This window comes from Acinetobacter sp. GD03645 (assembly GCF_029845285.1).
In the GTDB taxonomy this organism is placed as follows: domain Bacteria; phylum Pseudomonadota; class Gammaproteobacteria; order Pseudomonadales; family Moraxellaceae; genus Acinetobacter; species Acinetobacter corruptisaponis.
In genome coordinates, this window is sequence record NZ_JAOCLL010000004.1 from 115,343 (window position 1) to 173,013 (window position 57,671).

The 57,671-nt window shown below is 39.6% G+C and carries 56 protein-coding genes and 3 pseudogenes (2 of these 59 running past the window's edge); 30 read left to right on the forward strand and 29 right to left on the reverse strand.

The features are described 5' to 3' along the window. Window positions 1-1,348, reverse strand: partial view of a PepSY-associated TM helix domain-containing protein gene (locus N5J47_RS04430; RefSeq protein WP_279959053.1) — the 5' portion only. The gene continues 209 nt to the left of window position 1, outside the view; 1,348 of the gene's 1,557 nt are visible here — the first part of the coding sequence; its start codon is at window positions 1,346-1,348; its stop codon lies off the left edge, out of view. 2 nt (window positions 1,349-1,350) lie between these two features. Beyond that, window positions 1,351-1,644 carry a hypothetical protein gene (locus tag N5J47_RS04435; protein ID WP_279959051.1) on the reverse strand — a complete coding sequence of 98 codons (294 nt, stop codon included), beginning with the start codon at window positions 1,642-1,644 and terminating at the stop codon, window positions 1,351-1,353. 248 nt (window positions 1,645-1,892) lie between these two features. On the opposite strand from N5J47_RS04435, the gene lpxB reads away from it, so the two are divergent. Next, window positions 1,893-3,077, forward strand: coding sequence for a lipid-A-disaccharide synthase (gene lpxB, locus N5J47_RS04440; RefSeq protein ID WP_279959050.1), 1,185 nt, complete (start codon window positions 1,893-1,895; stop codon window positions 3,075-3,077). A 29-nt stretch (window positions 3,078-3,106) separates the two neighbouring features. Here the strand turns inward: lpxB and N5J47_RS04445 are convergent, their stop codons facing one another. Beyond that, window positions 3,107-3,976, reverse strand: coding sequence for a DUF2797 domain-containing protein (locus tag N5J47_RS04445; protein ID WP_279959168.1), 870 nt, complete (start codon window positions 3,974-3,976; stop codon window positions 3,107-3,109). 30 nt (window positions 3,977-4,006) lie between these two features. On the opposite strand from N5J47_RS04445, the gene N5J47_RS04450 reads away from it, so the two are divergent. Then, entirely contained in the window at window positions 4,007-4,468 is a 462-nt protein-coding gene (locus N5J47_RS04450; RefSeq protein ID WP_279959049.1) for a DUF6231 family protein, read from the forward strand. Window positions 4,469-4,634: 166 nt separating this feature from the next. Then, window positions 4,635-5,258 (forward strand): YidB family protein, encoded by a 624-nt coding sequence (locus tag N5J47_RS04455; protein WP_279959048.1) that lies wholly within the window; start codon window positions 4,635-4,637, stop codon window positions 5,256-5,258. 60 nt (window positions 5,259-5,318) lie between these two features. On the opposite strand, the gene N5J47_RS04460 is transcribed toward N5J47_RS04455, so the two are convergent. From N5J47_RS04460 to N5J47_RS04470, 3 genes are all read right to left on the reverse strand, one after another. Next, window positions 5,319-6,431 (reverse strand): porin, encoded by a 1,113-nt coding sequence (locus tag N5J47_RS04460; protein ID WP_279959047.1) that lies wholly within the window; start codon window positions 6,429-6,431, stop codon window positions 5,319-5,321. A 253-nt stretch (window positions 6,432-6,684) separates the two neighbouring features. Further along, window positions 6,685-7,098: an HIT family protein gene (locus N5J47_RS04465; protein WP_279959046.1), complete on the reverse strand. Its 414-nt coding sequence runs from the start codon at window positions 7,096-7,098 to the stop codon at window positions 6,685-6,687. Window positions 7,099-7,184: 86 nt separating this feature from the next. Beyond that, window positions 7,185-7,454 carry a YARHG domain-containing protein gene (locus N5J47_RS04470; RefSeq protein ID WP_267979393.1) on the reverse strand — a complete coding sequence of 90 codons (270 nt, stop codon included), beginning with the start codon at window positions 7,452-7,454 and terminating at the stop codon, window positions 7,185-7,187. A 265-nt stretch (window positions 7,455-7,719) separates the two neighbouring features. Here N5J47_RS04470 and N5J47_RS04475 point away from each other — a divergent pair, with 265 nt between their 5' ends. From N5J47_RS04475 to N5J47_RS04490, 4 genes are all read left to right on the forward strand, one after another. Beyond that, window positions 7,720-7,980 carry a hypothetical protein gene (locus N5J47_RS04475; protein ID WP_279959045.1) on the forward strand — a complete coding sequence of 87 codons (261 nt, stop codon included), beginning with the start codon at window positions 7,720-7,722 and terminating at the stop codon, window positions 7,978-7,980. A 63-nt stretch (window positions 7,981-8,043) separates the two neighbouring features. Continuing rightward, window positions 8,044-8,238 (forward strand): hypothetical protein, encoded by a 195-nt coding sequence (locus N5J47_RS04480; RefSeq protein WP_279959044.1) that lies wholly within the window; start codon window positions 8,044-8,046, stop codon window positions 8,236-8,238. A gap of 70 nt (window positions 8,239-8,308) precedes the next feature. Next, on the forward strand, window positions 8,309-8,512 hold the full coding sequence (locus tag N5J47_RS04485; RefSeq protein ID WP_279959043.1) for a hypothetical protein: 204 nt from the start codon (window positions 8,309-8,311) through the stop codon (window positions 8,510-8,512). Window positions 8,513-8,600: 88 nt separating this feature from the next. Continuing rightward, on the forward strand, window positions 8,601-8,801 hold the full coding sequence (locus N5J47_RS04490) for a hypothetical protein (protein WP_279959042.1): 201 nt from the start codon (window positions 8,601-8,603) through the stop codon (window positions 8,799-8,801). A 96-nt stretch (window positions 8,802-8,897) separates the two neighbouring features. On the opposite strand, the gene N5J47_RS04495 is transcribed toward N5J47_RS04490, so the two are convergent. From N5J47_RS04495 to N5J47_RS04505, 3 genes are all read right to left on the reverse strand, one after another. After that, a complete protein-coding gene (locus N5J47_RS04495) occupies window positions 8,898-9,845 on the reverse strand; it encodes a metal-dependent hydrolase (protein WP_279959041.1) in 948 nt (315 codons plus the stop codon). 343 nt (window positions 9,846-10,188) lie between these two features. Continuing rightward, window positions 10,189-11,061 (reverse strand): NAD(P)-dependent oxidoreductase, encoded by an 873-nt coding sequence (locus N5J47_RS04500; protein WP_279959040.1) that lies wholly within the window; start codon window positions 11,059-11,061, stop codon window positions 10,189-10,191. 3 nt (window positions 11,062-11,064) lie between these two features. After that, the gene (locus N5J47_RS04505) at window positions 11,065-12,150 is read right to left on the reverse strand and encodes an alpha/beta fold hydrolase (protein ID WP_267979400.1); all 1,086 of its coding nucleotides are present in this window, start codon (window positions 12,148-12,150) and stop codon (window positions 11,065-11,067) included. A 135-nt stretch (window positions 12,151-12,285) separates the two neighbouring features. On the opposite strand from N5J47_RS04505, the gene N5J47_RS04510 reads away from it, so the two are divergent. The 8 genes from N5J47_RS04510 to N5J47_RS04545 all read left to right on the forward strand — a co-directional run bounded on the left by N5J47_RS04510 (window position 12,286) and on the right by N5J47_RS04545 (window position 18,782). Then, entirely contained in the window at window positions 12,286-13,473 is a 1,188-nt protein-coding gene (locus tag N5J47_RS04510) for an O-succinylhomoserine sulfhydrylase (RefSeq protein WP_279959039.1), read from the forward strand. Window positions 13,474-13,484: 11 nt separating this feature from the next. Continuing rightward, entirely contained in the window at window positions 13,485-13,814 is a 330-nt protein-coding gene (locus tag N5J47_RS04515) for a YbaB/EbfC family nucleoid-associated protein (protein WP_004677441.1), read from the forward strand. A gap of 67 nt (window positions 13,815-13,881) precedes the next feature. Beyond that, window positions 13,882-14,478, forward strand: a complete 597-nt coding sequence (gene recR, locus N5J47_RS04520; protein WP_279959038.1) for a recombination mediator RecR — start codon at window positions 13,882-13,884, stop codon at window positions 14,476-14,478. Window positions 14,479-14,770: 292 nt separating this feature from the next. Beyond that, window positions 14,771-15,913: an HRDC domain-containing protein gene (locus N5J47_RS04525; protein ID WP_279959037.1), complete on the forward strand. Its 1,143-nt coding sequence runs from the start codon at window positions 14,771-14,773 to the stop codon at window positions 15,911-15,913. A gap of 91 nt (window positions 15,914-16,004) precedes the next feature. Then, a complete protein-coding gene (locus tag N5J47_RS04530) occupies window positions 16,005-16,310 on the forward strand; it encodes a YcgL domain-containing protein (RefSeq protein WP_004677446.1) in 306 nt (101 codons plus the stop codon). Next, on the forward strand, window positions 16,303-16,689 hold the full coding sequence (locus tag N5J47_RS04535; protein WP_279959036.1) for a hypothetical protein: 387 nt from the start codon (window positions 16,303-16,305) through the stop codon (window positions 16,687-16,689). Before N5J47_RS04530 ends, N5J47_RS04535 begins: the two co-directional genes overlap by 8 nt. A gap of 41 nt (window positions 16,690-16,730) precedes the next feature. Beyond that, window positions 16,731-17,582: a MoxR family ATPase gene (locus N5J47_RS04540; RefSeq protein ID WP_267979405.1), complete on the forward strand. Its 852-nt coding sequence runs from the start codon at window positions 16,731-16,733 to the stop codon at window positions 17,580-17,582. Window positions 17,583-17,594: 12 nt separating this feature from the next. Next, a complete protein-coding gene (locus N5J47_RS04545) occupies window positions 17,595-18,782 on the forward strand; it encodes a VWA domain-containing protein (protein WP_279959034.1) in 1,188 nt (395 codons plus the stop codon). A gap of 16 nt (window positions 18,783-18,798) precedes the next feature. Here the strand turns inward: N5J47_RS04545 and N5J47_RS04550 are convergent, their stop codons facing one another. Together N5J47_RS04550 and N5J47_RS04555 are read right to left on the reverse strand one after the other, a co-directional pair. Then, entirely contained in the window at window positions 18,799-19,212 is a 414-nt protein-coding gene (locus tag N5J47_RS04550) for a type II toxin-antitoxin system VapC family toxin (RefSeq protein WP_279959033.1), read from the reverse strand. Next, a complete protein-coding gene (locus N5J47_RS04555) occupies window positions 19,209-19,475 on the reverse strand; it encodes an AbrB/MazE/SpoVT family DNA-binding domain-containing protein (RefSeq protein ID WP_279959032.1) in 267 nt (88 codons plus the stop codon). The genes N5J47_RS04550 and N5J47_RS04555 overlap by 4 nt, the downstream gene beginning before the upstream one ends. Before the next feature lie 189 nt (window positions 19,476-19,664). On the opposite strand from N5J47_RS04555, the gene prmB reads away from it, so the two are divergent. Both prmB and aroC read left to right on the forward strand, forming a co-directional pair. After that, window positions 19,665-20,675, forward strand: a complete 1,011-nt coding sequence (gene prmB, locus N5J47_RS04560) for a 50S ribosomal protein L3 N(5)-glutamine methyltransferase (RefSeq protein WP_279959031.1) — start codon at window positions 19,665-19,667, stop codon at window positions 20,673-20,675. Between the two features lie 10 nt (window positions 20,676-20,685). Continuing rightward, on the forward strand, window positions 20,686-21,777 hold the full coding sequence (gene aroC, locus N5J47_RS04565; RefSeq protein ID WP_279959030.1) for a chorismate synthase: 1,092 nt from the start codon (window positions 20,686-20,688) through the stop codon (window positions 21,775-21,777). A gap of 115 nt (window positions 21,778-21,892) precedes the next feature. Here aroC and N5J47_RS04570 read toward each other — a convergent pair whose 3' ends face one another. Beyond that, window positions 21,893-23,137, reverse strand: coding sequence for a GGDEF domain-containing protein (locus N5J47_RS04570; protein WP_279959029.1), 1,245 nt, complete (start codon window positions 23,135-23,137; stop codon window positions 21,893-21,895). A gap of 346 nt (window positions 23,138-23,483) precedes the next feature. Here N5J47_RS04570 and N5J47_RS04575 point away from each other — a divergent pair, with 346 nt between their 5' ends. Beyond that, window positions 23,484-24,230: an iron-containing redox enzyme family protein gene (locus N5J47_RS04575; RefSeq protein WP_267979412.1), complete on the forward strand. Its 747-nt coding sequence runs from the start codon at window positions 23,484-23,486 to the stop codon at window positions 24,228-24,230. A gap of 58 nt (window positions 24,231-24,288) precedes the next feature. On the opposite strand, the gene N5J47_RS04580 is transcribed toward N5J47_RS04575, so the two are convergent. Next, window positions 24,289-24,990, reverse strand: a complete 702-nt coding sequence (locus N5J47_RS04580; protein ID WP_279959028.1) for an NAD(P)H-dependent oxidoreductase — start codon at window positions 24,988-24,990, stop codon at window positions 24,289-24,291. 131 nt (window positions 24,991-25,121) lie between these two features. Here N5J47_RS04580 and N5J47_RS04585 point away from each other — a divergent pair, with 131 nt between their 5' ends. Both N5J47_RS04585 and N5J47_RS04590 read left to right on the forward strand, forming a co-directional pair. After that, window positions 25,122-26,129, forward strand: a complete 1,008-nt coding sequence (locus tag N5J47_RS04585) for an AraC family transcriptional regulator (protein ID WP_279959167.1) — start codon at window positions 25,122-25,124, stop codon at window positions 26,127-26,129. Between the two features lie 216 nt (window positions 26,130-26,345). Further along, a complete protein-coding gene (locus N5J47_RS04590) occupies window positions 26,346-31,157 on the forward strand; it encodes a RecQ family ATP-dependent DNA helicase (RefSeq protein ID WP_279959027.1) in 4,812 nt (1,603 codons plus the stop codon). A 35-nt stretch (window positions 31,158-31,192) separates the two neighbouring features. Here the strand turns inward: N5J47_RS04590 and N5J47_RS04595 are convergent. Continuing rightward, window positions 31,193-31,399 (reverse strand): annotated as a pseudogene (locus N5J47_RS04595) (hypothetical protein); the annotation flags it as partial. A 177-nt stretch (window positions 31,400-31,576) separates the two neighbouring features. Between N5J47_RS04595 and N5J47_RS04600 the strand changes: the two are divergent. Both N5J47_RS04600 and N5J47_RS04605 read left to right on the forward strand, forming a co-directional pair. After that, window positions 31,577-32,524: pseudogene (locus tag N5J47_RS04600) on the forward strand (acetoacetate decarboxylase). A 27-nt stretch (window positions 32,525-32,551) separates the two neighbouring features. After that, a pseudogene (locus tag N5J47_RS04605) lies at window positions 32,552-32,704 on the forward strand (zinc-binding dehydrogenase); the annotation flags it as partial. A gap of 91 nt (window positions 32,705-32,795) precedes the next feature. On the opposite strand, the gene N5J47_RS04610 reads toward N5J47_RS04605, so the two are convergent. From N5J47_RS04610 to N5J47_RS04620, 3 genes are all read right to left on the reverse strand, one after another. Continuing rightward, the gene (locus N5J47_RS04610) at window positions 32,796-34,034 is read right to left on the reverse strand and encodes an NADH:flavin oxidoreductase/NADH oxidase family protein (protein WP_279959026.1); all 1,239 of its coding nucleotides are present in this window, start codon (window positions 34,032-34,034) and stop codon (window positions 32,796-32,798) included. Window positions 34,035-34,187: 153 nt separating this feature from the next. Further along, window positions 34,188-34,934 carry an acetoacetate decarboxylase family protein gene (locus tag N5J47_RS04615; protein ID WP_279959025.1) on the reverse strand — a complete coding sequence of 249 codons (747 nt, stop codon included), beginning with the start codon at window positions 34,932-34,934 and terminating at the stop codon, window positions 34,188-34,190. After that, window positions 34,931-35,734 carry an SDR family oxidoreductase gene (locus tag N5J47_RS04620; RefSeq protein ID WP_279959166.1) on the reverse strand — a complete coding sequence of 268 codons (804 nt, stop codon included), beginning with the start codon at window positions 35,732-35,734 and terminating at the stop codon, window positions 34,931-34,933. Before N5J47_RS04620 ends, N5J47_RS04615 begins: the two co-directional genes overlap by 4 nt. 109 nt (window positions 35,735-35,843) lie before the next feature. Here N5J47_RS04620 and N5J47_RS04625 point away from each other — a divergent pair, with 109 nt between their 5' ends. After that, window positions 35,844-36,899 carry an AraC family transcriptional regulator gene (locus N5J47_RS04625; protein WP_279959024.1) on the forward strand — a complete coding sequence of 352 codons (1,056 nt, stop codon included), beginning with the start codon at window positions 35,844-35,846 and terminating at the stop codon, window positions 36,897-36,899. Window positions 36,900-37,008: 109 nt separating this feature from the next. Here the strand turns inward: N5J47_RS04625 and N5J47_RS04630 are convergent, their stop codons facing one another. The 8 genes from N5J47_RS04630 to ybaK all read right to left on the reverse strand — a co-directional run bounded on the left by N5J47_RS04630 (window position 37,009) and on the right by ybaK (window position 45,854). Then, complete coding sequence (locus N5J47_RS04630; protein ID WP_279959023.1) at window positions 37,009-39,180, reverse strand: TonB-dependent siderophore receptor; 2,172 nt, start codon at window positions 39,178-39,180, stop codon at window positions 37,009-37,011. A 139-nt stretch (window positions 39,181-39,319) separates the two neighbouring features. Further along, window positions 39,320-40,063 (reverse strand): adenosylcobinamide-GDP ribazoletransferase, encoded by a 744-nt coding sequence (locus N5J47_RS04635; protein ID WP_279959022.1) that lies wholly within the window; start codon window positions 40,061-40,063, stop codon window positions 39,320-39,322. Continuing rightward, window positions 40,063-40,668, reverse strand: a complete 606-nt coding sequence (locus N5J47_RS04640) for a histidine phosphatase family protein (protein ID WP_279959021.1) — start codon at window positions 40,666-40,668, stop codon at window positions 40,063-40,065. Before N5J47_RS04640 ends, N5J47_RS04635 begins: the two co-directional genes overlap by 1 nt. Next, the gene (gene cobT, locus N5J47_RS04645; protein WP_279959165.1) at window positions 40,661-41,728 is read right to left on the reverse strand and encodes a nicotinate-nucleotide--dimethylbenzimidazole phosphoribosyltransferase; all 1,068 of its coding nucleotides are present in this window, start codon (window positions 41,726-41,728) and stop codon (window positions 40,661-40,663) included. Before cobT ends, N5J47_RS04640 begins: the two co-directional genes overlap by 8 nt. Before the next feature lies 1 nt (window position 41,729). Continuing rightward, window positions 41,730-42,248, reverse strand: coding sequence for a bifunctional adenosylcobinamide kinase/adenosylcobinamide-phosphate guanylyltransferase (gene cobU / locus N5J47_RS04650; RefSeq protein WP_279959020.1), 519 nt, complete (start codon window positions 42,246-42,248; stop codon window positions 41,730-41,732). Between the two features lie 2 nt (window positions 42,249-42,250). Continuing rightward, a complete protein-coding gene (locus N5J47_RS04655) occupies window positions 42,251-42,874 on the reverse strand; it encodes a 2'-5' RNA ligase family protein (RefSeq protein WP_279959019.1) in 624 nt (207 codons plus the stop codon). Between the two features lie 73 nt (window positions 42,875-42,947). After that, window positions 42,948-45,080: an HAD-IA family hydrolase gene (locus tag N5J47_RS04660; protein WP_279959018.1), complete on the reverse strand. Its 2,133-nt coding sequence runs from the start codon at window positions 45,078-45,080 to the stop codon at window positions 42,948-42,950. A 306-nt stretch (window positions 45,081-45,386) separates the two neighbouring features. Further along, complete coding sequence (gene ybaK, locus N5J47_RS04665) at window positions 45,387-45,854, reverse strand: Cys-tRNA(Pro) deacylase (RefSeq protein WP_279959017.1); 468 nt, start codon at window positions 45,852-45,854, stop codon at window positions 45,387-45,389. 168 nt (window positions 45,855-46,022) lie between these two features. On the opposite strand from ybaK, the gene N5J47_RS04670 reads away from it, so the two are divergent. From N5J47_RS04670 to N5J47_RS04695, 6 genes are all read left to right on the forward strand, one after another. Then, the gene (locus tag N5J47_RS04670) at window positions 46,023-46,325 is read left to right on the forward strand and encodes a hypothetical protein (protein ID WP_279959016.1); all 303 of its coding nucleotides are present in this window, start codon (window positions 46,023-46,025) and stop codon (window positions 46,323-46,325) included. 195 nt (window positions 46,326-46,520) lie between these two features. Continuing rightward, window positions 46,521-47,894, forward strand: coding sequence for an AarF/ABC1/UbiB kinase family protein (locus N5J47_RS04675; RefSeq protein ID WP_279959015.1), 1,374 nt, complete (start codon window positions 46,521-46,523; stop codon window positions 47,892-47,894). 197 nt (window positions 47,895-48,091) lie between these two features. Then, complete coding sequence (locus N5J47_RS04680; protein ID WP_279959014.1) at window positions 48,092-48,760, forward strand: DUF3800 domain-containing protein; 669 nt, start codon at window positions 48,092-48,094, stop codon at window positions 48,758-48,760. 225 nt (window positions 48,761-48,985) lie between these two features. Continuing rightward, complete coding sequence (locus tag N5J47_RS04685) at window positions 48,986-50,272, forward strand: acyl-CoA dehydrogenase family protein (protein ID WP_279959164.1); 1,287 nt, start codon at window positions 48,986-48,988, stop codon at window positions 50,270-50,272. A gap of 15 nt (window positions 50,273-50,287) precedes the next feature. Next, window positions 50,288-51,487 (forward strand): acyl-CoA dehydrogenase family protein, encoded by a 1,200-nt coding sequence (locus N5J47_RS04690; RefSeq protein ID WP_279959013.1) that lies wholly within the window; start codon window positions 50,288-50,290, stop codon window positions 51,485-51,487. Window positions 51,488-51,621: 134 nt separating this feature from the next. Next, a complete protein-coding gene (locus tag N5J47_RS04695) occupies window positions 51,622-52,839 on the forward strand; it encodes an ATP-binding protein (RefSeq protein ID WP_279959012.1) in 1,218 nt (405 codons plus the stop codon). Between the two features lie 55 nt (window positions 52,840-52,894). Here the strand turns inward: N5J47_RS04695 and gorA are convergent, their stop codons facing one another. Next, on the reverse strand, window positions 52,895-54,247 hold the full coding sequence (gorA, locus tag N5J47_RS04700) for a glutathione-disulfide reductase (RefSeq protein WP_279959011.1): 1,353 nt from the start codon (window positions 54,245-54,247) through the stop codon (window positions 52,895-52,897). 157 nt (window positions 54,248-54,404) lie between these two features. Beyond that, window positions 54,405-55,649 (reverse strand): alkane 1-monooxygenase, encoded by a 1,245-nt coding sequence (locus tag N5J47_RS04705; protein WP_279959010.1) that lies wholly within the window; start codon window positions 55,647-55,649, stop codon window positions 54,405-54,407. Window positions 55,650-55,839: 190 nt separating this feature from the next. Between N5J47_RS04705 and N5J47_RS04710 the strand changes: the two genes are divergently transcribed. Continuing rightward, window positions 55,840-56,772 (forward strand): AraC family transcriptional regulator, encoded by a 933-nt coding sequence (locus N5J47_RS04710; protein WP_267979450.1) that lies wholly within the window; start codon window positions 55,840-55,842, stop codon window positions 56,770-56,772. A 48-nt stretch (window positions 56,773-56,820) separates the two neighbouring features. On the opposite strand, the gene lpxA is transcribed toward N5J47_RS04710, so the two are convergent. Beyond that, window positions 56,821-57,609, reverse strand: coding sequence for an acyl-ACP--UDP-N-acetylglucosamine O-acyltransferase (gene lpxA, locus N5J47_RS04715; RefSeq protein ID WP_279959009.1), 789 nt, complete (start codon window positions 57,607-57,609; stop codon window positions 56,821-56,823). After that, window positions 57,606-57,671: the final stretch of a 3-hydroxyacyl-ACP dehydratase FabZ gene (fabZ, locus tag N5J47_RS04720; RefSeq protein ID WP_010589348.1), read on the reverse strand. 420 nt of this gene lie beyond the right edge of the window; only the last 66 of its 486 coding nucleotides appear in the window; its start codon lies off the right edge, out of view; the stop codon is at window positions 57,606-57,608. Before fabZ ends, lpxA begins: the two co-directional genes overlap by 4 nt.

A 57,671-nucleotide genomic window follows, 5' to 3' on the forward strand; every position in this document is an offset into this window, starting at 1 on the left:
GTGCAAGTAATCCAAACACAACAATTTGGGATTTCCATAAATATTGTTTTTTAGTGAATAGTGCAATGATAAAGCTTAAGCCCCAAACCGTGAAAAATGTATAAATTTCATAGTTTGGCGTAGCTTCGGTAATATGCACCAATCGGTTTGCCAACAGATAACTTAACATGGCGATTGGCAATCCAAGAAATGCGGCAACATTTAAACGGTCAACCAGATAATACCCAACATGGAACTGATCAGATTTATTCTGGATTTGACGTTTTAAGCTCCATAGCAACAAACCTGAGGCAATCATTAAACAGCCTAGAATACCTGAACAGAAAAAAGCAAATCGAAGCGCTGGTTGTGCAAAGGTTGCCATATGCAAGCCATACACGCCTGAATGGAGGGTGGCGACGGCGCTATTGTTTCTGGTATTGCCTAGAATTTTACCTGTTCCATCAAAGCTAATCTCTGCCTGATTTAAGGTAATGGAACGGTCTTCAAGCTGCTTAAAGGTAATAATGGCCTGATCAGTATTCGGGTTTTTTACCTCAATTGAAGCTAAAGCCTGATCTCCCCATTGTTGCTTCACTTGCTCCAACAATGTGCCGATAGGCAGCATATTAGCTTTACTTGGTGGTGTACTGTTATTTGGTGTTTGACTCACCGTCCTGATTTCAGTGAAGAACTGAAAAGAATTGTCTGGATATAACTTCTTCATTCCCCAAGGTAGATATAGGTAAAAGAAAATCGCCAGACCCGTAAAGGTAATGGTCAGGAAAAACGGTAATGCCAGCACAGAGGAAACATTATGAAAATCCAGCCATGAGCGCTGTGATTTAAAGGTTCTGAGAGTAAAGAAGTCGGTGATAATTTTTTTATGGGTGATAATGCCCGAAACCAGTGCAATCAGCATGATAAAGGCAGCAAAGCAGACAATCAGTCGCCCGATGAGATAGGGGATACCATAAAGTTGATAATGAAAGCTGTAGAAAAAATCTCCGCCCTGAGTGGCTGATAACTTGAGTTCCTGTCCTGTATTTGCATCCAGTGTACGACTTTCATAACCACCATCCGCTTTTTCCCAATACATTTGATTGACAGGTTCTTCATGGTTGGCAATGTTCAGATACCACGACTTTGCATTGGCAGCATGTTTTTCTAAATATTCTGTTGCTGTATGGATCGCAGTTTCCTGATTGACTTGGTACTGAGCAAGCTGTGGTTGCATCCATAGATTAATGTGGTGTCGGTAGTAGGCACTGGTTCCTGTCAGGAAAATGGCAAACAACAACCATCCAAAAATTAAGCCTGTCCAGGCATGTAACCATGCCATTGATTGACGAACGCCTTTATTTTGCATTTTTAATTTAAACCTACAGATAAGCCAAATAATGCGCCTGCCAAAATCAGGCTGACCAACGTGAGTTTCAACAATGAATGTGAACAAAAACTGATAATGATAAAAACTAGATAAAACAGGATTGAAATAAATGCCGCAAGGTAAATGCTTTCCGCTTTATCCATAAAGTGGGTAAATAAAGTACCGAGGCATAGGCTTAAATACACCATACATACATAACCCAGTATGAATGTGAAAACAAAACGATAAAAAATACTGAGTCGATAGACAAAAGTTGGGGTGGTGGATTTAGCCATAAATAGTCATAAAAACACTAAGGAGAGAAGAAATAAAAGATGAAAATGATTATTGTTAATAATATTATTTAAGTAAAGTTCAAGCAATTGTTCCTTTATCGCAAATCCAGATGGTATTGGGATTATTTAATGCTATCTTAGATCATAAGCAATTTTTACTGCACATCAACAAATTACATGATTTTTTATGATTCGGTGTAAAATCATTTTGTTAGAATACTTTTAAATACTGGCAAGGGGCGTGGGTCTTGTTAAAGCAAAAACTAAAAATTGGCATTGTTGTGGGTGAAGTCTCTGGAGATACTCTAGGGGTAAAGCTTATGCGTAGTTTTCGCGAACAAGGAATTGACGCTGAATTTGAGGGGATTGGTGGTCCACAAATGATTGCTGAGGGTTTCCATAGTTACTATCCGATGGAAATTTTATCTGTCATGGGGATTGTTGAAGTATTAAAGGACCTGAAAAAATTATTTGCAGTCCGCGATGGTCTGGTTGAGCGCTGGACTGAACATCCAGTCGATATTTTTATTGGCATTGATGCACCTGATTTTAATTTACGTTTATCCAAAACCATCAAGGAAAACAATCTATCCATTAAAACCGTTCAGTATGTCAGCCCATCTGTCTGGGCATGGCGGCAAGGACGGGTACATGGCATTAAACGCAGTATTGACTTGGTATTGTGTTTATTTCCTTTTGAAAAAACCTTTTATCAAAACTATGATGTCCCTGCGGCATTTGTCGGGCATCCATTGGCAAAGCAGTTGCCCTTAAAAAATCCAATTACCGAAGCAAAACACCAGCTTGGACTGTCTGCACATAAAACCCATATTGCCTTGCTCCCTGGTAGCCGTCGGGGTGAAATCGAGCGTTTACTGCCTTTATTAATCGGTACAGCCGAAATTTTGCATAAGAAATATCCTGATCTTGAGTTTTTAATCCCTGCAATTAATGACGCACGTAAGCAGCAGATTGAGCAAGGGATTCAGAATCTGGATACCGACCTAAGGATAAAAATCCATATTCTGGAAAATACTGATGCAGAATCCAAAATTGGTCGTATGGTGATGAATGCCAGCGATATTGTGGCACTTGCCTCTGGTACGGCGACACTTGAGGCCATGTTGTTGCATCGTCCAATGGTGACGTTCTATAAACTGAACTGGCTGACTTATATTATTGCCAAGTTTCTGGTTAAAATTCCTTATTACTCATTGCCGAATATTATTGCGGGCAAGAAAGTGATTGAGGAACTGATTCAGGCAGATGCCACACCACAGCATTTGGCAGCAGAAATTGAACGATTGATGGATCACGAAACGGCGCATATTCAAATGATGCAACACCTGAGTATGCATAAACAGTTAATCTCAGGAAATACGGAAGACCCAGTACAGGCAATTTTGAGTTGCTTAAAAACAGAAGAAGTATAAAAAAGGTGGCTTAAATGCCACCTTTTTATTTACGCACGTAGGATTAATTCATAACCCGTATATTTACGGATATTGATCACCCCAATATCAAGTAATAAATACTGACCTTTAATTCCCTGTAAAACACCACGAATTGTGGGTGTCTTGTCCAGATTCAGAGATTTAATCTTTTCTGGATATTGCTCAACTGGATAAATAAATTCCCTAGGTAATTCATTTTCCAAAAATTCCAGATTTTCATTAAACTCAAGATTTTGGCTAAATTCATCACGAATTGTTTGAATTTTAGGGGCAAACTCCTCAAGAATCTGGTCGCGTTGTTCAATTAGGTTTAAAGGTTCAGCTTCACCTTTAAGCAATTTACGCCAGTCAGTCTTATCGGCAATCTGTGTGCCAAACAAGGTTTCCAAATGTCCAGACAAACGGCGTGAACCCACTTTCAGGATTGGAAGTGCCTGCGTCGCGCCCTGGTCCAGCCAACGGGTTGGCATATTCACAATTCGGGTAATCCCGATTTTTAAGGCACTGGAATTGGCCAAATAAACAATATGAGGCTGAAAGCAAACGCTATGCGCGAACTCATCCTCACGGCATGTACCCAGATGGTAATGGCAGATTTCGGGTTTCATAATACATAAATCACATTCCGCCTTGGTTTTAAAACATTTAAAACAATGACCCTGTGAATATGACTTTGGGGTTTTGGCACCGCATGAGGTACAGAAAATATTACCTGTCCATTCAATCTCCAACTCTTGCCCTAAAACAAAGGGTAGGTCGATTTCTGAACGATCCAATATAAATTTATATTCAACATTTGCCTTGTGGATTGCCTGATCGGGTACACTATGCGTCTTGAGCGCTGCGTGCATTTTATGGCAAATGCCTTGTAGTTCCATCATCCTCTCTCTTTTCAACTTAGGTGGCTTATGGCTGGACAAAATGTCATCACTTCGATGCTAGACGATTTATCTAAGGAACAGCCCATTGCTACCGCACTGTGTATTGGTCAAAACATTGACCATCATGCTTCAATTCAATGGCATTATTTTAACGTAACTGACTTTTTAAGTCTGCCATTTACACAGCGTTATGATTTAGGTTTTGTATTATTTGATACTGAAGAAATGCAGGACATCAATGAAACGCAAAAGGCACAGTTATTGGTGAAGTTGCGTGACCTCATGGCAAAACGAATTGTTGTGGTCAGTAAACTGGATGATGAAAAGTTATTGCGTTCGCTGGGTTTTACCCAGCTCATTGATAAGACCACACATGATAGTAATTTTGCTTTGTGGCAGTTTAATATTTTGACCTATAAGCATGTACCAGACTGGTTTAACTCCAAGTTCTGGGCCAATCCTGAAAACTGGAATAAATTCCGCTGGTAAATCTCAGCAATGATTTAATTTCTGTGGAACTTCAACCATTCAACAGGCAAGATTGAATAGAGATTTATCGCAAGCTCTTGCAAAATTTAACAATTCAATTTTGTTTTGTGTATTCAAAGCAGCGTATTCTTTTTGGATAAATAATTCCAAAAGGAAGATATAAGTCATGACAGATTTAACCAACATTGTTGAAATTTTAGCAAAACAGGCTTTAGGCGGTCAGCAGCAATCAGGTCAGGGTGGTGGTTTAGGCGGAATTTTAGGTTCGGTATTGGGACAGCTTGGTGGACAACAGCAACAAAATACTCAAAACCAGCAACAAGGTGGTCTAGGTGGAATTCTGGGTTCTGTGCTAGGTCAATTAGGCGGTGGTGGCAATACTTCAACACAAAGTAATGCGGCAGGTGGCAACACAGCACAAACCTTGTTAATCGCCGTTTTGCCTTTAATTCTTGCATGGATTCAAAAACAGGGCGGTTTGCAGGGAGCATTGGATAAACTGAAAAATGCAGGTTTGGCAAACCAGGTGCAAAGCTGGGTCGATCCACAACAACAAAATGTTCAGGATATTCCAGCGCAAAATATTCAAAGCCTATTTGATGATCAGGATGTGGAGCAGGTTGCACAGCAAACCCAAACACCAAAGTCAGCAATTTATGGTGCAATTGCTTCAGTCTTACCCCAAGTGATTGATTCCTTAACTCCACAAGGTGGAAACACCAATCCACAGGAAGCCAACAATGATATTCAACAAGTTTTAAACTTGGTCAGTGGTTTCTTAAAGAAATAAAATGGATAAAACAAAAGGGCATATCGCCCTTTTGTTTTTTATTTAGAACTGAACTTCAAATTAGAAGTTATATTCCATGCCTAAACCGATTGTAGTTTTTTTGTCGTTATCTTTCTGCCAATCGATTTTTTGCTGTCCTACTACACCATAAAAACGCGCTTGCTTGTTGATTTGGTAATCCGCACCTACACCATACAAATCGTTTTTACGGTCTTCTTTACCATCAACTTCAGTTTTAGCAGAGATATATTCCGCTTTTAACTTGATTGGTGTTGATGGAATTGCATAAGCACCCGTTACACCAAAAGCATTTTCTTTTAAGCCTTTAAAACCAGTCACAGTATCATCTGTTGGCTGAGCAGTTTGCCATAATCCACCAAGTACCAAACCATCAAGGCCTGCTGGTTTTAAGTCTAGTGAACCAGTTACGCGCACAGCATCAGTATAAACACCAGATAGGCTATAAGCATTATACTTTGATGCAACCGCAAAGTTACCCGCAACTGCTGCTGCTAAACCAAAATCTTTATTTTCATAAGTGATCGAGGTCGAGATACCATCACCAAAACCATTACGGCTACCTTTTTGACCAACTGCAGCATTGGTTAAAGGTATAGTGACATCTTTACCAGTCACAGGATCTTTAGTTGTTGCATTTTCATTTTGTTCGCCTTGCTGGAACATAATGTTAAATGCTAATCCACCCAGTAATTTTTTATCAGTTTCAAAACCAATGACGTTGCTTAAACGATCTTCGCCAGCAAGAACCTTGGTCATATCCAGCTCAGTGTGATCGTTAAAAATATCCTGGTTGTTGCCCGCAGCAGTTTTTAAGTAAGAATCAAACTGACCGATCTTTAAAGTGGCAATCCCATCAGATTTAATACCAACAAAACGGTTACGCATCCCCCAGTCAGCATCAGAACCAGCGCCATCAGTTGAAACACCCCATTCTGCTAAATAAACTGCTGAAAGACTATCAGTAAGTTTCTCTTCACCCTTTACACCAATACGCGAAGCGTTAGAATTTACTTTAGTTACGCTTTCGTCTTTAAAGCCATTTTTATCAATTTGATCCAAAGTCACATTGAGCTTACCATACAATGTTGGTGCTGCTTGCGCTGCATTCATGGCTAAAGTTGCTACAGTAGCAGCAAGAAGCAATTTTTTCATTGAGATTTCTCCAAAACACTTTTTTGTAAATGGCAGTTGCCTTAGTTACTGTTATAAGCTTGCTTATGTACAAAAAGTTACACAGCTCACTGACTTGTATGCAGTATCGGCAAACTGTGTGACAGAGAAGTGAAAGAAAAATGACAATTTGATGACGGTTTATATTTAGTAATAATTCTATTTCTCATTTATTATTAAATAGTTATAAAATAAAAAAACGGAGTAACAACTCCGTTTACGAAAAAATTATCAGTTACAGGGCGGCCTTAATCTTTTCAGCAAGCGCCTTAATCTTCTCCTGATCACCCATTTGAGCCGCGTGTCGGCCTAGATGATGAATTGAGCTTGGAATCAAATGGAAATGCACATGCGGCACAGTTTGACCAGCAGCTTCGCCAGAAAGTTGCATGAGTACAATACCTTTAACATCCAGTGCTGACTCAATCGCACGGGCAATCTTTTGAACGATCTGGATGGTGTAGGCGGCTGCATCGGCAGGGAGGTCTAACAATGTCACTGCGGGAGTCTTTGGAATCACTAAAGCGTGACCATCTGCCTGGGGCATGATATCCATAAAGGCAAGAACCTGATCATCTTCATAAATTTTAATCGCAGGCAATTCGCCACGAAGAATTCGGGCAAAAATATTTTGGTCATCGTAAGCCATGATGAGTCCCTTAATATGGATATGAATAATTCAAGTTTCCTCTCCTAAAAAATAAAAAGGAGAGGACAAAATCTAATAATCAGTTTCTATTTACAGTCCAGCTCTTTTTGGCGAGCTTTAATCTCATCCAGACGTTGTTGCTCTTTGTCAGAAAACTTTGGCTTGGTGGTATGGCAGTTTTCATTGCCGTACTTGGCTTTGGCATCTGCATCCTTAAAACAGAAACCCTTAGACGCATAAATGAGGTTATAGTCATCCTGCAACTTTTTACATTCTTGTTCTGGTGCTGCGGCTTGAACACTAAACCCTGTAAGGGTTATTAATCCAGCAAAAACCGCAACTGTAAACTTCTTCATGAGGTGATCCTCTAATTTAAAAGGTATAAACCAAAAGTCTTGTGGAATAAAAGATTCTGCATGCTTTTGATCGCAACGTTAGTACTAATATAAGGCGTATTAATGAAAATTCAATAGTGTATTGGAATATCTAATAAGCTTTTTTAAACTTGATCTTATGCAAGACAGGTACTATTTATACCTTAAATGTAATCAAAGTGTAAGCTAATCAATTAATATTCAAGGCTTATCATGATGATGGGCTTTTCTTACCAAGAATCTAAAGATGCTGAAATATATTAAAAACAACTTTCCTATTTTTATCCTTATCGCCATTGTCGTTGGTGGGTTAGGGTATCCCTTTTACTCAGGTAAATGGATTATGGCGCACAGGCTAGGGGAGATTGATAGCAAGTGTTATGGGGTAAATGTAGCAAGCACCATTGAACATGGCAAAGTACTTCTATTTTGTTCGTGTATTCATACGGTGGGAATCGAAAATAAAGAAGAAAAATATAATTACTGTACCAATAGAATGAGTAAGTGATTTAACCTAAAGTTTCTTGAAAGGTAGACTTTTTAATTGCCCAAAATATATTAGAATGCGGGAATGAAAAGAACCCGCTTAAAACCTGAATTTCCCATTTCAAACTGGACTACAGACCAAGACTGTTTCCTGATTGAAAATAGTTCCCTGACTATTGTGGAGTTGATTTTGCATCTGCCTTTCTCTGAGGAAGAAATCAATATGCGAAAATCGGTATTGGGACTTTATAGGCGTGAAAGGCAAATGAGAAACAAATGAATGACAGCGCTCTCACGAAGCGTTACACATCCTTGTGATATATATTTCTCCAATAATTAAGGAGATAAGTATGTTAGTCAAAATTGATTCTGAAAATTATTTGAATACGCATCACATTGTGGCGGTTTCTACTTTTACTTCACCAGATGGCAATGTGAAGATAACGATTGATACGGTTACCGCAGCAAGCGGTCATGGTTCATACGTGGTAAACAAGGGTAATGAGGAAGAAGCGTCCAGACTGGTCAATTTATTAATAGAATCATTCAAATAATTACATAAATGATGAATGTTCACTGTTGAATGTATCTGCCAATTATTTAAGCATGAAATGACATAACTTAAATAAGGGATAGAACGACATGATTGATGAGAATAAGCCTTTAAATTTTGAAGATGATGATGAACCGCTAGACTTTGAAGATGAGGAATTCATCGATGATAAGAAAGAGGATGAGTTATATAATAGCATTACCAAAGACGGTTCTAGTGTTGACCCAGCGGATGATGGTGAACGACACATTCGCCCAGAAGATGGTGATCCAATAGAGATTGAGGAATAAATAAGGCCCGCTTTATTAAGCGGGCTTTTTTTAACGAGTCTAAAGAGTTAATTAACTACAACAGGTTTAAGAAAATTCGCATGATTTTTTGCGGCATTAACTTAATACAGCAGCCTTTGGCTTATCTTGTGCTATTTGTTCAAAGTACTGTACTGCGGGTGAGCGGGCCATATAGGCCAAAGCCTGTTCCGTATCACCCTCATGAATCGGATTAAACTTTGGAGACACCCAACGTAAAGTGGCTTTCCATAAGTATTTAATGGTTGGCAAGTTATCTGTTTTTGTTGCAGTTTTTTCAAATTCACGAATAAAAGTGAAAAATCCACGATGCATCAATTTCTGAATGTCCTGATGTTCTAAGTCCTGTTTACCCAGACTACGTGCGAAATCTGCAAGGAAATAAATAAACAGTGGGAAAATGGCCATCATAATGACTTGGCGAGAAATATAAAAACCAAGTTTGTTTGTTAATAGATGTTCAAATAGGTCATACGCCACACAACGATGTTCAACTTCTTCAGCAAGATGCCAACGGAATAAATCAGTCATTGCAGGATCTGCTGTATCCCAGGACTTGCTATCGAGTGTCCATTGTCCAATCGTACCTGTAAAGTGCTCAATGGCAGCAATTACACCTACTCGGAACAACAGCCAATATTCCTCAAGTTTTTCACCTTTGAGAAAAGGAATACCCAAAGGTTTATCACCCAACAGGACATTAAAAATAAGATGTGCGCGGTTTAATGGGTCTTGTATATCGTAGCCATTTTCCCTTAGAAAATCTTGTGCTTTCTCATGTGCACGGGCATGGGCAGCTTCTTGACGAACAAACCCAATAACTTCTTCTTTTAATTTCTCATCCGTAATATAGGGTACAGCTTTATTGAATACTCGGCAGAACCAGAATTCACCTGCTGGCAAAAGCATATTGATGCCATTGGCGATATGTGAACACAGAGGATCATTCGGCATCCAACATACCGAAGACTCAGAAAAATCGAAATATACTTTTCTTGCTTTGATTTGATGATGTTCTGTGATCATATATGCCACCCAATGCGAAATTGCTAATTAAATTGAATAGACAATTTTTAGCATTGAGTAAAATAGATCACCATGTGCTTATAGGACAAAATTCCCTATAAAATGGTTTTAAAGATAAGAAGTCTATATTAGTCTTTCTAACATTCTTCATAAACCTTTCCGCCATAGCACCGTATTTCTTAAAATTTTCCTAGGCCTTAGGTCAAGTGAGGGAATGTTTGCATCTCCCTCCAAATCATGATTTTTTGATTGAAAAGGACCATTTTCCCAAAATCATATAGGGCAAATGTCAAATTCACTCAAATTTAAAAACAACGCAACCAATTGTTTTTAAAAAATAATCCTATTCCAGCGTAATTTTACTCCATGATTCATACATTTTAACTGCTGCGGAGAAATCACTATTCGCTTCGGCAGTTAAACTTGCAGCCTGAATCAAGCTTTGGGTCAAGGCAAGTATAGGGGCTGGAAGCTTTGCATCATGTACTAAGTCTAAGGCAATCCCTGTATCTTTTGCCAATAAGGGCAAGGCAAAGGTGCATGGAAATTCACGACTCAATACACGTTGAGGGAAGATATTTTCCGTCACAAGGCTTTTGCCACTGGAAGCATTAATACAATTGAGTGCTGCATCCAGATTGACACCATGCGCCTTTAATGTGGTAAATCCTTCGGCAACTGACCATAAATTGACGGCAAGCAACATATTGTTGATGGCTTTTACTGCAAAGCCTGCACCTGAATCACCGACATGCTGAATTAATTTTCCAACGGCTGCCATTGCAGGATATGCACGTTCAAACGCATGAACATCGCCACCTACCATTACGGTTAAAGTCGCATTCTCTGCACCAATGGTTTGTCCACTCACAGGTGCATCGAGAAAATCCACGTTCCGTACTTTTAGCTTTTCGGCCAGATGGCGGGCCGTCTCTGGCACACCACTGGTACAGTCAATCCAGATTGCACCTGTTTTAATCTCAACACCATCAATCAAGGCCTCAACATCTGCACTTGTTGGCAGGCACGAAAAGATAACATCTGCCTGTACTGCCTGAGCCAGTTCAACCGCTATAGTTCCATATTCTGCTGCATGCTGTTCAGCCTTACTAAAGTTTCGATTCCAGACATAAACTTTCTCGAAATGCTTTGGTAGATGGACTGCCATACGATAGCCCATAGTGCCTAAACCAATAAATGCAACAGATTGACTCATAGTTTACCTTTTGATAGAAGTTGATCGTTCGGCTAACCAGTTTGTCAGTGTTGGCCAGAACTCAATAGAACTGTTTTGACTGGACATTAAACCTAAGTGCCCGCCAGGGATTAAAGTAAACGTGACATCCTGACTGCTTGTCAACTGGGTCAGTGGAAAAGCGGCATCAGATGTAACCAGTTGGTCACCTTTACCAGCACCTACCAATAAAGAACAATTGATGTTCTTAAGTTCAATGGTCTTATTTTTGAGTTTGATTGCGCCATGCTTCAATGGATTTTGTAGCCATACATTAAACAGCATGTCCTGATTGATACCGCCTGGATAGTCGATCATATTATTCAGAAAATGGCTCAGGGTGGCATCTTCCTGAACCAGCTTGAGATTATCCAGATTTTTGAGTAGCTGGATATTGCCATCAATCCAGCCTTTAGGATCGAGTAATTTAAACCCTAAAGAATTTAAGAAGCCTGGTGAATGAATCATCAGCTTTGGTAAACGGTTGTAGATATAGTGCTTAATGGTTGGGTTGCGTGTCGTGATATAAGCCAGTGTTTTGTATAGCTTACCAATATAGCCTGAAGCATAACTGTCAATTGGGCTACCGAGTACGACCAGGTTTTTAACTGGATTAGATGGATGGCGGGCTGTGTAAAGCGTTACGAAAATACCTGCCATACTCCAGCCATGTAGAGAAATTTTTTCAGATTTAGAATGTTGTTGAATCGCTTCAATGCATTTTGGAATAAATTTATCAATAAATGATAAAAAGTTAACCTGATAGTTTTTATAGGTCAGTTTACCCCAGTCAATCAGGTACACATCAAAACCACTATCCTGAAAATGTTTGACGAGAGAGCGATAAGGATATAGGTCATAAATATCCATATTGATCGCAAGCGGAGCAACAAAGACCAGCGGCTCTTTATAACGTTTGTTTTCTGAGGCGTAAAAACGAACACGGGTTTGTTTAAACTCGGCAATCACTTGATAGGGGGTTGATTGAGACAGCACCAGCCGATCTGCGTCAAATACACGCATGGCTAAATGTTTAAAGTTTATTTTTTGTTGTTCCACAAGCGATTTCATCTTTGAAAGTCTCATCATGAGTCAAGATTGCATGAAGTCTAAGCGATAATTTCATCTTACGCCTTGACCTTAAATACCTTAGGCGCTCAAAATGTTGGCATATTGAAGCATGATGATCATAAGGCATACAAAACCATGAATCCAAGCGATGATTTAGAATATCAACTCGACACTCTGGCGATTCGTACAGGGCATGATCGTACCTTTGAGGGCGAACATAGTGAACCTATCTTTTTAACCTCATCGTTTGTTTGCGAAAGTGCAGCTGATGCCGCTGCAAAATTCTCTGGACAAATTGCAGGTAATACCTATTCACGCTATACCAATCCAACCGTACAGGCTTTTGAAAAACGTTTGGCTGTTCTGGATGGCGCAGAGCGTGCAGTTGCAACCAGTTCAGGGATGGCAGCAGTACATGCCATGTGTATGGCGTATTTAAAAGCGGGCGATCATGTGATTTGTTCACGCGCCGTTTTTGGTTCAATCATTGCCTTATTTGAAAAGTACGTTGCCAAATTTGCTGTTGAAGTTACTTTTGTTGATTTGGTTGATCTTGAGGGATGGAAACAGGCAATTCGTCCAAATACACGACTATTGTTTATTGAAACGCCGTCCAACCCACTGGCTCAGGTAGGTGATATGCAGGCGATTGCCGATATTGCCCACGCGCATGGCGCTTTATTTGCAGTGGATAATTGTTTCTGTACACCTGTGTTACAGCAGCCGATTAAGTTTGGTGCCGATTTGGTTCTTTATTCAGCAACCAAATATATTGATGGCCAGGGACGTGCTTTGGGTGGTGCAGTTGTTGGTAAGAACGATTTGGTTGAAGAAATTAACGGCGTTGTGCGTACCCTTGGTAATTCAATGAGTCCATTCAATGCATGGATTTTCCTCAAGGGCTTGGAAACACTCAGTATCCGTATGAAAGCGCACTGTGAAAATGCACAAAAACTGGCTGAATGGCTACATCAACATGACAAGGTTGAAAAAGTCTATTACGCAGGTTTGCCTGACCATCCTGGGCATGAGCTTGCTAAAAAACAGCAAAAAGGTTTTGGTGGTGTGGTTTCATTTGTTGTAAGAGGTGAGCGTCAAGGCGCATGGACGGTGATTGACAATACGCGTTTCCTATCGATTACCAGTAATCTGGGCGATGTAAAATCAACAATTACCCATCCAGCAACCACCTCGCATGGTAGAATGTCTGCCGAAGCCAAACAAGCCGCAGGGATTGAAGAAGGATTGATCCGTGTCTCTGTTGGCTTGGAAGATATTAATGATATTATTCGCGACCTATCACGCGGTTTAGATTTAATTTAAGAGAGAGACCTATGAATATTAATATGCTCATGCAGCAAGCCCAGCGCATGCAAAAGGATATGGAATCCAATATTAAAAAAGCCAAAGAAGAGCTTGCAAAAACCGAAGTTCACGCTGAGGCGGGCGGTGGTTTGGTTAAAGTGACCATGACCTGCCGCAATGTTGTAAAGCGTATCGAAATTAGTCCAGAGCTGTTACAGGATGAAGCGGACATGATCGAAGACTTGATCGCTGCTGCAATCAATGATGCGGTACGTCAGGCCGAAGTCATTTCTGAAGAAAAGCTTCAAGGTGCCAACTCAGGTATGGGCTTGCCACCAGGCTTATCTGGTTTATTCTAATTCAAGAAACTCTCCAGTCTTTTTATAAAAGACTGGAGAAGATTTTCTAAAACAATCGAGTCTATTTGTGTTTAGTGAACGATTTGAACAATTGGTTCAGGCATTACGTATCTTACCCAGTGTTGGTCCAAAATCAGCACAACGTATGGCATTGCATTTGTTGATGAAAAACCGTGAGGGTGCATTTGCTTTATCGCACGCCTTACATGAGGCATCAAGCCATATCCATGAGTGTCGTATCTGTCATTCCTTAACTGAAAACGAAATTTGTGACATTTGTGCCTCTGTGGAACGGGATGAACAACTTCTCTGTGTGGTTGAATCACCTGCGGATGTAATGGCAATTGAACAAAGCGGCAGTTTTCGTGGTAAATACCATGTACTCGGTGGGCATTTGTCACCCTTGGATGGGATAGGCCCTGAGGAAATTGGAATTCCCTATCTGGTTCAACGCCTAGGTGAGGGGAAAATTGAAGAGGTGATTCTTGCCACCAATGCGACAGTTGAAGGGCAGGCAACAGCGCATTATCTGGTTGAGGCAACCAAACATTTGCCAATTCACATGACCCGAATTGCTCAAGGTGTACCTCAGGGTGGTGAACTTGAGTATGTGGATAGCCATACACTTAGCCAGGCTGTACACAACCGCATGAAGATGAAATAGGATGTTTATCCATTATCATTTTATCTATTTTAAATTCATGCTGTTAATTTAAACAAATAATTAAGTTTTACATTTTGTCTAACATTATCGTTGATATATTTGCTGTAATTTGTGGCACTATTGGCAGGCGAAAAGGATTTTCGTTTTTTGATGATATGGAAAAAGGAGTAATTTCATGTATTGCATGTGGAATACTGATTAAATTTATTTTTGCATTTGATTTCGCTTGAGCAATGACTGCAATTTGGCAGTGCCATTGCTAATGGTTCTTTATTATTTTACTTGAGCAAATATGTTTCAGTTTATCCAGCAGCAACAAGATTTAGCTGTTCTCCTTACTCAAATGGAACAATGTTCCACCTATGCACTTGATACTGAGTTTATTAAGGTTGATACCTTATATCCAAAACTTGGGGTGTGCCAGATCAATTTAAATGGCCAGGTTTCTCTGTTGGATGGAACTGCACTGGATTTGGTAAAGTTCTGGCAAAAAATATTTGATGCACAACAGAACATTTTCCATGCATGTGGTGAAGATATTGACCTGATTTATCATTATGCAGACCAGAAACCACTTGGCAATGTTTTTGATACCCAGGTGGCAATGGCGTTTTTGGGACATGGCCTACAAGTCAGCTACCAGAATGCCTTAAAAACTCGTTTGAATATTGATATAGAGAAAGACCAGACACGTTCAGACTGGTTGGCTCGACCGCTCACTCAGGAGCAAATGAGCTATGCAGCCAATGATGTTCTTTATTTAACCAGACTTGCTGATGCATTGAAGAATGACCTAAAAGTGAAAGGTCTCTATCAATATGTATTGGAGGATTGCCAAAATCTCACCAAAGAAATTGCACTGGAAACACCACTTGCAGCGCTTTATACAGATATTGGTAATTACCGCCACTCACGTAGGGAGCTAATGCAGTTACAGCAACTCAGCATCTGGCGGGAACAAATCACCAAGGCACTCAATCAACCACGCAGTTTTATCCTTAAAAATGCCACCATGATTGATTTGGTGGAGAAAAATCCACGTAATAATTTCCAGCTTGCTCAGGTGAAAGACATACGTCCAAATATTGTGCGTGAACATGGTAAAACCATTTTAGATTTATTGAAGTTTTTGCCCCCTGAAAATGAGTGGCCATTAAGAATGGCTCGACCTGTAAAAAGTAATTCCAAGGAAGTGGCACCACAAATAGAGATTTTAATAGAGCGTGTGGTGCTTGAAACAGCCATTCCCAAAGAGGTCTTGCTACGGAAAAAATGGCTGAACGCGATTTATGAGCATGTGGTTTTTCATCTGGATGAGCAGGATTTACCCAACTATTTATTGGGCTGGCGTTATGAAATCTTAACCAGACCATTGATTGAACTGCTGCGACAGGACATTGAGTATTTGGCTACGCAAATGAAGATTTCCCAGTAAACAAAACACGACTGTTGCGTTAACATTCCTTAATGTACCCGTTATTTTTTTCATGTATGCTGTTTTTGATTGATAAGAGTTGTGAGTAAACATGCACTGCGATATTTATAGATCGAGCAAAAAAGACGAAATGTATATGTATATTGCTCGTCCAAACTATCCTGATGACAAGGAACCAGAAAATCTGTTTGATGGTATTCCTGAAGCCGTGTTGCAAGCATTTGGCAAAGCGACTTTTGTCATGCATCTAGAGCTTCACAGTGAGCGCAAGCTTGCCCGTGTGAACGTTCTTCATGTTTTAGACTCACTACACACCAAGGGATTTTTTATCCAGATGCCGCCTGAGGGATTAATTAATCCAAATGCGGTGGAACCAGAGGGTTTGCGCGGTGCTTGAAACTTTAACAGCAATTTGGTCCAACATCCTGTCAGTGCTGGATCAGTTCCCTGAAGAGAATGTTGCGATCATTGTTTATGTGACAGGGACACTCATTGCATTATGGTGCTGGTATCGCCTGATGTCGCGTTTACCCAATCCAGTCGGTGGAATCCTATGGATTGTTGTATTTGCTATTCTGGCAACGCCTACGATTTCCGAGGGTCCAAACTCGGCATTGGCACCAGCAGTGTTTGGCCTGATTTTTGGTGTATTGACCAAAGAGCATATTTTAATCTGGTCAAACCTGTCACTGATCCTGTTTGTCATTGGTGTAGGTTTACTGGTTGGATTTTGCTGGTCAAAGTATTCCGCAAATAAAACCGTACGTTCCGCTTAAATATTCACACAAAGTAAAGATAGAAAAATAAGGTTGTTTAAATGTCTGCTGATACACAACACTTCACTGGTACAGATCAATATATTGCAACTGAAAGCCTGAAACTGGCAGTAAAAGCTGCGCGTGCTTTACAAAAACCACTGTTGGTCAAAGGCGAGCCAGGTACAGGTAAAACCTTGCTTGCAGAACAGGTGGCTGAAAGTCTGGGTTTAAAGCTGATTACCTGGCATATCAAGTCAACCACCAAAGCCCAGCAAGGCCTGTATGAATATGACGCTGTTTCACGTTTACGTGACAGTCAGTTGGGTGATGACCGTGTCTACGACATCAAGAACTATATTAAACCAGGTAAATTATGGGAAGCCTTTACCAGCGAAGAACGCTGTGTATTGCTGATTGATGAAATTGACAAGGCTGATATTGAGTTTCCAAATGACTTGTTACATGAACTCGATAAAATGTCGTTCTATGTCTATGAGACTGGTGAAACTATCACTGCGACCCAACGTCCAATTGTGATCATTACCTCAAATAATGAGAAAGAACTTCCAGACGCATTTTTACGCCGTTGTTTCTTCCATTATATCGAGTTCCCAGATGAAGCCACCATGCGTGACATCATCGCGGTTCATTTCCCGAATATCTCAAATACTTTGGTGAGTGAAGCCCTACAGGTGTTCTTTAAGTTACGTGAAATTCCAAACTTGAAGAAACCCCCATCAACCTCTGAACTGATTGATTGGTTAAGCCTACTCATGGCAGATGATATGCCTGAGGATGTGTTGCGTAATCACGATAAGTCAAAAGCGATTCCACCGTTGTATGGCGCGTTAATCAAGAATGAACAAGATGTGCAACTGCTTGAACGTTTAGCATTTATGTCACGCCGCTAAGAGTGTTTACCAATGTTTGTACGATTGTTTTACACCTTACGCAAATATGGTGTACCTGTAACAACTCGTGAGCTGATTGATCTCAATCAGGCGGTGGCATCAGGTCTGGTTTTTGCAGATCAGGAAGAGTTCTATCAATTGGCTAAAACCATTTTAGTCAAGGATGAGCGTTTCTTTGACAAGTTTGACCGTGCCATGAAAGACTATTTTGATGGCATCGAAACTTTTGATCTTGATGAACTACTTAAACAAGTTCACAAATTGCCAAAAGACTGGTTTGATCTTGAACTATTAGAGAAACATCTCACCCCTGAACAACGTGCAGAACTACTCAAAGCGGGTTCGCTCGAAGAACTGATGAAAATGTTGGAAGAACGCTTGCGGGAACAGCATAAAAAACATCAGGGTGGCAATCGTATGATTGGCACAGGCGGAACTTCACCTTTTGGTGCTTTTGGTGATCATCCAGAAGGTGTCCGAATAGGTGGGCCAGGGCGTAAACGTTCAGCGGTAAAGGTGTGGGAACAGCGTAAATACCAGAATCTTGATGATGATCAAGTTCTGGGTACTCGTCAGATGCAAATTGCGTTGCGCCGTTTACGTAAGTTTGCCCGTCAGGGTGCAGCCGAAGAACTTGATGTCGATGGTACCATCCGTGAAACGGCCAAACAGGGTATTCTGGATGTACAACTCGTGCCTGAGCGCCGTAACCGTATCAAGGTGTTGATGCTGTTTGATGTGGGCGGTTCAATGGATGCCTATATCGCTGAATGCGAAAAACTGTTCAGTGCGGCCAAATCTGAGTTTAAAACCCTCGAATATTTCTATTTCCATAATTGTCTGTATGACTATGTCTGGAAAGACAACCATCGCCGTAGTTCAACACGCATGAATACATGGGATTTATTCCATACCTATGGACGCGATTACCGTGTGATTGTGGTGGGTGATGCCAGCATGGCACCGTATGAGTTAAAGTCTGCGGGTGGCTCAGTTGAATATATGAATGATGAGGCTGGGGAAGTGTGGTTAAGACGCTTACGCCAGCATTATGATAAAACTGCCTGGCTGAATCCTGAACTTGAGGGTTATTGGCATTATACCCAGACCATTCAATGGATTAAGGAAGTATTTGATAATCATATGTATCCAATGACCTTAAAAGGCATTGAGGATATGACCAAGTATTTATCTCGTTAAACATCAAAAGGCTGATTCATACTGGATCAGCCCAGTTTTCCAGTGTTAAATCTGTAATACGATTAAATTCCTTACAATTGTTGGTCACCAAAATACATTTTTCGGCAAGTGCATGACTTGCAATCCATAAATCATTATTACCAATCGGTGTTCCAGCTTGTTTGAGTAATAGTGCATGATGAGCATAATACTCACAGAGTTGTTGTTGAGTGCTATAAAGGACAGGGATTCGCAGAATCAGGTTTTCAAGCTGTTTTAAAACAACAGTTTTTCTTTGGCTACCATATGCTCCTTTTAATAATTCTGCATAACTGATAAATGACATGCATAATTCATCATCCTGTGAGAGTTGATTGACTCGTTCAATCACACTCAGGGGTTTATTCTTCATGAAATAGATCAGAATATTGGTATCCAGCATATATTTCATAAAACATCACGCTCTTGTACTTGGTTATCCTCTAAACGATTTTTTTCTAGAGCCTCAACAAAGTCATCATCAAATTCATTTAAGGCTTGCCAAAGTGCTTCACCTCGATTTTCATTTAAATCTGCAATAGGATGAATGACCAGATCTCCGTTCTGATTCAAAAAAATTTCTACCCGCTTGGTATTTAAACGAAATTCTTGTGGAATACGAACGGCTTGACTATTGCCATTCATAAATACACGAGATGTAATTGATGTGCTCATCATAATCTCCAATGTATGTACATATAGTGTGTACATTAAAACATGAAATCGAAATATTGAATAGTATTTAATCAATCTAATTGATCTATTTTTTGTTTTCAGTGGATTAATGATTAAACATTAAAAAATAGTTGAAAAACACGATAGAATAAGTCGTTTTGCAATCTTCTTTTGCCTGTGGAGACCTACGTGGATCGACCAACCATTTCCCCTGAACATTTACAAGAAGCGTCTGAGCATTTATCAACAATTCGGGATTTTATCCGTTTTGGGGTGAGCGCATTACGCCAATACGATGCACATTTGGGGCAAGGTACAGAAGATTATTTTGCAGAAAGTTCAGCTCTGGTTTTACAAACACTGTCACTGGAATGGTCTGCCGATGCCGAGATTCTGGATGCCAAACTTTTACCAAGTGAAAAAGCTGAATTTTTAAGTTTATTGGAACGCCGTATTAATGAGCGTGTTCCGACCTCATATTTATTGAATCTTGCATATTTCTTTAATAAACCTTTTTATGTGGATGAGCGTGTACTGATTCCACGTTCACCAATTGCTGAGGCGATTGAACAACGTTTTGCGCCATATTGTTTGGATGAAAATGGGCAGATGCGTGAAGCCTTGAATAATTTACCTGAGAATCCAGCAGCAAAAACGCCGCAACGTATTCTGGATATGTGTACAGGTTCGGGATGTATTGCTGTGGCCTTGGCTTATGCTTTCCCAGACTCGGAAGTGGATGCAACCGATATTTCCAAAGAAGCACTGGAAGTTGCCTCAATCAATGCAGAACATCATAACAAGCAATATCAAATTGCATTGCTTGAATCTGACCTATTCGCAAAAATTCCTGCTGAAAATCAATATGATCTTATCGTGAGTAATCCTCCTTATGTTGACGCAGAAGATATGGCGGACTTACCAGATGAATTCCTGCATGAACCTGAGTTAGCCTTGGCTGCGGGTCAGGATGGTTTGGACTTGGTTCGCAAGATGTTGGCGCAGGCGGCTGACTATCTTACTGAGGATGGCCTGATTGTGATTGAAGTGGGCAACTCTGAATGGGCAATGCGTCAGAACTTTAATACAGTTGACTTCCATTGGCTGACATTCCAGAAAGGTGGTACAGGTATTTTTGCACTCACTGCTGAACAATGCCGCCGTTATAGAGATATATTCCAGCAATCCATTCAAAATTAAGGGGCTAAAAATGGCAGGCAATAGTATTGGTCAACTTTTTCGGGTAACCACCTGTGGTGAGTCGCACGGTGTCGGATTAATGGCGATTGTTGATGGTGTACCACCAGGTTTGGCACTGTGTGAAGATGATTTGCAAAAGGACTTAGACCGCCGTAAACCAGGAACCTCTAAATTTGCGACCCAGCGTAAAGAACCTGATCAGGTTGAAATTATTTCAGGTGTTTTTGAGGGTAAAACCACAGGTACACCGATTGGCCTGTTGATTCGCAATACAGACCAGAAATCTAAAGACTACGGCAATATCGCTCAGACATTCCGCCCTGGACATGCTGATTACACCTATACACAAAAATATGGCTTCCGTGACTATCGTGGTGGTGGTCGCTCAAGTGCGCGAGAAACGGCAATGCGAGTTGCCGCTGGTGCAATTGCCAAGAAATATCTTGCTGAAAAATTTGGTATTGATATTCGTGGACATGTCACCCAAATTGGTAATGAAGTTGCTGAGAAACTGGATTGGTCGGAAGTACCAAACAACCCATTTTTCTGTGGTGATGTTGATGCCGTACCACGCTTTGAGAAGCTTGTATCCTCATTGCGTGAACAGGGAACCAGTTGTGGCGCAAAACTGGAAATTCTTGCTGAAAAGGTTCCAGTGGGTTGGGGTGAACCTGTTTTTGATCGTCTGGATGCGGATATTGCCCATGCCATGATGAGCATTAATGCAGTTAAAGGTGTAGAAATCGGTGATGGCTTTGCTGTTGCAGGGCAGTTTGGTCACGAAACCCGTGATGAACTGACCACAGATGGTTTCCTCGCCAATCATGCTGGCGGCATTTTAGGTGGGATTTCAAGTGGTCAAACCATTCGTGTTGCAATTGCACTAAAACCAACTGCAAGTATTACCACGCTAGGAAAAACCATTACCATTGAACGGGAAAATACGGATGTGTTAACTAAAGGTCGTCATGACCCATGTGTGGGTGTGCGTGCCACGCCAATTGCCGAAGCCATGCTGGCGATTGTGTTAATGGACCATTTCCTACGCCATCGCGCACAGAATGCCGATGTGATTCCACCATTTAAGCCAATCGAACCTTAATTTAATATAAGCTTATAATTAAGCCACACATATAATGAATCATATGTGTGGCTTTAATAGTATTTTAAATATATCTTTAAAACCTTTTTAAGTATTATTAAATTCAACAACAAAATTATAGTGCTTCAGAAATAATATTATCTGAAGTAGAAATATGATATTGATTTCTACCATTACTTTTGGCCACATATAATGCGTGGTCAGCCTGAGAAATAAATTCTGAAAGGCTGTCATTTAAATGAGGAGTGACAGTTGCAACACCCACACTAATCGTAACATGCTTGGAAACATGACTTCTTGGATGAATAATTCCTATATTGCGAACCAGCTCCATTAACCGTTGTACCTGTATCACAGCCTGATCCTTATCTGTCATGGAGAATAACAATAGAAACTCCTCACCACCATAACGGGCAGCGAGATCGCCACTACGAGAGGCAATTGAACCCAATAAAATGGCAATCCTCCTTAAACACTGATCTCCCTGAATATGCCCCAAGGTATCGTTGTATAGTTTAAAGAAATCAATATCAATCATCATGATCGTAATAGGCATTTCATGGCGAATGGCTCGTTTCCATTCATTTTCAAGAACCTCATCCAGATAACGGCGGTTGGCCAAACCAGTTAAGGCATCCTGCTGGGATAGAATCGAAAGCTGCTGCGCCTGACGCATGAGCTCCAGCCGCATGAGCTCCAGCCGATTAAGTTCGATCATGCAATTCTGTAAATAGTTTTCCCGATGTTGCCTGTCTGTGGCATATGCCAATGCCATACCCAAAAAGCTGCTAAAAGTATAGGTGCGGTTTAAAAAAGTCCAATCAATATCACCACTTAGCCATGTGCTGGCGATCACACCCACAAGCCCACCACACCATCCAGCAAGAATGGCTGTGTAGAAACGCATTCCTACGAAACCGTAGATAATCACGACTGCATACATCATGGCAGCATGAAATAGCACATTATGCTGGCCTTGTTCCAATACGTTGATCAAGGTGAATGTAATTGCAACAGCGCCCATTGATCCCAGACAAACATAATGGTCAAACCATTTATTCATGATGGGAACAAAGGCTAGTAGCCAGGCGAGTAAAATGATAATACCGACCCAACCGTAATATGCGACCCATTCAAGACGCAAAACAGGGGGTAATACCTGATAGATACCGAAACTAAGAAATAAATATAAACCTAGAATGATGGGCGCACGATAACGAAACTCATGGGCAGCCTCATTTCTGTACTGATCTCGATAGATCACTTCTAATTCTTTAGGAAACCAAACTAAATTTAGCCCGCGAGAAATTAGTAAGTCGATTTGTTCTTGTCCCAATAGATTGGAAGCTTTCAACTTCATCTTATCTCTCACCACTCCCAAATATTGTTATAAATGTCAAATAGGGATTATTTTTTTACTACGTTACACTGATTTAAACAAAATGTGTATCATATTATAAAAAATTATTAATTTTTTAACTCAATCATGTTTTATTATTCAGAATTTATCATATTTCCAACTTTCATCAGAAGTTCTAATAATGCACTAATATAATGTTTCAATTTAATAAAATCTTAAAAAAATAAAAAATGTTACAAATTAAACAGTAATGATTGTATATTTACTGTATTAGGATACAATTTAGACAAAAGCAACAATCATGGAATGTGATTGAATCAAGTCATACGAAATAGGATGCATCGCAATGACTGCTATGAATCAATATGCAACAAAACTAGAAATTACCCCTCATAATGAATGGGCTCAACGGTTCTGGGATGAACTTTTACCTGCAAAAGAAAGAGTGAGTAAACATCCTTTATTTTTAGACATGGCGAGTGGTTCATTAAGCCTTGAATGTTTTCGTTCGGCATTACTTAACTTTTACCCTTTAGTGGCTCATTTTCCATCCTACATGGCAGGAGCATTGGCCAAGGCAACTTCTTTCTCATTGGATGGTGTAACTGAAACCAGAGACTGGCTTATTCAAAATATTAAGGTTGAAGAACGCCATTTAAACTGGTATCAGGATTGGGCAATGGGGTTTGGCCTTACACTGGAAATGCTGAATGAAGTAAGACCACCTGCTGCCATGAATGCAGTCAATCATTTTCTCTGGACAACCAATTATCGAGGAAGTCTAGCCGAAAGTATTGCTGCAACAAATCTGGCAATTGAATGGGCAACAGGGGACTGGACTATACAGGTTTATAAGGGAATTCAAACCTACACCCAACATCCAGAAGTAAATATTAATAAACGATCACTTGCATGGTTAAGAGCACATGCACATTATGATGACCTACATCCTTATGAAGCTATGGAACTGATCAAGCGACTCTGTGACAAAGATCCAGTTTTGCAGAGAAAGGCTTTTTTAGCTGCCAAAGAAGGATTGGCCTATTATGAGCTTGCTCTTGATGAGTGTTATAAGTTGCAGCATAAAAATTAAAATCCTTAAAACAGCTATTTAGTTAATACTAAGTAGCTGTCTGGTTTTTATATTTTGATCAATTTAATGGTTGCATTTTTTCATCAAAATTTTCTAGAACAGGAAATTTTAAAGGTTGCAATTCATCAAGATGCTCCAGATATTTTTCAAAATCCACAAGAATATTTTGTCGATCCTGCTGGCTGATATAAGGCACATGGTAGGCAATAAAAGGTGGCAACACCTCAAAACCTGCATAGGCCAGCGTTCCGCGTTGAATTGGAGATAAATACTGTTCAATCGGTCCATGAATGGAATTTTCACCAAACATATAATCACGACCACCCAATGTAAAACACAGCATTGCCTTTTTACCAGCCATGCCTCCATGATTATAAAAACGCTTTCCACCATAAAAAAGACCAGAGACAAACACACGGTCAATCCAGCCTTTCAATATTGCAGGAACAGAAGTCCAGTATAATGGAAAGGTGAAGATCACTAGATCAGCTCGTTTCACTTTTTCAATTTCGATTTCAATGTCTGTAGCTAAATGATTCTGTTTTAAGGCATTACGCTGTTCAAGGGCGTAATTAAAATATTCAGGTTGATTCAATTCAGTAAAATCATCCTGTGAGGCTACAGGATTAAATTTCATCGCATAAAGATCAGAAATTTCAACGTGATGTCCTTGATGCTCAAAGCTCTGTTGTGCTGTGCTTTTTAATGCTGTGGTAAAAGATTGTGCTTCTGGATGTGCATGAACGATCAGAATATTCATAAATTAATCACCTGTAACATAATAAATTTCTCAGATAACTTACTATGCAGGAAATGGCAAACATGGCATAGTTCATGAACCGCCAGTCTTTACCATTTTACGCCAATATGATGGATTTCCAAGAAACTACGATGAGTCCTGAACTACCAGGTACCTATGTCAATCTTTTGGTGCAAACGTTGCAGCAATGGAATGTTTCGGCAGAACAATTATTGGCTGGAACAGGTATTTCCACTCATCATTTAGAAGCGCCATTTTGGTATATAGATTTCAATATTTTTAATTACTTATTGGAAAGGGCGATTTTACTGACGCATCAGCCAGCGATTAGCTTATATTTATCCCAAGAGATGAAAGTCTCATGTTATGGACATATTGGTGTTGCCGCGAAAGCTGCGGAGAACTTAGGGCAGGCAATAAAAATATTAGAACAATATATTGGTCTACATTGTCTGGTTTTTAAACCTAAATTAAACATAATTGGCGATAAGGCATATTTATATTTTGATCAGCCTTTACAGAAATTTAAATTTAATAATCATGGAGTTATGTTTCTAGTGTTAGGTTTTTCCAATATCTTAAAAGATTTGACCAAAACTGATCTCAATATTCATATAGAGTTTAAGCAGTCAGCACCGACTTTTTATGAAAATAATCATTTACTAAACTGTAGTTTTAATAAAGGCTATGATTGCCTGATTTTTGATAGAAAGCTACTAGATTTTCCTTTGGAAACAGCAGATTTAATGGTTCTGCGGCTCATTCAGGAGCAGTGTAAACGAGACATTGAAAAACTTTCTTTAAAACAGGGAAAAATAAATTCTATTTATTCACAGGTTAAACAATTGGCATGTAATGAAGAGAATATTGGTTCGTTAACATTAAAACAGGTAGCACAAAAACTACATACATCAGAGAGGACATTGCAGCGCCAGCTCACTAATGAGCAAACATCTTTTCAAAACATCATTGGCGAAATTCGCAGGCAGCAAGCAGAAAATCTTTTAAGAGAAAATCAGTTATCAATTAAAGAAATTTCCGAACGTTTAGGTTATGCAGACATTTCACATTTTTCACGCGCTTTTAAAAAATGGACAAGTGTTACGCCAAAATTTTATAGAGAAGCATCTTTGAAATAGTTTGGGGTATAAATCAGATAAATTCATGTGAAATGGAAAGTTATTTATATAAGGATTTAAAATTTTATGTTTTAAAAATTATTTTAATATCAATTTATTAAAATTATTTATTTAACATAATATACATTATGCGAAATAAATAATTTAGATAATTGACGTGTTTTTTAGACTAAGCTAAGCTATCCCAATATTCACATTTCCTTTATAGACTCTGCCATGACCTTGATTGCATTTCTTGATTTAGAAGTTGATCCAAGCACCCAGAAAATTTTAGACATTGGCTGTATCACGAGCAATCAAAATCAATTTCATAACAAGTCTAGCCGTGAGTTAGAAATTTTTATTAATGATGTCGCTTATGTCTGTGGGCATAATTTTATAGCACATGATTTTAAGTATTTACAAGCAACACTTGCTAAGGTCTCGATCAATCAGCAGCAAGTTATTGATACTTTGTTGTTATCAGCATTGTTATTTCCTGCTCGACCATACCATGCACTCAACAAAGACTATAAAACTCAGTTCGAATCCTCTAACTCACCTTTAAATGATGCCATCATTACACGAGATTTATTTTATAGTGAAATACAGGTGTTCTCAGAGCTAGATGTATCCTTACAAAATATCTTCTATTTACTCCTTAAAAATCAATCTGGTTTTCAGGCATTTTTTGATTATTTAGTATTCAAACCAGTCAATGATGACCTTTTTGTCTTGATCTATGAACTATTTTCACAAGATATTTGTGAACAGGCAGATTTAGAATATTTCATTGAAAATCATCCAGTTGAGTTAGCCTATACCTTATCCCTGATTCATGCGAAAAACCGTTATTCCATTACGCCTAAATGGCTGTTAATGCAATATCCAAGTATTGAAAAAATTATATCCAAGCTGAGAAACCAGCCTTGTTTAACAGGATGTAGTTATTGTTATCAACATTTGAATGCAAGAACTGGACTGAAGAAGTTTTTTGGCTACGAAAATTTTCGTAGTTATGATGGTAAACCCTTACAGGAACAAGCTGCAAAAACTGCCATTCAAAATAAATCTTTACTTGCTATTTTCCCAACTGGTGGTGGCAAGTCAATTACCTTTCAAGTGCCTGCACTTATGAGTGGTGAGAATAATAAAGGTTTAACTGTTGTTATTTCACCGCTTCAATCTTTAATGAAAGATCAAGTAGATAACCTGGAGCGTAATGGTATTACAGATGCCGTTACGATTAATGGCTTGCTTGATCCCATTGAACGCTCCAAATCATTACAACGTGTATTAGATGGTTCTGCCGCCCTACTCTATATTTCGCCTGAATCGTTACGTTCAAGAACCATCGAAAAAGCGTTATTGGGTCGAAATGTGGTTCGTTTTGTGATTGATGAAGCACATTGTTTTTCTTCATGGGGACAAGACTTTCGGGTGGATTATCTTTATATTGCTGATTTTATTAAAAACCTACAGAATAAAAAGAATTTGGCTGAACCAATCGCTGTTTCTTGTTTTACTGCTACAGCAAAGCAGCGTGTCGTTGAAGATATTTGCCAGTATTTTAAGGATCGCTTAGGACTGGAATTGGAAATATTTTCTGCCAAAGTCTCTCGTAAGAATTTGAGTTATCAAGTATTTGATAAGCAAGGTCATGATGAAAAGTATCAGGCTTTACGGAATCTGATTGAAGATAAAAATTGTCCAACCATCGTCTACGTTTCCCGAACAAAACGTGTAAGAACATTGGTACAACAATTACAGCAAGATGGTTTTAATGTGCGTGGCTATCATGGAAAAATGGATAGTCAGGAAAAAACAGCTAATCAGGAAGCTTTTATTCAAGGGGATGTCCAGATTATGGTGGCAACCTCCGCTTTTGGCATGGGGGTTGATAAAAAAGATGTCGGTGCAGTCATCCATTATGAAATCTCTGATTCTTTAGAAAACTATGTGCAAGAAGCTGGTCGTGCAGGACGGGATGAAAGTTTGCAAGCAGAATGTTTTGTACTTTTTGATGAGGAAGATTTAAGTAAGCACTTCATTTTATTAAACCAAACCAAAATTTCAATTAAGGAAATCCAACAGATTTGGAAAGCCATCAAAGAGATGACAACCCGCTTTCGCTCATCCATATCCAATTCAGCTTTGGAAATTGCACGTAAAGCAGGTTGGGATGATACGGTTGAGGATATTGAAACTCGAGTGACTACAGCTATTTCGGCTTTGGAGGATTCAGGTTATATCAAGCGTGGTCAGAATATGCCCCGTGTTTTTGCAAACAGTATTTTATGTAAAAACGCACAGGAAGCAATTGAAATTATTAATCATTCTGAAAAGTTCACCGAAGCACAGAAACAGAAAGCAATTCGGATTATCAAAAAGCTTTTTTCCACAAAAAGCCGTAAATTGGCAACGGATGAAACTGCGGAATCACGGATTGATTATATCAGTGACCATTTGGGCATTGTTCGTGCTGAAGTAATTCAAATTATAAATATTCTTCGGGATGAAAAAATTCTGGCAGATACTCAGGATTTAACTGCATTTATTAAAAAAACAGTCAGTGCCAATAAATCCTTAGATATTCTCAAAGGTTTTATGGAGATTGAGAATTTATTATTACAACACATTCATGTAGATGAACACATTTATTCAATTAAAGAGCTGAATCAAACGATTGAAAATTCAGATTGCCTACAGGCGACACCTAATAAAATTAAAACTATTGTGAATTTTTGGTCAATTAAAAATTGGATAAAGAAGAAAAATATTGAAAATCACCCCCATCAAATGGCCTTGATGTATTGTATTGAAAAAATGCAGCTATCAGAAAAAATAGAAAAACGACATGCGCTGTCTAAATTCATTATCGAATATCTATATGAAAAATATAAAAATGATAAAACTATAACAGCTCAAGAAAAAGATGAAGAATATCTCATTGAATTCTCGATTCATGAATTAAAACAAGCTTATGAACAACATACTGATTTATTTAAACTTAAAATTGATTTAGATGATGTAGAAGATAGTCTTTTTTATTTATCTCGTATTGAGTCAATTAAAATTGAAGGTGGCTTTATGGTCATCTATAATCGTTTAAGTTTAGAACGGTTAGAAAAAAATAATCTTAAAAAATACACTAAAGATGATTATAAAAAACTAGAACAATATTATGAAAGTAAAGTACAGCAAATTCATATTGTGGGTGAGTATGCGAAAAAAATGATTGATGATTATCAACAAGCTTTACAGTTTGTTGAAGATTATTTCCAGCTCAATTATAGCAGTTTTTTAAGAAAGTATTTTCCAGCCAGTAAAGGTGATTTTTTAAAGCAGAAAATGACTGCATCAAAATTTCAACGACTGTTTGGAGACCTTTCCCCTACCCAACTTAAAATTATTAGGGACAGTGAAAATCAGAATATTGTGGTTGCGGCGGGGCCAGGCAGTGGTAAAACACGAGTTTTAGTGCATAAACTAGCGTCTTTATTAATGATCGAAGATGTTAAACATGAACAACTTTTGATGCTGACATTTTCCAGGGCGGCTGCATACGAGTTTAAATCTCGACTGATTCAATTGATTGGCAATGCAGCAGCCTATGTGGAAATTAAAACCTTTCATTCCTATTGTTTTGATTTATTGGGTAAAGTTGGAAATTTAGAGCAATCTGATGACATTGTACAAAGAGCGATTGACAAGATAAAAAGTGGTGATGTTGAAATCAATCGAATCAGTAAAATGGTCCTGGTGATTGATGAAGCTCAGGATATGAATGCTGTTCAGTTTGAATTGGTTCATACCCTGATGCAAAAAAATGAAGAAATGCGCGTGATTGCTGTAGGTGATGATGATCAAACCATTTACTCCTTTGCACCTGTTTTTGCCAGTTCAAAATATTTACAGGAACTTATTGATCGACATCAGGCTGAGAAATATGAACTTGTTGAAAATCATCGAAGTAAACACAACTTGGTTGATTATAGCAATCAATTCGCTCAATGCATTCAGCAACGCTTAAAAAAATTTCCTATCGTTGCCAAAGCACAAGAGGATGGCGAAATCATTTTTACGCGTTATGATACACCTCATCTAATTCAGCCCTTAATTCAACAGGTTTTAAGCACTGATCGTATTGGTACAACGTGTATATTAGTGCAAACCAATAAAGAAGCAGCCCAAATTACCAGTTTATTATTACAGCAAAATCTTCCTGCCAAACTTATTCAAAGTAATGATGGTTTTAATTTATTTGATCTACTTGAAATAAGAGCATTCTTTCATTATTTACAGCTTGGTGAACAACAATATATTATTCAGGAAGATCGCTGGAATACAGCGATTGTACAATTAAAGGAAAAATTTAGTCGCAGCAAGAATCTGGATTTATGTTTAAACCTGATCAAAACATTTGAGAAAGTTCATCCTGAACAAAAGTATCAGTCTGATTTTCGAGTGTTTATACGAGAGTCAAAACTTGAAGATTTTTATGATATTCAGGGTGATGTTATTTTTGTATCTACCATTCATAAATCGAAAGGCAGAGAATTTGATCATGTATTTCTAATGTTAAATCAGTTTGATGCTCAAGATGATGAGGGGAAACGTAAATTATATGTGGCACTGACGCGTGCAAAGCGATATTTAAATATCCTTTGTAATAATACGATTCTGGATCATATTAATACAACAAACTTAATAAAATTAGAAGACCGTACACCATATACTCCACTATCAGAGTTTGTTTTATACCTAACCCATAAAGATGTAATTCTGGATCATTTTATTACTCAAGCAAAATCTATTCGTCATTTATTGAGTGGAGATGTTTTATATGCAGATATGTATGGCTGTAAAGATTCAAAAGATCAATATTTAATCAAATTTTCCAAAAAATTTAAACAGGAACTTTTAGAGAAAATAAAGTCAGGTTATAAAATTAAAACTGCGAAAATCAACTTTATCGTTCTGTGGTCTAAAGAAGAACTTCAAGATGAGTTTCGCATCATTCTACCTGAACTTTACTTAATACATTAAACCTATTGTTTGAATCCTGAAATCTTTAAAAGGTATTAACTTTCCAAAGCCTCAATAATCGCTTGGGCCGTTATGCGTGCAGAAAAAGGATTTTGGCCTGTAATGAGATTTCCATCTCGCACTACATTAGGTGCAAAAGGAATAAATTTCTTTTCATAATGTGCGCCGTGTTCTTTCGCTAACTCTTCAGCGTTATATGGTACTTTTTTTGCCACGCCTGCCAAGACTTCCTCACACCATGCAATCCGTTGGAATCACATCACATTGATTAAACGAACAGGTGGCTTTATTTTCAAATCTTAAATTTTGGTGTTTGACTCTAAAGTTAGCTTTAATCTTATAGTGATTCTACCCGCTAAGAATGACATGACTTTAAATCATCATATTTAGCGATTTAATCAATTTAAAGGCTAAATCACATGAATACAAAGAAACAGTTTACTGAAGTTGAGTTTGGACAACAAAAAGTCAAGGTACCTAAAGGTGGGTATTATGATCGCTTTAGAATGAATCCTGACCTAGATGAGGTCGCCAAAGACCCTGTTGCTGGCAATATTGATTATTTCCGTACTATTCCTAAGAAACTGGTTGAGTCGAGAGTGGGTAAGGTATGGGCACCCAATTTTTATTACCGCACAGCCAATGTTCAAGTCCTGATGCTGGCTCCAATTGAACAGCTCAGGAAAAAGCTACCTGCACCACTCCAAGCCTTACAGCCCTTTCCTGGTTATGGATTGGTTGCCCTGACTTTTTTCACCTATTCAGTCTGTGACAATGATCCCTACAACGAAGTATCTGTTGCGATTGTGGTGCGTAAACCAAACGCCCGTGGACCACATGCACTGGAATTAGTGAATTCGATTCGCCAACGCCATTTTTATGCCCATGTGCTGGCCTTACCTGTCGATACTGAAATTGCCCGAGTGCGTGGTGTATATGGATATCAACTGCCTAAATGGCTGACTGAAATTAACGTCGATATTTGGGCAAACTGAGGTGCAGGCAAACCTGACAGATCCATCAGGTAAAGTGGACCTTAGTTTAACCACACCCACTCCAGCCTTACAGCATGTGAAACCTGAGTCGCGTATGACTGAGGCCACCATGTTGCATCAGGTGGATGGTGTGTGGCACCAAACGCTGGTGCAGTCCAATGTGCTGTCATTTGCCCAGAAACTGTTGCCAAGAAAAGTTAAACTGGTTCGTCATGGTGGGCCTTTAAGTCAGTTGCTGGATGAGCTTGGTGCCTCGACCATTCTTCGTCTAGATGTGATTCAGGATGCTCAGTACTCAATTTACCAAAACCCTTAAAAGAAAAATCCATAAGTTTTCAAACTATGCCCCAACGCATATCACAAGGAAAATAGTTTATGAAATGTATTACTTTTAACGGTGCTGGTCAGGAAAAAGTATGGCCTTTAATTTTCAAATGGAAGCTAAAGCCTTTACTATATAAATCATTTGACCTTGAGGAAGCCCGTCAGGCACATGAATTTCTACAGCAAGGTGAGCATGTGGGTAAACTGGTCCTGATTGTTAAGAAATGACAGCTATTTATGATATGAGAAGTTAAGAAGTTTAATTCTAACTTCTCAGGGTTTCAACTTCGTTATTACATTCGAATAATCATCCAAACTTTTAGCACTTATTCTGAGTCAAAATATTAAATCCCATACGTGGTCCAAATATAGCCAATGTTGGTATCAATCCTTTGATCGGTTTAGGCTGTTGACCGTGACCAATACGACGAAATTGAGCTGCATGCCAAGCCAATTGTAGATAAGCATCTATTGGCTTGTATCCAACCGCAGGAATATTTACTGGTTCCTGTACCGATTTTCCTGCCAATAACTGTTTTGCCAAATCTGGTTGCAAAGCAAATGGGCGTGCCAAACCAATCAAGTCGACCGTTCCATCTGCAACAATACAGTTCATAAAATCAACATGGCGTAATCCACCTGTGAGCATCAGTGGTAATTTACTCATCTTACGCAATGCGGTTGCATAATCAACAAAGTAAGCATCTCTCTGAGTCTGCCGTTCTGGTGCATAGCCCAACTGTGCAGGAGACTCATAATTACCACCAGATATTTCAAGTAAATCGATACTTTCCGCCTCTAATGCCAGTGCAACCTGCAATGACTCGTCCTGACTCAAGCCACCTTTTTGGAAATCAGCCGAGTTTAGTTTTACACTCAATATTTTGTTGTTTCCGATCGCTTGACGTACCGCACGGACAGTTTCAATTAAAAAGCGTCGGCGATTTTCTGGATTTCCACCCCACTGATCGGTACGAATATTTGATAAGGGGGATAAAAACTGTGATAACAGGTATCCATGTGCAGCATGAATTTGAACGCCGTCAAAACCAGCCTTTACAGCTAATCCAGCAGTATTTGCAAAACGTTGAACTTGTTCCAGAATTTCGGACTCACTCATGGCACGTGGCATACGAATTACACTCATCAGTGGCAAATTCAGCCCAACTGCTGAGGGTGCGATTGGTTTTTTTAGCAGCGGCAGTACAGCAACTCGACCTGGATGATTAATCTGCATAATAATCTTGCCACCATTTAACCGAGCGGCTTGTGCCCATTCTGCATTTGCCTGCAAGAATTGTTCATCTTCCAACACGACATTTCTCGGTTCCACAAATGCACGATGGTCAACCATCACATTCCCCGTGATTAAAAGCCCTGTCCCGCCCCGCGCCCATGCAGCATAAAGTTTCTGTAAAGCAATTGTTGGAGATCCATGACGATCAGCCAATTGCTCACTCATTGCTGATTTCACAATACGATTGGGAATGGTGATACCGCAAGGCAATTTCAGCGGTTGTTGCAAAGGACTTGCTAGACTGGTTTGTAATTTTTTCATTAGAAGATACCTATTTGCATAATGGTTTAAATTTAAATAATTTGAAATTTCAGCTTTAATTGTTCCATCATCACTCGATTGTCGTGCTGCCAGGGATGAAAGTTGGGTGCAAAAAATCTAAATAATCCTGGCTGACTTGATGTACAAGACCCTTTATAAAACACGTGGATTAAACTGGCGCATCAAAAAAAGTGGTGTTTTCAAACGTGGAATTTGAATGGGTGGAATCAAGCCACCAGACAAATCACAGCGGTGTAAACGTGCCTCTACAACCTTGCCCAATCCCATTTCATGCAGCGGATCATTCTCTGTGCCTGTAAAGCGTAAATTCATCTCCACATGACGTACTTCAATGGGATGCTCTTTAGGGGTAAAACGGACCTCTCTTGGTAAGGTCAAGCCCAAACCACCTGTAATGTTACGATGTGGCAATCCCAGAATAGGCGGTGCATCCTCAATAACATCGCCCAGTGTTGCATTCATTTCAATCAATACCGTTCCTCGACGAGAGGCTATACTGATAATGCGTGTGCCATCATTATTCCAACTGATTTCGCCAGTTTTTTTAGGATAGCCGAGCAATTCACGCCCAATAATCATGGCGCGATCATCATCCAGAATCATCCACGGACAAAAAATGCCTGTTTTATTGCCCACCTGAATATGTACAAATAGGCCAGCCTCATGGTAGGTCCCTGTATATACATTCTCAGGGAAATAGGCACAAAACAGATCAGCCCTGGTTGGTTTTGCCAATTTCATGCCTGCTGGCAACCAGCGCACCATTTTCTTTTCATCCACCTCAAGTACAGCCGTTAGATAATGAGCATTGTGATAAAGCTTATTGCCAAGGTTCGCCAAACCAATTGGGGTGCGCAAATCATGAATAAGTTGTCTCATGCTTTTAACCTCGAAAACACTTGTTTTAATATGGGTAGTAAAATGACTCTCGGTGTATATCGTCCTCCCAAGGTTTGTGCCTGTGCGACCAATCCTGGAATTACAATACGACGATTACATTCCATCCCCTGAATCGCTTCTTTGGCAACACGCTCTGCCGTTACCCACACAAAGTTGCCCCCCATACCATCAATTTTTGAGATACCTGCAACTTCATTGAAACCTGTTATGGTTGGACCTGGGGCCAACAAGGTACAGGTTACGCCTGTCCCATTCAGTTCACTGTGTAGTGATTCAGCAAATGAGTTTGCAAAAGCCTTTGTAGCTGCGTATGTCGCATTGGCTGGAGTTGGTTGATGACCTGATGTGGAACCTACAATTAAGATTGCTCCACTTTTACGCTGAATCATGTTAGGCAATACCGCTAAAGTCAGATCCTGTACCGCAACGACATTCACCTCCGTTTCTTCACGCTCCCGATCCGCATTTAGTTGGTGCAGCCGACCAAAGGTGGCAAAGCCAGCGTTATTACATAAAATAGAAATACTGGTTTTTTCCAATTCCTTACGGAATCTGGTTCTTTCTTCACGATTCGCAAGATCACATGGACGTAGGCTGACTTCAACTTGATACTTTTCACTTAAGGTTGCAGCGAGAAGCTCCAGTTTATCGACACGCCGCGCAACCAAAATGAGTGAATAGCCGCGTGCTGCAAATTCTTTGGCAAGTGCTTCACCAATACCAGAAGATGCGCCAGTAATTACAACAGGAGATTCTTTTAACGGAGGCGGTAAACCCATCATCAATACTCATATCAACAGAATGATCTCAGTATTCAGGATGTAAAACTTGAGCGTGAGATGGAGTTCAGACATACTACTAATCATTTTCGGCCAATATCATACAAAAATGAAAGATCCGTATGGGTTATCCAAAGCCAGTATTCCTATTTCCTATGCCCATTTATTATTGGAGATTATGGTTGAAAAGGGTTTTTCGGCATCCGAGATATTGCATCAAAGCAAAATACCTTTAACATTATTCAACCAATTGGATGCCCGCATCACCCCCATACAATGGTCAAGACTGGCTTGGGCAAGTCTGACTTTGGCACAGGATTTGGGGTTGGGATATCAATATGGTTTAAAACTTCGGCTGACTGCCCATGGTCCAATGGGATATGCCTTAATGAGTAGTCCCTCATTGCGTTATGCGATTGAGCTGGCAACCCAATTTTTTAATATGCGGTTAAAAGATTATAAAATCGACTTTTATGAAGAAACACAGCGATCTATTATTGAAATAAAACAAACTCATCCTGTGATAAGCCAACATCATGAACAGGCAGAAACTCTAAGGCGCTTTTTCTATGAATGTTTGATGATCGGTGTTGTTCAAACTGCTCAATCCTTGGCTGAGCATGATTTTTCCAATGTCGAGCTGCAAGTTGACTGGCCTGAGCCACCCTATCATGAAAAATTTAGGCATCAATTGCCTAGGATTCTTTTTAATCAGGCCAAGAACCAGGTGTGCTATCCCTCTTCAATTATTGATTTACCCACTAAAATGGCAGATCAGACTGCTTTTCAGCAAGCTCTAGCCCAATGTGAAGCTGAACAAATTCGTTTCTCAGAACAAATTCAAGACATTATTTTAAGAGTGAAAACGGAATTGTTACTTGTACCACAAAAGGGTTATCCATCTTTGGAAACCGTTGCCCAACGGCTGCATATGTCAAGTCGTACGCTTAGAAGACATCTCAACCTAACTGGTGTTTCTTATTTGGCCCTATTGGATGAAATAAAATATCAAGAAGCGAAAAAACTGTTATTCAATAGTGATATGGAAATACAAGAGATTGCGCTTTACCTTGGCTATATCCAGCCTGCTAATTTTGCACGTGCCTTTAAAAAATGGAGTGGAATGACTCCAATTCAATTTCGTGAGAAAAAGCAAAAAATTTGAAATATATGTTTTTAGGACACTTGGGCAATATTCCTATTACCCAAGGCATTCTGGTTTTATATTTGCCTATTTAATATTCGTTCAAAACCACATTCAAAAAGGATATTGTTTAGAAGTTCATCGTCCAGGATAGCTGCGCTGTACGTGGTGTACCAAGAAATAAGTAATCATCCCCAAAGAAGCTACCTGCATCACGCCAGTATTTTTTATTGAACACGTTGTCAACGTTGAATCGAAGCGTGTTTTCATAACCATAGGCACGGAAATTATAGGCTGCGCCTGCATCAAAGACAGTATAGGCTGGTACTTTTACGGTACCCGTTCTGTCAGCATATTTAGCACCGCTATACTGCATGCCTGCCAATAAACGTAATCCATCCACTTGTGGTACTTGATAAGATAGATGGCTGGCAAAACGTACCGTTGGTACATTCTGGGTTTGGTGGTCCTGATACTCAGGCACCTGTATATCACTTAAACGCGAACGGATCAGTGCCAAGGTAGAGCTCATATCCAGATGTTGTCCTAAGCGCCCTTGCAAACCAAGTTCCAGACCAAGATTATGCTGTTCACCATCATTCACATAGTCACTTGCAGCATCGGTATACTGATTGTCCTGTTTCAGGTCAAACAATGCCGCCGTAAACAGTAATGTTTGCCACTGCTGCTTCATTCCCAATTCATACTGGGATGAATGCCTTGGTGCCAAGGTTGCAAATGCATTGTTGGCATACCAGGGTGCCTGCCCACCATCACTCAGGCCTTTGGCATAAGAGGCGTATAGATGGGTATTTGTCCAAGGTTGATACATCAGCGCAAACTGGGGCAGAAAGCGATTAAAGCTGGTGTCCCGAATATTATTGCGATCAGCATCATAGGCATTTTCATTTAAATGCAGCAGTTTCCCACCTACTAAGACTGACCAATCAGTATTAAAATCAATCTGGTCGAGTAGGTTTAATGCCATTTGCTGACTGTCCAATGATTTGTAGTGATGACCCAAAGCCGTATTGGATGGTGCATAGTCCACGCTATCCGTATAAATATTTCCTGTACCCACTAGCTCATTGATTGCGTCGTACTGTGCATGACGTTTATAGGTGTGCGACAACTCTAAATTAAGGTGATGTTGCCAGGTCCCTGTGTTGAATTTACCGTTTAACCCTGTTTTAAATTGATTAGTCAGATAGCTGTCATCTGGGCTACGGAAATCATAAATATCATAGTGACCATTTTGGTCAAAGCTATTACCCAAACCTGTGATCTGGCATCCATCACTGTAGCAACCCCAAGCAAATGCTGAATAATCATCAACCACGACACGGCTTTGTGAAGCACCCAGATTTGCTGTCCAATGATCATTGATCTGGTAGTTATATCTTAAGCTGGCATTCAGGCTTTCATTGGTGACAGGTTTGCCCCAGCTTTGATAGCCAAGCAAACGCTCCCAGTCAATTCCAGTGGGTACAGTTTTCCCATCCAGCAACTGATAACCTGGAACTGAACGCTGACGTTGACGCTGTGACTCAATATCAAATTCTAGTTTTGAACGATCTGACATTTTCCAGTCCAGAGCCAAAGAACCAAACAGGCGCTTACCATCAGCATGATCAACATAGGGATGAATTTGTTCTGTAGCGAGATTTACCCGATAACCAAGCTGATGATTTTCACCGAGCAACCCACCGAGGTCGGTTGCCACACGATTGCCACCATAACTATCTGTTTCAACTATAATGGACCGAACATCTTTCGGACGTTTGGTGACATAATTAACTACACCAGCAGGTGTTGACATCCCACTTTGGATTGCACTTATCCCTTTTAAAATCTCGACCTGTTCCTTGTTTTCCAGTGCCACATTTTGCTCACCTCGCAACAGGTTGTCATTGAGCAAATAACTTGAACCTAGATTCAAGGCAAAGCCACGCATCACAAAGTTCGGATAATAACCAATCGGTGCATAACCATCACCTACAGCGGCATCGTTTTTAACAACATCGGTTAAGGTTTTTGCATGTTGATCCGCTATGAGTTGTGCTGTGACTGTGCTGATGGAGGCAGGAATTTCAACAAGATTTTGTTGGGCGAAACCCGATAAATTCACCTTGGGTTGATCATAGATAGTTTGTGGTGTTTGCGCCGTTACTGTGATGGTTGCAAGCCGTGATATTTCATTCTTGACTTCGGCATGTACCACTCCTGAGTTCAGGCCTAAACATGAAAATGAACCAACCGCCAGTAATGCCTTTTGTAAACGAGAAAATGGATACGTTTTCACAGTAATTGCCCAACCCCAAAAGATAATTTTAAAACCTGAAATTTTCGGGCTTGAGTATTCACAATTTTGTTAAGTTGAACAAGCATTTCTAGGACATATTCAAGATTTTTTAATTATTATCTCAAGCTGTTTTTACACATTAAGAAATATAAAAATAGGCAACTACAAATGTAATCAGTACATTCATTTCGATTAATTCAATACTTGCGCCAATGGTATCGCCTGTAATTCCACCAATTCTTTTGATAAATAGCGAACGCAAATAAAAAAGTAACAGTAAAAAGCTAATAAATACAGCTAAGCCATACCATTTGAATAGACAAAGCAATGATAATGTAATGACAAAAACCATCCATGCAATAGTTTTTGAAAGAAAATCTGTCATTGAACGTCCCAAGCCTTTGTCTCGGACATAGGCTGTGGTCAAAAACAAAAATAAGGCGACACTACGCCCAAGCATAGGAATCAGAATTAAAAATGCATTCAAATGCTGTTCAACTAAAACGTAAAGTGCTGCAAATTTTAACAAGCACACCATAATCAGACTGAGCACACCAATTGGACCACATGCTGGGTCTTTCATAATCTTTAAGGTACGTTCTCGATCTCCAAAACCGCCTACCCATGCATCTGCGGTATCGGCAAGACCATCTAAATGTAGGCCACCAGTCAGCCAAATCCAGACGACCAAGACAATACTGGCTAACAGAATGGCGGGTAGCTTGATCAGAACAAACGATAATCCAAATAAAACCAACCCAATCAATAAACCAATTACAGGATAAAATAATAAGGATTGTGAATTTTGCCTTGCCGTGGGGATTTGCTTTAATTGCACAGGAACAATGGTGAGAAATTGCAGGGCAATCAAAAATGGCAACATTACTCAACCCTTTCAAAAGATAATTGTGCTGCTTGATGAGACAATCTAAAGGAATGTAATTGCCCAAGTTCAGCAGACATTTTAAGCAGGTCATCCAGACGCTGTTGTTGTGCCAAACAACTTAATAATTTAATCACACCGCCATGTGTGACTACCAATGCAGACGGATATTGATGTTGCTGCATATATTCGGCAATCTGCTGAAAACCATTGAAGACACGTTGATGAAACTCGACTAAAGATTCCCCGTTTGGCGTATGATATTGGGTTGGAAATTGCCAGAAATTTGCCAATAACTCAGGTGATGTTTCATAGATGGTTTGAGTGGAAATGCCCTCCCAATCACCGAAATGCATTTCCTTGAGATATTCATTTATCAATAAGGGTCGTTGTAAATCATGTGACAATTTTTCGGCAAATAATCGGCAACGCTGTAAGGGTGAACTTACAATAAAATCCCAAGTCTTTTGATTAAGATGATGTTGAATGGTCGCCTGCATCTGCAACCAGCCCTGTTCTGTCAGTTCATCATCAAGCTGCCCACGAAGTGTATTACCTAAAGTTGTCTCACCGTGACGCAACAAGTCCAGCCGAAAATTAGCCAACTTTATCACCTGAAACCGCCGCTTCTGCAAAAGTTGCCATTTGATTATGCAACACACAGGCAAGCTGTATCATTGAAAGTGCTGAACCAGCACCACTGCCTTCACCTAAACGCAGGTTCATGTTTAAAATCGGTTGGGCATTTAAGTCTTTTAAAATACGTTGATGACCATATTCAGCCGATTGATGACCAAATAACATCCATTCCCTGACCTGTGGCTGAATACGAACCGCACATAAGGCAGCAACCGAGCTGATAAAACCATCAACAACGATTGGCACCCCCATTTGTGCGCAACGCAGATATGCTCCTGCCATGGCGGCAATTTCCAGCCCACCGACCGCTGCCAAAATTTTCAACGGATTATTGGTCACATCATTTTTATGTAATTTCACTGCCTGATCAATCACGTTAATCTTGTGTTGTAATTGCTCAGTATTAATCCCCGTGCCCACACCTGTAAGCTGTTGCGCTGATTCATCTAGCAGTAAACAGGCAAGTGCTGAAGCTGAACAGGTATTGCCTATGCCCATCTCACCCGCAATAAAAATATCAGCCCCTTTCGATTTTGCTAGGTCTACGCTGTTTTTACCCAATTGTAATGCGGCCTGACACTCTTGTTCAGTCATTGCAGCCTGTTTGGCAAAGTTTGCCGTACCTGCACGAATACAGTGGCGTTCAACGCCTGTATAATTGTAAGCATCACCCACCGTTCCACAATCAATCACCTGTAAATGGGCCTGATGATGCTTGGCAATCACACTGATCGCTGCACCACCTGATGCAAAATTTTGCAGCATTTGGCGGGTTACAGCTTGAGGATACGCCGAAATATTTTCTTCCACCACGCCATGATCACCTGCAAAAATGCTAATCCACGGTTTATTGATTTTTGGAAAAACCGTACCCTGTAAACTTGCCAAGGTAATTGCAATCTGTTCTAAATCACCCAGTGCACCTGTCGGTTTGGTCAGTTGTAATTGACGTTGCTCAGCCTGCAATTTTGCATCCAGATCAGGTTGCTTTACAGCTTCCATCCACCAATAAGCCTGCTCAGCCATATTATTTTTCACCTTTTAAAATCATTGGAAATCCTGCCACACAAAACACCACTTTATCCGCCAATTGGCCTAATACCTGATGTAAACGCCCTGCCTCATCCACAAAACGTCGGCTGATTTCACCCATCGGCACAACACCAAGCCCTGTTTCATTACTCACTAAAATGATGTCTGATTTCAATTGGGGCAATACTTTCAGTAATTTTTCGGTTTGTTGCTGCTGTAATGCTGCATCTTCAGCCAATAATAAATTGGTCAGCCACAAGGTCAGGCAATCTACCAAAATGAGTTGATTTTTTTGATCAAGTTGCAGCAATTGATTTGCCAGGAAAATTGGCTCTTCACAGAGTTGCCAATGACTTGGACGTTGTTGCTGATGATGTTGAATGCGTTGCTGCATTTCTTCATCCAATGCCTGCGCCGTTGCAATATAGACAACTGATAAACCACTGTCTTTAGCAATCTGTTCAGCCAGACGGCTTTTACCTGAACGTGCGCCACCTAAAATCAGTTGCAACATATTTAACCTAATGGAATTTGATGATAAGGATAAAGTAATCCTTGTAAAATCTGGGCTTTATAATAGCCGAAAGTGAGTTGGTTCACCTGAATTTTCATGTTTTTTAGTGGCAGTTTTTGAATATGTTGCAGAACCAAATCACTGGCCCAAGTATCACCATAAAGCCCCAATGTGATATGTGGACAATAATCAACTGCTGCAATCTCTGTTGAACTTTGTGCAAGTTGCTTACGAATTTTATTCAGGATATCCTTTTGATCATGGATATGTAGAAATAATGCACTACTAAAGCTATCAAGCTGGGTAATTTCCAGCTCAAAAGGTTCTAGCTGTAGTTGTTGAAGTAATTCAATCTGGTGATTTAAGGTCTGAATTTCAAAATCATCATCAAAATTGGGATGATGAGAATTTAGAAAACCACAAACAAATAGTGTGATGTGATATTGGCGCTGGTTAGACTTGATCAGTAAATCTGAAAATTGTGCCCTGATCTCATCTAAATAGCTGATGAGTTCAGATTGGCAAATCTCAATATACCACACCCCATAATCAGAACGTCCACGATGCCATTCAGGATAGTCTCGGATTTTAGTGGCGACAAGTTGACTGGATGCTTGTAATAACACAACATTTAGAATGACTTTAAAGTTGTGCTATTCAAACATAATTTGCCAAAAAACTTAAGGCTGAATATTGAATTTAGACATATTCAGCCGAAGTCATCCAGGCTTTTTGAACATTGGAATAAAGTGGAGTTTTTTGAAGCTGTTGCTGAATTCCCTCATATAACAAGTTAAGCAAGGCCTGTTTCTGGGAATCTAAAATGTCTAGTTTTGCAACATTTTCCTGTAGATGCTGCACAATTTCAATTTCATCCAATGCCAGTATGGTCAATGCATAGACATAACCCCCAATTGCACCTGTTAATAGGTTCTGATAAGGAAGCTGTTGCTGAATATGATTTTCAATACTGCCCAAAACCCGCTCATTCACATTCAGCTTGCATAAGGGATTTCTTGCTACACGTTCACACGGATCTTTATAAGCTGATCGACAAGAATTTAAAAAACTTTCCGCCATACGATCCAACTCTTTCGACTGGTTTGGCACAATACTTCCCAAACCCAACTTAACTTCATCAACCAATTGAGTCATAAAGTTTTTAAGCCCTGAATCGGCTAAGGCAATACCGATGGTTTCATGTCCAGCTAGACTCGCCTGCCACGCCAGCATGGCATGACAACCATTCCACAAACGATTCTTGATGATCTGAATATCAGAAATATGATCAACCAAAATCATTTGGCGCATTTTGCTCAGCAACGGACTGCGATTTTCTACATAAATTGGCATATCCACTTCGCTATTGAACAAAATCAAGTCCATATTTTGTAAAAACTGCCCTGCCTGAAATTGTCCGCGCATATCCTCCAGACACACCGTGAGTTGTTGTTCCTGTTTTTCAGACAACGCCGTTTCATCTGACAATTCTATGGTGTCCTGATTTAAATCATTCTGATATTGCTTAAATAAACGGTGCTTGATGTTCAACTGGCGATACAGTGCCTGATCGCTGAGCTTGGACACCATCCGATTAACCACAGTGTCACAGAAATAGTGTTCACTTAAAATATGCTCGGCAATATCCTCATCCGTGATTTCAAGCAGTGCTTCACGGAGACATTTTAGAATCAGGAACTTGGCTCCAACCTTGTTCAACACGATTAGGAATGTAATCGGTTCATCGTTCTGTGTGTCCTGTGACAAAAAACGTGCCAGTAAACCTTTGGCAATGATTTTTGCTTCAGATGCAATCGCCTGTTCAGGTAGACACAGTGCAATCAAACTGGATTGTATATACATATCCAACATCTGTTGTTCATTGTCAGCATTGATCACTGTTAGATTCTCAATCCGCTCATCGTAAGAACACTGGCCATAGCGGATGCTGTAGCTGGCAAAACTATTAACTGACTCAAGATATAAACGGTTGCGGGTCGATGCTAAAATTCGCTGTGGTCGGGTAAATCCATCCCAGTGAGATAAAATCTGGGCAATATATCCACCACCAATCGCGCCAAAACCATGAATCCCCACAATCAACTGGTTCAGGCTTTGTGGAAACGGTTCCTGTAGCTGTGGCATGCCCATTTCAGGAATATATTGATCCAAAGCATTCAGACACTCGTAAATATCCTGATAATAAAACTTTGCCTTGGAAAGCATCTGATCATTGGGTTCTTTAATATCTTTAAATAACAGCGTAATACCACCTGCATCACAGGCTGAGCAAATTCCATTTTCGGAGTCTTCAAACATAAGGCATTGTTTAGGCTGTAAATTTAGTTTTTGTGCTGCCTGTATAAAAATTTCTGGATGTGGCTTGCCCCGTTCAACTTCATCACCACAGACCAATAGATCAAAAAATTTATAGACATTGGCATTAATTAAATATTCTTCCGCAATCGCCCGACGGCTTGAAGTCGCCACAGCCATTCTTAAACCAGATTTTCTTAAGCGTTCCAGAACCTGCATCAACCCTTTCTTGACTGGAACACCATTTTGACGAATCAACTCAAGTTCCAAGGTATCTGCACGTTGACGGATCTCTTGATAGGAGATGTTGTCTCCATAATATTTTTTTGCAAGTTGTTCAGCAGTTTTGGCGCTTAAGCCCAGACACTGCATCAAATAATCATCTGAAAATTCCTGTCCAATGAGTTCCTGAGAGGCCTGTTTTAATGTCTGAAAGCGTAATCGCTCTGTATCAAACATTGTTCCATCCATATCAAAAATTGCCCCTTGGACAGGATAATCATGAAAAATCAGCATTGTTACTCCTTTGTTTTGTTATACGTTTTATAGGGTAACCAAAAAATAGGCTTAAAATTCAAATAGTAAACAAATGAAATAAATTTGAACAAAAAACAATCAAATATGTTTTAATTTATATATAAATATCTATTTATTGATCAGAACAGTTGCATCATTTAAAAAAATATGATTCTTTTTTAATCGTTATAGCGTTAATTTATAGGAGAAAAATCTTCTATGATGGATTTTATTGATCATCTTATATCAACATTTTCAGTAGCATCAAAGTGTAAATATTCCTAAAATATCTACCACTCCATATATCTACTGATCCAAAACATCCGAAAAAGTTGCGCCAAGCAGTTTTGCTAAATCTTGAGGGTCCAGACCAATATCCAATCCCCTTTTCCCACCACTCACATAAATTTTGGTCAACAGTTTCGCCGTTTCATCAATCACCGTTTTTAGGCGTTTCTTCTGTCCCAATGGGCTAATTCCTCCCACCAGATAACCTGTCAAACGCTCAGCATCTTTCGGATTTGCCATCTGTAGTTTCTTGCATCCAACTGCTGTGGCAACTTTTTTTAAATTAAGTTGATGATTGACAGGCAAAATAGCAACGAAAAAGTTTTTTTCGTCAGTTACCAGTAAGGTTTTAAACACTTCCTCTACCCGAAGATTCAGTTTTTCTGCCGCTTCCAAGCCAAAACTTTTAGCATTGCTATCATGTTCATACTCATGAATTGAAAACGGGATTTTATTCTTTTCTAATAACTTGCAAGCTGGCGTCATATTTTTCAGGTCAATTAAATCTAGATTTAAAATGGGTATAACTGTAGCAAATTTGGATAGATAATTAAATTTTACTTAGGCTATTTTAATATAAATCCATATCTTGATAATTGGGCAATGCGCCTCATATATTTATTCAAGGTGAAATGCACAAGGCTCAAGTCATTTATGAGTTACAAACATAATAATTTAATGGCAATGCGCCAGAATTATTGGGATGATGAATCTTCTACAATACAGGCTGAAAAGCAATTTCTGAGAGATATACTTATTGAAGAAGGTATTTTTAAGGATGCGACTTTAGACGATACCAAGTATTTTTTCTTCACCCTCCCCAGTATTATTATTGTCAAAGCCCATGCATTAGGCTTTCATCATAACCATGTGAAACGTATGCTCATCAAGCATATTCACACAAACAGAGTAGCTTTAATGCGAAAGTCATCATTAAAAATTCAGTTTAAGATTTAGGACAAATGTATATCAAAACCGATTTAAAGATAAAAATCTTACTTAGGCTATTTTGATAATATTGATCTATTTCACAAATTTAGACTGATAATTCAAGCGATTGAACTATTTTAATACGTTCAAAAGCTGTAATATCCACTACAATTTAACTCTCGGCTTTCCTCCCCTCCGATTTCAGCATAGGATTTTTCTTTCATGTCAGATCAGAACGATAAGCTTAAGAACCTAAAAACCTCATCGGTGGATCGCCGCTTATCTATTGCAAAAGCCTCTTTACTTGCTGGAACACGTTGGGCAACTGCAAGTGCGACTTCCATTTTCTCCAGTGAAGAAGAAAAAGAGAAGAAACGTAAAAAAGCCATGGCTGAACAGGCACACTATTTAGTTTCTGAGATTGGGAAATTAAAAGGTTCAATCGTAAAGATTGGGCAAATGATGGCTTTATACGGCGAACATTTTCTGCCAGAAGAAATTACTCAAGCATTAAACACGCTAAATAACCAGACTGTTGCCCTGGCTTGGCCAGCAATTAAGGCACATTTACAGGAACAGTTGGGTTCAAAACTAGATGAACTGACCATTGACCATGAACCTATCGGAACGGCCTCACTGGCTCAGGTACACCGTGCCACACGTAAATCAGATGGTTTGGAACTTGTCTTAAAGATTCAATACCCAGGTGTCGCTGAAGCAATTGACTCAGACATGAATCTTTTCAAAAACATGCTAAAACTCACCCGTATGGTGCCGCAAACGCGTGAATTTGATCAGTGGTTTGATGAAGTCCGTGAAATGATGCATCGTGAAGTGGATTACGGGATTGAGGCAGCAACAACTCGTCGCTTTGCTGAACGTCTGAAAGATGACCCTCGCTATATCGTTCCTGAAATTGTCGATGAATTCTGCGCTGAAAAAGTGCTCTGCATGACATTTGAACGTGGTGTGCCTGTAAACAGCCCTGTGATGCTTTCTCTTCCTCAGGAACGTCGTAACCAACTTGGTGAAGCTTCTTTAGAAATTGCAGTACGAGAGCTGTTTGAATGGGGTGAAATGCAAACCGACCCAAACTTCGGTAATTATCTTGTTCGTTTGGGTAATGGTGATGATATAAAGGACAAAATTGTTCTCCTCGACTTTGGTGCAATTCGCCAGTTTGATGACAATTTATTGACCGTCGCACGTAACCTGATCCATGCTGGTTATAACCACAACAAAGATGAAATGGTTAAAGCGATGACAGGCTACGAGTTTTTTGATGCAATGCCTGAAAGTATCAAACCAGGTATGGCAGATGTCTTCCTGATCGCAACAGAAGCTTTTAGCTGTCCAGCCAATAATCCAGATATACCAGCAGGCGTTATGGATGAGCAGGATCGTTATGACTGGAAGAAAAGCCAGCTTCATAGCCGTGTCATGCAGCAGGCTGCACAGTCAATGGCATCTCGCTATTTCTCTGTTCCACCCAAGGAATTTATGTTCATTAGCCGTAAGTTTATTGGTGCCTATACCTTTATGACAGTGATTGAAGCAAAGACCAATGTGCGTAAAATGATTCGTGAGTTTGCGTAAGCTACACTTTTGCATTGCAAATTATTCATATATGAATAATAATAGAACTGTAATAACGGAGATGTTATAAATAATCAGCCTAGAGCCATTGCGATAAATGCCGTTATGATCGTAAGCGTTCTGTAAGTTCGCCAATACTAGGTTACACACTTATCTTAAAGCCCATTTATTGGGCTTTTTGTCTTTTTGGGGTTTGGATGGTTGCAATCTATTTAGATGAAAGTGGTGATTTAGGCTGGACATTCACTGCACCTTATGGAAAAGGTGGTTCTAGTCGAACATTAACAATTGCAAGCGTACTCTGCCCTAAGGAAAAGACAAAACATCTCAATCGTATTGTGACAGGTTTTTATAAAGCCAGAAAACGTCCTTTTAGCAACGAGTTAAAATCCTACGATTTAAGCTCAAAAGAAAAGGAACAGTTCATCAAGCAACTCCTCAAGTTACATATTGATCATCCTGATATTAAGTTAATTTCAATCACTGTTAACAAGAAAAGAGTGAAAAGTAAACTCAGAAATGATCCAAACGCGCTATACAACTACATGGTTAAAACCATGCTGTTAGATCATTTATGCAGGTATAAACACATTGATTTTATGCCTGATTCCCGTTGTGAGAAAGTGAATGTTGGTTGGAATCTGGAAATATATCTAAAACAAATGCTCGCTGAATGTGCTCAGTTGAATGATATTGAAAATGAAAGCTTAAATATAAAGCCTTTTGACAGCCGAGTAACCAAAGAACTGCAATTCATAGATTTTTATGCAGGACTGATATGGAGTAAATATGAGTTTAAAGATACACGTATAGACCAGTATTTAGATATTGTCACGCCATCCAACGAATTACTATTTTTTGAATAATATTTATATTCAGCCAATTGACTTTGTCAGTTTGGTCAATTTTTTTAACAGTTATTTTTTTAATATTTTTAAAAACAAATAAAAAACAAAAAGATAATTCGTTTAATCCCCCTATATTACCCTTTATCATTCTCAAATAAGCATGTCAAACAAGACATAGTTTTTTTAACCAGAGCATGTCAGCATAATTTTACAATCATCCCCTAGGATAAAGTCATGTCGAATATGATGAATAAGGCTCAAGGTTTCGGGCTATCTTTAATCACAAAAATTGCAGGAAGCGAAGTACTTGACCAACTCAAATTAAGAAAGTTTGTAGAGAAATCACTCTATCAAGGTTCAAAAACAGGCTTTAAAGTTCTGACCAAAACACAGAAAGCGTTTAAGCCGCAACCGCTTGATAAGCAACGTCTCCCAAGTCAAGCCAACAAAAATCTATTTGATCTAAGCTTAACTGAAGAACAACAAATGACTGTCGATGCAATGTCACAGTTTGCTCAGGAAGTTTTATATACCTTGGCCCATGATGCTGACCATAATGCCCAGTTCCCAGAAGAACTTTGGCAGCATTTGGTTGATCTAGGCTTAAACTACTACGCACTTCCTGAAGCGTTAGGTGGTGTTGCAGCAGAACAAAATATTGTCAGTAATATCCTGATCGCTGAAAGTTTGGCAAAAGGCGATTTCAGTTTAACGGCTGGCTTACTCAGCACATTTAGCGTGATTAATGCGCTTACCCGTTGGGGTTCTACGCAAGTTCAATCCATGTACTTACCAGTATTCGCAGAAGATACCGATGTTACGGCGACATTTGCTTTTCAGGAAGCAACCCCTGCATTTAACCCATTCCAGTTAAAAACCAAAGCCACTGAAAATAATGGTCAAATTACCATTACAGGTGAAAAAACTTTGGTGGTTTTGGGTGATACAGCAGATGTATTCCTAGTCAGTGCTGAGTTTAATGGCCAACCTGATATTTTCGTGGTGCAGTGTGATGAAAGCATTTCCATCAAAGCCAATCCAGCGATGGGATTAAAAGCGGCAGAAACAGCAACACTACAGTTTAACCAGACCTCTGCCTTACGCTTAGGTGATGCAGACTTTGACTATACAGCTTTTGTCGATCTTGGCAATCTGATGTGGTGTGCCATGGCGATTGGCACTTGTGAAGCAATAAAAGCTTACTGTATTAAATATGCCAATGAGCGTACCGCCTTTGGTGAGCCAATCTCACATCGTCAAAGCGTGGCATTCATGATTTCAGACATGGCAATTGAGATTGATGCCATGCGTATGCTGGTACTCAATGCCGCAAGCCTGGCAGAAGCAGGCAAACCGTTCCATCGTGAAGCCTATCTGGCACGTTTACTCTGCGCTGAAAAATCGATGAAGATGGGTACAGACGGCGTTCAGATTCTAGGTGGGCATGGTTTTACCAAAGAACACCCTGTTGAACGCTGGTATCGTGACTTACGTGCAACCGCAATTTTACATTCTGGCTTACATGCTTAATTTTGGAGAATAATAATGAACTTACAAAATCCGAAAAAATTTAAAATGCTGGTTGATCAGGCACATGAAACAGCAATCAATGTACTCCGTCCAATTTCCCGCAAATATGATAAAGCTGAACATGCCTATCCAAAAGAATTGGACATGCTGGCTGCCCTATTGGATGGTATGAATGAAAGTGGTGAAGGTGTGGGCGCTGCCAATGCCAGTAAACGAGGTACAGCCAATCCAGATGCCATCGTAAATGGTGGTAATATGTCGGCTGCACTCGGCATTATTGAAATGTGCTATGGCGATACAGGCCTATTGCTTAGTATGCCACGTCAGGGTTTAGGTAACTCAGCGATTGCTGCGGTTGCCAATGATGAACAACTGGAACGTTTCAAAGGCACCTGGGCTGCTATGGCCATTACTGAATCTGGTTGTGGTTCAGACTCAGCTGCAATCCGTACTACTGCGACCAAGGATGGTGATGATTATATCCTGAATGGTGAGAAAATTTTTGTTACCTCTGGTGAACGTGCTGATTCAGTGGTGGTATGGGCCACACTGGATAAGAAACTGGGTCGTGCCGCAATTAAATCCTTTGTTGTGCCTAAAGGTACGGCAGGCATGAAAGTTGAACGTCTGGAACACAAGCTCGGGATTAAAGCCTCAGATACGGCGGTGATTAGCTTTACGGATTGTCGTGTGCCTGCTGCCAATCTATTGGGAAATCCTGAAATTGATGTCGCCAAAGGCTTTGCTGGTGTGATGGAAACCTTTGACAATACGCGTCCACTGGTTGCGGCTATGGCGGTTGGTTGTGCCAAAGCTTCATTGGAGCGCATCAAGGAAATTTTCAAAGACCAGTTAGATGCTGAATACAAAACACCATATTTACAGTCTTCCAATTTAGCTGCACAGATTTACCGTATGGAAGCCGAATGGGAAGCTGCCCGTTTATTGGTACTTAAGGCAACATGGATGGCTGACAATAAGAAACCTAACTCCAAAGAAGCTTCAATTGCCAAAGCCAAGGCTGGACGTGTAGGCAATGAAATTACACTGAAATGTGTCGAGCTCGCTGCAAGTGTTGGCTATGGCGAGGATGAACTACTGGAAAAATGGTCACGTGACTCAAAAATTCTCGATATTTTCGAGGGTACACAGCAAATTCAGCAATTGATTATTGCCCGTCGTGAATTGGGTAAATCTTCAAGCGAATTAAAGTAACCTAAATCTATAAAGGTGTTCAGTTAGAAAAGGCTTTCGAGTCTTTTCTAATTATTCATGTTCACAAAAAGCGAAGACACACGTTAAAATCTAGTTTAATATTAGGTTTAATCGTAAATTAAACTAGATTTCCCATGTATATCCCCCGTCATTTACAAAATACGCTTACCAAACTCATGCGGCAATTCCCTGCTGTATTGATTACTGGTCCAAGACAAGTGGGGAAATCTACACTTTTGCAGCATACAGCACATAAGTATCGTTATGTCAGTTTCGATGATCCCTTATTACTCGACCAAGCCAAGCAAGAACCTAATCTATTTTTACTCAATTATCCAAATAATGTGATTTTGGATGAAGTGCAATATGCCCCTGAATTATTCTCTCTATTAAAACTCGCAATCGATAAACAGAAACAAAATGGTATGTTTTTACTCTCAGGTTCGCAAGCATTTGAATTGATGCACAATGTCAGTGAGTCCTTGGCAGGACGGATTGCAATTTTAAAATTATCAGGTTTATCATTACGAGAAATCCAAAAGATTACATTTGATCAAGCTTTTGTCCCAAGTCTAGACTACATCCAACAACGTGAATCTCATTTACAGGAAGTTGATGTATGGAAAACCATTCATCAAGGTTACTTGCCACGGCTGTATGAACAGGAAACAGATTGGGACATTTATTATGCTTCTTACGTTTCCACCTACATTGAACGAGATGTACGTCAACTGACTCATATCAGTAATATTACTGATTTCACGCGGTTCATGGTTGCAATTGCTGCACGAAGTGGTGAGTTGCTTAACTATAGCAGTGTGGCTCAAGATGTCGGGATTTCAGTCGATACGGTAAAACGTTGGGTAACCATTTTACAAACCTCAGGTATTGTTTATTTACTACAACCCTATAGCAATAATCATCTTAAACGTGCCATTAAGACTCCAAAAATCTATATGTTAGATACTGGGTTGATGGCATGGCTAACCAAATGGTTAACCCCTGAAACCATTCAACAAGGGGCGAAAAATGGGCAATTTTTCGAAAGCTTTGTGATGAGTGAAATTATTAAATCTTTCTATAATCAAGGAAAAGAACCACCTATTTACTTTTACCGAGATACCAATCAAAAGGAAATTGATTTACTGATTGAATATGACCAAACCTTATATCCCATAGAAATCAAGATGACTGCCAATCCCAATAAACGTATGGCACAGGCATTTGATATTTTGCGTAATCATTTACCTCACAATGAACTCACCATCGCCCATGGTACAATCATTAATCAATATCCACAAAAGCTATGGCTTGCCGAAAACTTACTCGCGTTACCTTTTAACTTTATTTAAATCCAGTTTAATTTACGATCCAATCGTAAATTAAACTGAGATTAGGCAGCTATCATTATCGCATCGTCACAAACTCTTCCGCAGATGTTGGATGAATCGCAACGGTATTATCAAAATCTTTTTTAGTCGCGCCCATTTTTAAGGCCACCGCAAAACCTTGAAGAATCTCATCCATCCCAAAACCAATTCCATGAATACCGACAATTTTCTCATCTTCACCCACGCAAACCAGTTTCATTTTGGTGGGTTGACGATGTTGAGTCACTGCACTAAACATAGATGTAAATGATGAGTGATAAACTTTTACCGATTGCTGACCATATTGTTCAATGGCTTCTTTTTCGGTAATCCCAACCGTCCCTATAGGTGGATGGCTAAACACCACTGTCGGAATATTGTCATAATCCAAATATTCATCAGGCTTATGATTAAAAAGCCGTTCTGATAATCTTCGACCTGCTGCGACTGCTACAGGCGTAAGCTCCATTTTCCCCGTAATATCACCCACTGCATAGATTCCTACCTGTGATGTATTCTGGAATTGATCCACTTGAATATAACCTCGTTCATCAAGCTGAACATTGGCTTGGTCCAGATTTAGGCTTGCTGTATTCGGCTCTCGTCCAGTTGCCCAGATTAAGTAATCTACTGTATGACTTTCACCATTTTCTAAATGTAGCATCACCGAACCATCAGCATTCTTTGTCACCTTTTTAGGCGTGGCTTGTGTATATACCTTAATACCATCCGTTTGCATCACTTCAACCAAAGTTTCACTGATGAACTGCTCAAAACGACGTATAGGTAAATCCTTACGGATAAACAGCCCAACCTGAGAACCTAAAGCATTCAATACGCCAGCCAACTCAACCGCAATATAACCAGACCCAATCACTGCAACTGTTTTAGGTAAAGCAGGTAATTCAAAGAAACCATTGGAATCAATCCCATGCTCAACTCCCTCAATTTCAGGTAATGATGGCTGAGTTCCCGTGGCAATTAAGATATGATCAGCTGTTAATTCTTCTCCATTCACTTCAATGGTATGTGAATTAATAAAAGTTGCTGTGCCATATATAAGATCAACTTGATTCTTACTTAGGCTATTTTGATAGGATTGGTGAATACGCTCAATATAAGCTTGGCGATTCTTGATCAAGGTGTGCCAATCGAAAGATTCCAACTTACTATTGAACCCATAATCAGGACCATATTTTTGAATGATTTCAGCAATTTGTGCTGCATACCACATGACTTTCTTAGGTACACAGCCAACATTGACACAGGTTCCACCAATCTCAGCCTTTTCAATCAAGGCGCATTTCTTTCCATACATCGCAGCGCGATTTACAGATGCAATCCCACCACTTCCACCACCAATCGCAATATAGTCATAATGTTTTGTCATTATTGCCTCATAAATCAATTACAAGATTATTTTTAAGTTATACATAGATATACAGCAATAATATTCAAAATCTGTACTTGGTTAAGCTTTTTATACAAGAAACTAAAAAGGCACTGATGATTACTCATCAGTGCCCTGCTTTGGGAAAGCTTTTGTATTATTCAGTTGTTACAGCTTCAACTGGTGCTTGTTGTAAAGACTGATCCACGACACCAAATTTCTTAAAGATTTTTGCTCGGCGTTTTGGATAGATATTGGCCTTATTCAGGTCACCCTTGTAATGATCAAATACACGCTTATCCATCATTTTTGACCATAATGGTGGAATTAACGCAGGCAACAGCATACTTGCATAACCACTTGGCAGTTCAGGTGCTTCATCAAAGTGACGCAATGCCTGAAATGGGCGTGTTGGATAAGCATGATGGTCAGAGTGGCGCTGTAACTGATACAGAAACAAGTTGGTCACGATATTGTTATTGTTCCAGCTATGCTCTGGCATAGTACGCTCATATTTACCATTCTTATCTTTCTGGCGTTTCAAACCATAGTGTTCAATATAGTTAATAATCTCGAACAGACTAATCCCATAGAATGCCTGAGTGGCTAAATAAGGAATGACACCTTTACCGAACAGACCAATCATTGAGCCATGAAATGCGGCACTCATTCCCCAGCCTTGCAACAATTCATTTTCAGTAGACCAGAATTCCTTACCTTTACGTTTTAAACGATTGGTTTCAATCTCAACAGCAGATTTAAAAGAACCAATGACTGTACGGGGCCAGAACTCATAGAATGTTTCACCCATCTGGGAAGATGCTGGATCTTCTGGTGTTGCAGCACGTTTATGGTGCCCATAAGGATGCTCTACACGGAAATGGTTATATCCAGTAGGCACAAGGGCCAAATGCGACAGAATATGGTCTATACGGTCATGCTTATGGCTGAGTTCATGTGCGGTATTAATCGCAATACCATTCACTGCTCCCATTGAAATGCCAAGCAAAACCTTATCAATGAAAGATGTTTCTTTACGGCTTGATAGATAACATGCATACACATTGGCTGCATATTGCAACGGGATAAAACTTTTAACTAAACGAGAATAATATGGGTCTTTCTCTAGCAGTTTAATGTCTTCATCTGTTGGGTTGTTTGCGTCCTTACCAATAAGAGTATCAATGGTTGGGATCACAATATGTAGAACGATTGGACCACCCAGCGCAAAAATCTTTTTGAATGGACGAGGAGCAAATTGATAACCTGCTAAAATACCAATGCCGATTGCAGGTAAAGCTGGACTAATTGCCCATAAATAACGTTTACGATCCAATTCAGTTTTTGATTTTGGAATGCTTACTGGCGTAAGTTCTTGCTTCACATTTACTGGCGCATTCATCATCATATCCATGTCTTTGTATATATATGCATATTTTGAGGAATTATGGCTTTCATGACAGTTGCAAGCGTCCAAAAAACCTATGTCAAAGTCTTTGGCATCATCACCCCTGTTTTTGTCCTATAAACACATATTGTGTTCTTGCAGTAGCTCTCTATAATTTAAAATGAATACATAGTTTTAAAATCATATGGATGCTTTAAGTAAAATATTTGCTGATATACATTTAAATCACACTGAATATATCTATTTGAAAACTCAGGGAGAATGGAGTTTTATCTGTCAGGATCAAACGGCCCTGATTGTTTATATTGTTCTGGTGGGTTCCGTTTATATCCAGATTGACACACACAACAGCTTAACAGCCCAGGCGGGTGAAATTGTGGTGATTCCCTCTGGAAAAGCTCATACGGGCGCAGATAATGCCGTGACCAAGCTGGTAAATGCGGTAGATATTTCAAAATTCTTTAATGGACATAAGGATGATGCTGTTGAATTTGGCACTGAATCGGCAGAAAAAAACCTGATTTTAGCAGTACGCTGCCAAATTGATACCATCATGGCACGTCCATTTATTCAGGCATTGCCATCGCTGATTCATATCCAGCACGGAGATACCACTGCACCTGAATGGCTACAGATCGGCCTGCACTTTCTTGCACTGGAAACGCAGAACATTCAGGCTGGACGGGACATTATCATTGACCATCTGGTGAATATCTTACTCATCAAGTGTATTCGGGATCATATCCAGCAAATCTCAACTCAACATGGCTGGCTGAGTGCCTTAAACCACCCCGAACTCAGCAATAGCCTTGCCGCGATTCACAACCATCCAGAAGATGCCTGGACTGTTGAAACTCTTGCTGAACAATGCTGTATGTCACGCTCAAAGTTTGCCAGCTTATTTCATGAGGTTATTGGTGAATCACCACTTGCCTATTTGCAGCAACATCGTATGCGTCTGGCGAGTCAATACTTGCGTAAAAGCAATTATTCCATTCAGCAAATTGCCAATAAAGTGGGGTATTCTTCAGAAACCGCTTTTAGCCAGGCGTTTAAACGCACCTTTGAACTGTCTCCCAAACAATACCGACAACAGTTTGTTGAGGAAGAAAACTAAGCCAATAAAAAAGACACCGAAGTGTCTTTTTTTATATTGAAATTAAACCTAACGTACAATCCCACGTGTCGATTTTTCTAAAGAATCAATCAACAGTTGGGCTTCTGGCACATCATCTAAAATTTCATTACGAATCTGTGCAATAGCCTGTTCAGTGGTCAAACCTGATTTATAAATCAGTTTATAGGCTGTTCTTAAGCCCTGAATCGTATCCCGTGACCAGCCCTTACGTCGCATCCCTTCAATGTTCAAACCATGTGCATGTGCTGGATTACCAGAAGCCAGTACATAAGCTGGCACATCTTTAAGAATAAGCGCAGCACCACCAATCATACTATATGAATCAATACGGCAGAATTGATGGACGCCTGCATTTCCACCAACAATGACATGGTTACCGACATTCACATGCCCTGCAATACCGACATTATTGGCAAAAATATTATGGTCACCAATCATACAGTCATGGGCGATGTGCGTATTCACCATCAACAGGTTGTGACTACCAATTTTGGTCAGGCTCTGATCCTGTACCGTACCCCGATGCAAGGTACAATGTTCACGAATGGAATTGTGATCGCCAATTTCCAGCCAGGTTTCCTCACCCTTGTATTTTAAATCCTGACAAATTTCCCCAATGCTGGAAAACTGGAAAATATCGTTGTTTTTACCAATTCGTGTAAAACCACCAATGACCACATGCGAATGTAACTTTGTACCAGTATCAATACTGACATTTGGCCCAACCACACAATATGGGCCAATCTGTACGTCAGAGGCAATTTTTGCAGACGGGTCAATTATTGCTGTAGGATGTATTAAATTTTGACTAGTCATGTCTGCTCAATTTTTTGGTGGGAAATCATGATCTCGGCTGTTGCAGCAACAATACCGTCAAC

Excerpts from the sequence above, each read along its gene's own strand:
- N5J47_RS04530 (WP_004677446.1), top strand. The coding sequence starts at position 16,005 with ATGCACTGCGATATTTATAGATCGAGCAAAAAAGACGAAATGTATATG.
- N5J47_RS04635 (WP_279959022.1), bottom strand. The coding sequence starts at position 40,063 with ATGTTGCCATTTTTGATTGCCCTGCAATTTCTCACCATTGTTCCTGTG.
- N5J47_RS04525 (WP_279959037.1), top strand. The coding sequence starts at position 14,771 with ATGTTTCAGTTTATCCAGCAGCAACAAGATTTAGCTGTTCTCCTTACT.
- N5J47_RS04690 (WP_279959013.1), top strand. The coding sequence starts at position 50,288 with ATGAACTTACAAAATCCGAAAAAATTTAAAATGCTGGTTGATCAGGCA.
- lpxA (WP_279959009.1), bottom strand. The coding sequence starts at position 57,609 with ATGACTAGTCAAAATTTAATACATCCTACAGCAATAATTGACCCGTCT.
- N5J47_RS04670 (WP_279959016.1), top strand. The coding sequence starts at position 46,023 with ATGAGTTACAAACATAATAATTTAATGGCAATGCGCCAGAATTATTGG.
- N5J47_RS04475 (WP_279959045.1), top strand. The coding sequence starts at position 7,720 with ATGCTGAAATATATTAAAAACAACTTTCCTATTTTTATCCTTATCGCC.
- N5J47_RS04510 (WP_279959039.1), top strand. The coding sequence starts at position 12,286 with ATGAATCCAAGCGATGATTTAGAATATCAACTCGACACTCTGGCGATT.
- N5J47_RS04505 (WP_267979400.1), bottom strand. The coding sequence starts at position 12,150 with ATGAAATCGCTTGTGGAACAACAAAAAATAAACTTTAAACATTTAGCC.
- N5J47_RS04585 (WP_279959167.1), top strand. The coding sequence starts at position 25,122 with ATGAGTCCTGAACTACCAGGTACCTATGTCAATCTTTTGGTGCAAACG.
- N5J47_RS04680 (WP_279959014.1), top strand. The coding sequence starts at position 48,092 with ATGGTTGCAATCTATTTAGATGAAAGTGGTGATTTAGGCTGGACATTC.
- N5J47_RS04675 (WP_279959015.1), top strand. The coding sequence starts at position 46,521 with ATGTCAGATCAGAACGATAAGCTTAAGAACCTAAAAACCTCATCGGTG.
- N5J47_RS04450 (WP_279959049.1), top strand. The coding sequence starts at position 4,007 with ATGGCTGGACAAAATGTCATCACTTCGATGCTAGACGATTTATCTAAG.
- N5J47_RS04480 (WP_279959044.1), top strand. The coding sequence starts at position 8,044 with ATGAAAAGAACCCGCTTAAAACCTGAATTTCCCATTTCAAACTGGACT.
- N5J47_RS04435 (WP_279959051.1), bottom strand. The coding sequence starts at position 1,644 with ATGGCTAAATCCACCACCCCAACTTTTGTCTATCGACTCAGTATTTTT.
- N5J47_RS04545 (WP_279959034.1), top strand. The coding sequence starts at position 17,595 with ATGTTTGTACGATTGTTTTACACCTTACGCAAATATGGTGTACCTGTA.
- N5J47_RS04490 (WP_279959042.1), top strand. The coding sequence starts at position 8,601 with ATGATTGATGAGAATAAGCCTTTAAATTTTGAAGATGATGATGAACCG.
- N5J47_RS04620 (WP_279959166.1), bottom strand. The coding sequence starts at position 35,734 with ATGGGTTTACCGCCTCCGTTAAAAGAATCTCCTGTTGTAATTACTGGC.
- N5J47_RS04460 (WP_279959047.1), bottom strand. The coding sequence starts at position 6,431 with ATGAAAAAATTGCTTCTTGCTGCTACTGTAGCAACTTTAGCCATGAAT.
- N5J47_RS04555 (WP_279959032.1), bottom strand. The coding sequence starts at position 19,475 with ATGAGCACATCAATTACATCTCGTGTATTTATGAATGGCAATAGTCAA.
- N5J47_RS04590 (WP_279959027.1), top strand. The coding sequence starts at position 26,346 with ATGACCTTGATTGCATTTCTTGATTTAGAAGTTGATCCAAGCACCCAG.
- N5J47_RS04695 (WP_279959012.1), top strand. The coding sequence starts at position 51,622 with ATGTATATCCCCCGTCATTTACAAAATACGCTTACCAAACTCATGCGG.
- N5J47_RS04615 (WP_279959025.1), bottom strand. The coding sequence starts at position 34,934 with ATGAGACAACTTATTCATGATTTGCGCACCCCAATTGGTTTGGCGAAC.
- N5J47_RS04515 (WP_004677441.1), top strand. The coding sequence starts at position 13,485 with ATGAATATTAATATGCTCATGCAGCAAGCCCAGCGCATGCAAAAGGAT.
- N5J47_RS04660 (WP_279959018.1), bottom strand. The coding sequence starts at position 45,080 with ATGCTGATTTTTCATGATTATCCTGTCCAAGGGGCAATTTTTGATATG.
- gorA (WP_279959011.1), bottom strand. The coding sequence starts at position 54,247 with ATGACAAAACATTATGACTATATTGCGATTGGTGGTGGAAGTGGTGGG.
- N5J47_RS04455 (WP_279959048.1), top strand. The coding sequence starts at position 4,635 with ATGACAGATTTAACCAACATTGTTGAAATTTTAGCAAAACAGGCTTTA.
- N5J47_RS04610 (WP_279959026.1), bottom strand. The coding sequence starts at position 34,034 with ATGAAAAAATTACAAACCAGTCTAGCAAGTCCTTTGCAACAACCGCTG.
- cobT (WP_279959165.1), bottom strand. The coding sequence starts at position 41,728 with ATGGCTGAGCAGGCTTATTGGTGGATGGAAGCTGTAAAGCAACCTGAT.
- cobU (WP_279959020.1), bottom strand. The coding sequence starts at position 42,248 with ATGTTGCAACTGATTTTAGGTGGCGCACGTTCAGGTAAAAGCCGTCTG.
- N5J47_RS04625 (WP_279959024.1), top strand. The coding sequence starts at position 35,844 with ATGAAAGATCCGTATGGGTTATCCAAAGCCAGTATTCCTATTTCCTAT.
- N5J47_RS04705 (WP_279959010.1), bottom strand. The coding sequence starts at position 55,649 with ATGAATGCGCCAGTAAATGTGAAGCAAGAACTTACGCCAGTAAGCATT.
- N5J47_RS04580 (WP_279959028.1), bottom strand. The coding sequence starts at position 24,990 with ATGAATATTCTGATCGTTCATGCACATCCAGAAGCACAATCTTTTACC.
- ybaK (WP_279959017.1), bottom strand. The coding sequence starts at position 45,854 with ATGACGCCAGCTTGCAAGTTATTAGAAAAGAATAAAATCCCGTTTTCA.
- N5J47_RS04465 (WP_279959046.1), bottom strand. The coding sequence starts at position 7,098 with ATGGCTTACGATGACCAAAATATTTTTGCCCGAATTCTTCGTGGCGAA.
- N5J47_RS04445 (WP_279959168.1), bottom strand. The coding sequence starts at position 3,976 with ATGGAACTACAAGGCATTTGCCATAAAATGCACGCAGCGCTCAAGACG.
- N5J47_RS04685 (WP_279959164.1), top strand. The coding sequence starts at position 48,986 with ATGATGAATAAGGCTCAAGGTTTCGGGCTATCTTTAATCACAAAAATT.
- N5J47_RS04500 (WP_279959040.1), bottom strand. The coding sequence starts at position 11,061 with ATGAGTCAATCTGTTGCATTTATTGGTTTAGGCACTATGGGCTATCGT.
- N5J47_RS04495 (WP_279959041.1), bottom strand. The coding sequence starts at position 9,845 with ATGATCACAGAACATCATCAAATCAAAGCAAGAAAAGTATATTTCGAT.
- N5J47_RS04550 (WP_279959033.1), bottom strand. The coding sequence starts at position 19,212 with ATGAAATATATGCTGGATACCAATATTCTGATCTATTTCATGAAGAAT.
- N5J47_RS04540 (WP_267979405.1), top strand. The coding sequence starts at position 16,731 with ATGTCTGCTGATACACAACACTTCACTGGTACAGATCAATATATTGCA.
- N5J47_RS04570 (WP_279959029.1), bottom strand. The coding sequence starts at position 23,137 with ATGAAGTTGAAAGCTTCCAATCTATTGGGACAAGAACAAATCGACTTA.
- N5J47_RS04485 (WP_279959043.1), top strand. The coding sequence starts at position 8,309 with ATGTTAGTCAAAATTGATTCTGAAAATTATTTGAATACGCATCACATT.
- N5J47_RS04710 (WP_267979450.1), top strand. The coding sequence starts at position 55,840 with ATGGATGCTTTAAGTAAAATATTTGCTGATATACATTTAAATCACACT.
- N5J47_RS04470 (WP_267979393.1), bottom strand. The coding sequence starts at position 7,454 with ATGAAGAAGTTTACAGTTGCGGTTTTTGCTGGATTAATAACCCTTACA.
- N5J47_RS04575 (WP_267979412.1), top strand. The coding sequence starts at position 23,484 with ATGACTGCTATGAATCAATATGCAACAAAACTAGAAATTACCCCTCAT.
- aroC (WP_279959030.1), top strand. The coding sequence starts at position 20,686 with ATGGCAGGCAATAGTATTGGTCAACTTTTTCGGGTAACCACCTGTGGT.